Below are 53,505 nucleotides of genomic sequence, written 5' to 3'. Positions count from 1 at the left end.
CCAGTGAAGGAAAGCTGCCATCGGGCTGACCTCGGCGGCGATTTGCTCCACAGGCGCTGCATAGGCCACGACCGGATCGTTGATGCGGTAGCCACGCGCGGCCAGTGCAGCGTCGAGCGCGATCTGTCCCTGCCGCACCACCCATAGCCGGGGCTGTCCTGCCCCATCCATTGCGGCCTCGGCGGCATCAAGATCAGCCTCTTGCCAATCGCCCTCCAGGCTGGTCGCACTGACACGCTGGCCGCCACCCGCACCGATCCGCAGCGTGCAGGGGCCAACCTGAACCTGCCGCGCTGCGGGCCAAGTGTGGTCCATCACGGTGGCAAGCTCAGCAGGTGTCATGCGACAAGCGCGCAAAGCCGGGTCATGGCCGCATCAATGCGCCCTGCGTCGGTGCCGCGGATCACCAGATTGGTGCCATGCGCCCCATTCTGGATGAACGGGTAAGAGCCCATCGACAGGTCCGGAAACTCGGCCGCGAGCGCGCCGAAGGGGCCGGCGATTTCCCCTTCGCCCCGGTTCACCCGCAGGGACTGGCTGAGGAGTGGCGCGCCGCCGGTCAGGCCGGGCAGGACGCTTGCAACCATGGCCTGAAAGATGTTGGGAACGCCCGCCATGACATGCACGTTGCCCAGCGTGAATCCGGGCGCGGTGCTGATCGGGTTGTCGATCAGTGTCGCGCCGTCGGGGATGCGGGCCATGCGCTGGCGTGCCTCGTTGAACGGCAGGCCTGCCCGGTCGTAATGTGCCTGTAGCAGTGCCATCGCATCCGCCCGGTGCGAGATGCCGACGCCAAAGGCCGCCGCGATCGCATCCGCCGTGATGTCGTCATGCGTCGGCCCGATCCCGCCACTGGTGAACACATGATCCCACCGCGCCCGCAGCGCATTCACGGCGGCGGCAATGTCGGCATGGTCATCGGCAACCACACGCGCCTCCATCAGGCGGATGCCGTGCTGCGTCAACTCTCCGGCCAGATGGTGAAGGTTGCTGTCGCGGGTGCGGCCAGAGAGGATCTCGTCGCCGATTACCAGCATGGCGGCGGTGGGGTGGGTCATTGCAGTCTCCGCTTGCGTCGGATCCATGGTATAGCGCGTCGGCGGCGCAATCAAAGCCCCGGGTCTGGCCAAATGACGCTTCTGGATATATCTACAGGGCCAATCTGCAATGAAAGGGACAGCGCCGTGAAGGAACTGCGTGGCCGCGTCAACAAGAACGGGATCCGGATCCACGATCCAGCGGATTTTGCCGGCATGCGCGCGGCGGGGCAGGTCGCGGCCGAAATCCTCGATCTGGTTGCGCCCCTTGTGAAGCCTGGCGTCACCACGGCCGAGCTTGATGCCTTCATCACCGACGAAGTGCACCGTCGTGGTGTCACCTCGGCCACCATCGGCTACAAGGGGTATCAGCATGCCTCGTGTATCAGCGTCAACCATGTGGTCTGTCACGGAATTCCGGGGGCCAAGGTTCTGGCCGACGGCGATATCCTGAACATCGACGTGACGGTGATCGTCGACGGCTGGTACGGCGATACGAGCCGGATGTATGCTGCCGGTCAGTTGGGCCGCAAGGCCGAACGGTTGATCGAGGTTACCCATGAAGGCCTGATGCGCGGCATTGCCGCCGTGAAGCCCGGCAATACCTTTGGCGATATCGGCCATGCCATTCAGGCCTATGTCGAGTCGAACCGCATGTCCGTCGTGCGCGATTTCTGCGGGCACGGGCTGGGGCAGGTCTTCCACGCGCCGCCGAATGTGCTGCATTATGGCCGCGCCGGGTCTGGCCCCGTGCTTGAAGAGGGCATGTTCTTCACGATTGAGCCGATGGTGAACCTTGGCCGCCCCGAGACGAAGATCCTTGCCGACGACTGGACCGCCGTGACCCGCGACAAGTCGCTGTCGGCCCAGTACGAACATTCCGTGGGCGTGACCGCCGACGGGTGCGAGATCTTCACGCTGTCTCCCGCCGGCAAGTTCTTCCGCACGTGGGAGTAGGGCGCCCCCAGGGTCCGCTCAGTCGATCTAATCAGTCGATCTGATCGAGCCAGGCGCCATAGCCCTCGGCTTCCATCCGGTCTTTCGGGATGAAGCGCAGGCTGGCCGAGTTGATACAGTAGCGCAGGCCGCCCAATGCCCGCGGGCCATCGGGGAAGACATGGCCCAGATGACTGTCGCCATCGGCTGAGCGGACCTCGGTGCGGATCATGCCATGTGTCATGTCGCGCACTTCGACCACGTGGGCCGGTTCGATCGGGCGGGCGAAGGCAGGCCAGCCACAGCCGCTGTCGAACTTCTGGGCCGAAGAGAACAGCGGCTCGCCCGAAACGATATCGACATAGATGCCAGGTTCAAAATGGTGGTCATATTCTCCGGTGAAGGGCCGCTCGGTGCCGTTCTCCTGCGTCACGCGGTATTGTTCGGGGGTCAGCCGGGCAAGGGCCTCGGGTGTCTTGGCAAATCGGGTCATGGCGCGTCTCCGGGGTTTCAAGGCGAATCTGGTGTTTCGCGCCGGAAAGTCCAGATGCGGCGATCAGTCTTGATGCCCGCTCTCGGTGCAATGCCGGCGGAACGCGCGCTTCAGAAGGTCAAGCTCTGCCCGCAGCAGATCAAGTTCGGCGCGCAGGTCGTCGTCAGGCGCAATCCCGGCCTGAACAGCGATATGGCCAAGCGTCTGCCGCGTCTCGGCATCGCGCAGGATCACTGTCTGCACCCCGTCCGAGATAAGCGTTGATGGCAGCGCCAGCTTGACGATGTGGCAGCCGGGTTGATCCGGCAAGGCCGTGACATGAAGATCGGGCAGTGGCGTGCCCTGAAACAGCGCCTCGATGCGTGGATTTGCGGTCGGGGTGGTCAACACTCCCTCCCAGATCCCGGCGCGCAGTCGTAGCGGCGTCAGCATGGATTGTGTCATCGCATCACCCTACGCGCCATCAGAACCCGGCCCTCGGACGGCGCGACAGCGTCAAGTCGTGCAAGGTGATGGCGGTCATCTGCGGCTTTTCGAAGATCAGGTCGAGCCAGGCATGTTCGACGGGCCGATCTTCAAGACCAGAGTAGGCTAGGTCGAACTCAACCCGATGGGTGCCGGTCCCCGCTGGCACGGTCTGCAGGATCTGCGCCACATTCGGCCCGTGTCTCGCCTGCAGGCGGGCATAAGTGGTCTGGGGGCGTTCCGATGAAAGGGTCAGGTCCAGCTGTACGATATGCCGCGTGCCCAGATCTGCGACACCCTCGGGCGGGAAATCGACGACCAGCGAAAGGAAACTGCCGCTGAATCCATAGATCTCGATTGCAAGGGTATGCGGCGCGGTTTCCCTTGTACCTGTGCCTCGCTGTTGGCGAAGCGCGATCTCGCCCAAAGGGCAGTCGTGAAAGGTTGCAGTCTGTGCCCCGATTGGCTGGCGTGGCGCAAGCGGTGCCCATCCGGCATCGGGTAGGGGCGCTATCCACGGATCGGGGCGCCAGAACCAGTCAGTGCCCGGCGGATGGCGTGTCTCTGCTGCGCGGGCCGGCAGCAAACCCAGCCGACGGTCGGCAGTGGCGATGATCTGGTCCAGCGGACGGCGGGCATCACGGGCGCGTTGGCGCAGTTCGCGCAAGGTTCCGGGGGCAGCTTCTTCGGCGGCGCGGGCCAAGGCCTGCCATCGCCGCAGCATGCGGCGATGGGCCATGCGGTCAAGAAGCGGCTCGCGCGTTCCGGTCATCAATTCCTGGCGCCCCTTGGGGACGATTCGCTGTAGGCTGATCCGGGTCTTACCGCCTTGGGTTGATGCGCTGCCAGCGAAAACTGCCGGTCGCGGGGGACCAAGCTGGGGGAATTGTACCTTGTGCACAGCCTTTGAGGCTTTAGACTCGGGCAATCATTGAAAGGAGAGCAATTTGGACATCAGTTTACTAGAGGTTGAATCAAAGAGCTTGCTTCTGCCCGCGTTTGACGAAGTTGCGGCACTGCGTCTCGGGGATTGGTTGGTGAAGGCCGCACTCGACGCGCAGCTTCCCGTCGTCATCGATATCCGCACCGCGAACCGCACGCTGTTCCACGCCTCGCTTCCGGGGTCTTCGCCCGACAATGATGCCTGGGCACGCCGGAAATCCAATGTGGCGCTGCATTTTCAGGCAGCCTCGCTTCTGGTCGGCGAACGCATGCGACGGAGTGGCCGGACATTGGCCGATCAGGGGCTGGCCGCCTCTGATTACGCGGATCACGGTGGCGCCGTGCCGATACACGTCAAAGGGACGGGTATGGTCGCTGTGGCAACTGTCTCGGGCCTGCCGCAGCTTGAGGATCACCGTCTGGTGGTGCGCGGGTTGAAGGCGTTGCTCGCGAATGAGGCCTGAGGTCCGCCATGCCCGCCGCGCAATGATTGCATTCCTGCGGGTGTGGCCTTATGTCCAATGCCAAAACCGCGCAAAGGGCCAGCCTGAATGAACTGGATCTCGAACTACGTCCGCCCGAAGATCAATTCGCTGTTCTCGCGCCGCGAGGTGCCCGAGAACCTGTGGACGAAATGCCCGGAATGCGGGACCATGCTGTTCCACCGCGAACTGGCAGATAACCTGAACGTCTGCACCCATTGCGACCATCACATGGCGATCACCCCGCGCGAACGCTTTGCCGCGCTGTTCGACGGCGGTGTGTTCGTCGAGGTCAAGGTGCCCGAACCGATTGCCGACCCGCTGCATTTCCGCGACCAGAAGAAATATCCCGACCGGATGAAGGCTGCGCAGAAGACCACGGGTGAGCGCGATGCCATGCTGGTTGCCGAGGGCGAGATCTATCGCACCCCGGTGGTCGCCGTCGGGCAGGACTTTGCCTTCATGGGCGGCTCGATGGGCATGTATGTGGGCAATGCCATCATCGCGGCGGCCGAACGCGCGGTAAAGCTGAAGCGCCCGCTTGTGCTCTTTGCGGCTGCGGGTGGCGCGCGGATGCAGGAGGGTATCCTGTCGCTGATGCAGATGCCGCGATCGACAGTCGCCGTGCAGATGCTGAAAGAGGCGGGGCTGCCTTATGTGGTGGTGCTGACACACCCGACGACGGGCGGGGTGACGGCGTCTTACGCCATGCTGGGCGATGTGCAGATTGCCGAGCCCAATGCGCTGATCTGCTTTGCAGGCCCCCGTGTGATCGAACAAACCATCCGCGAGAAGCTGCCCGAAGGGTTCCAGCGCGCGGAATATCTGCTGGATCACGGCATGCTGGACCGCGTGACCCATCGCAAGGCGATGAAGGACGAACTCGCGACCATTCTGCGTATGCTGATGCGCCAGAGCCCGGCGGTGCGCGGCGATCTGCCGGCAGTCGATCCGGCAAAAGCCTGACGCTTTCGTAGCCCTTTGCGCCGCTTGCGGTCGTGCGCCCGAAAGGTGCGCGCGGCCAGATAGAGGTGCCGTATCCGACTGCGAGGTTTACGATGACTGATACCACCCGTTCCGATGCGCTTTTGCAGCGGATGATGGCGTTTCACCCCAAGATCATTGATCTGACGCTGGACCGGGTGCATCGCCTGCTCGCGGCGCTCGATCACCCGGAGCGGCGCTTGCCGCCTGTGATCCATGTGGCGGGAACAAACGGCAAGGGCAGCACACAGGCGATGATCCGTGCGGGGATCGAGGCGGCGGGCCAGCGCGCGCATGCCTATACCTCGCCGCATCTGGCATGGTTTCATGAACGTATCCGGCTGGCAGGCGAGCTGATCTCGGAGGATGCGCTCTCGGCCCTGCTTGATGAATGTATCGTGGCGAATGGCGGCGAAGAGGTCACCTTCTTCGAAATCACCACCTGCGCGGCACTTCTGGCCTTTGCCCGGACACCCGCCGATTTCACCCTGCTTGAGGTGGGTCTTGGCGGACGGCTTGACGCGACAAATGTGGTGGATCAGCCTAGGCTGACCATCATCACGCCGGTCTCGATCGACCATCAGCAATATCTGGGTGAGACCCTGCCCGAGATTGCCGGAGAGAAGGCGGGTATCATCAAGCGCGGTGTGCCCTGCGTCGTTGGTCCACAGGATGAGGCCGCCTTGAGCGTGATCGAGGCGCGCGCCGCACGTCTGGGTGCCCCCCTTCTGGTGCACGGCCAGCACTGGCATGTCGCGGTCGAGCGGGGCCGCATGATCTTTCAGGACGAGAACGGCCTTCTGGACCTGCCGCTGCCCAATCTGCCGGGGCCGCACCAGATCCAGAACGCGGGCGCAGCCGTGGCCGCGCTACGCCATCTCGGCTTTGGGGAAGAGGCCTGCGAGGCTGCGGTGAGCCGCGCCTACTGGCCCGCCCGGATGCAGCGCCTGAAACACGGCCCGCTGGTCGATAGCGCGCCGGGGGTGGAGTTGTGGCTCGATGGCGGTCACAATCCCGCCGGGGGCGAAGCGATTGCGGCGACGCTTTCTGCCATGGCGCCGCGTCCGACCCATGCGATCTGCGGGATGCTGAACACAAAAGACATCGGTGGGTATCTGCGCCCGCTGGCCCCCCATCTGCAAAGCCTGCATGCCGTCTCGATCCCCGGTGAGGCGAATACGCTGCCCGCCGCTGTGACGGCCGAGGCGGCGCAAGCCGCGGGCATCAAGGCAAGCGCTGCAACGTCGGTTGCGACCGCACTTGCGGAAATCGCACAAGACGACCCGAATGCGCGGGTGCTGATTTGCGGGTCGCTCTATCTGGCTGGAACGGTCCTGCGCGAGAACGGCTGATGGCAAGGGGGCCTTGCCCCCTCGCGCGTGCCGCGCTCACCCCCAAGGTATTTGTGCCAAGAGGAAGTGACAGTCCCGGTGTTCAGGCGAGATGCGGCCTGAACTGGCGGACGACCTCTTCGTAAACCGCGCGCTTGAAGGGCACGATCGAGGCAATCATCTCGTCCGCGCGGCTCCATTGCCAGCGGTCGAATTCGGGATGTTCGGTCGCGATATTGACCTGATCATCCTGACCAAGAAAGCGGAACAGGAACCATTTCTGGCGCTGGCCGCGATACTTGCCGCCCCAGACCTTGCCCAGAAGCTCGGCCGGCAGGTCATAGGTGACCCAGTCATCGGTCTTGGCGATGAATTCGACCAGGTCGTCGGTCACGCCGGTTTCTTCCCACAACTCGCGCAGCGCCGCCTTGCGGGGCTTCTCGCCATCGTCAATCCCGCCCTGCGGCATCTGCCAGGCGGGGATATGGCTGTCCTTGCGGTTGCCGGTAAAGATCAACCCGTCGCGATTGATCATCACCACGCCCACGCAGGGGCGATAGGGCAGGAGGGTAGCGTCGACTGTCATCGGCAGTATCCGGGGGCGTTGCCGCCCCCGTCCCCTTACTCTTCCGGCTGCACGGTGATCGCGGCGGCGCCGCGCAGGATGTCGACCGCATAGGCGAGCTGATAATCCTCATCGCGCAGCTTGGCGGCCTCGGCGACCAGTTCCTGCTCTTTCTGGTACTGGCGCTTCTCATCCTCGGTCATGCTGTCATTCGACAGAACGCCGCGCAGATCGGCCTCGCCGCGTGCCTTGGCTGCGGCCTCGGCGGCTGCGGCCTCGGTTCCTTCCTCGCCCGGAGCCTTGGTCGGCTGGTTCACCACGATGTCGGGCGAGATGCCAAGCGCCTGGATCGAGCGGCCCGAGGGCGTGTAGTAGCGCGCCGTTGTCAGACGCATGGCGCCATCGCCCCGCAGCGGGACAACCGACTGAACCGAGCCCTTACCAAAGCTCTTGGTGCCCACGACCACCGCGCGACGATGGTCCTGCAGGGCACCGGCCACGATCTCGGACGCTGACGCTGTGCCGCCGTTCGTCAGCACGACGATCGGTTTTCCAGCCATCAGGTCGCCCGGCTCGGCGTTGAAGCGTTCGCCATCCTGCGGGTTGCGGCCACGGGTCGAGACGATTTCGCCCTTATCGAGGAAGGCGTCTGAGACGCTGATCGCCTGGTTCAGCAGGCCGCCGGGGTTGTTGCGCAGGTCAAGCACAAGGCCGCTGACCTTGTCCATGCCACCGGCCTGTTCCACGGCCTTCTTCAGTTCGGTTTCCAGGCCCGTGAAGGTCTGGTCGTTGAAGGTGGTCAGGCGCACGACGACGGCATTGCCGACGACGCGGCCTTTGGCGGCGGTCAGCTTGATCGTGTCGCGGATGATCGAGACATCGAACGGATCGGGTGTCCCCTCGCGCACGACCGTGACCACAATCTCCGAGCCCACCTCGCCGCGCATCTTGTCAACCGCCTGGTCGAGCGTCAGGCCCAGAACGCTTTCCCCATCGACATGGGTGATGAAGTCGCCCGCCTGCATCCCGGCCTTGGCGGCCGGGGTGTCATCCATCGGGGTCACAACCTTGATGAAGCCGTCCTCTTGCGTCACCTCGATGCCGAGGCCGCCGAACTCACCGCGGGTCTGCACCTGCATGTCGTCAAAGTCATCGGCGGGCATGTAGCTTGAATGCGGGTCAAGCGAGGTAAGCATGCCGTTGATGGCCGCCTCCATCAGCTTCTTGCTGTCCACTTCTTCGACATACTGGCCGCGGATGCGCTCGTAGATATCGCCGAACAGATCAAGCTGTTCGTAGATCGAGGCATCCTTGTTCGCCTCTTGCGCAAGCATGGGTCCGGCGACCTGGGTCGTTACCAGAACCCCGGCCACGGTGCCGGCGAAAGCGGCGATCATGTAGTTCTTCATCAACTGCCTCATATTCATGGCCGACCGCGAAATGGCGGTCAGGGCACCTGCTGTTCACCGGCCAGCGGCGCCGTCGCCGCAAACCAGGGCAGAGGATCGACCGGCTCTCCTCCCTGCCGCAATTCTACATAGAGCGTTTCGGTGTCACGTGCACCGCCGCCACTTTCCGCCGAGATAAGGAATTCCTCCATCGCCGGCTCGCCGCCCCCCATCAGGCCCAGTGGCGCGCCTTCGGCCACCACTTCACCAACCTCGCCATAGACCGTTTCCATGCCCGCGAGAATGAGAAGATAGCCCGCCCCCGGTTCAAGGACGATCACGTTTCCGAAATCGAGAAGCGGCCCACGGTAGCGGATGGTTCCGGACCAGGGGGCTGTGACCAAGGCCTGCTTGCGGGTGGCAAGGACAATGCCGGGACGGCGCACGCCGGCGGCGTCGGCTTCATCGGGGCCGCGCAGCACGGTGCCCAGCACCGGCAGGGCGAGTTTGCCATGGCCAAAGCCAAAATCCTCAAGCCCCTCGGCGCCTGCCTCGGTCTCGGAAAGGCCATCGGCAAATGCGTCGAGCGTCTGTGCGCTTTCAAGCAGGGATTGAAGTGCAGCTGGGTCTTCGGTGATCCGACGCGGCAGGTCTGTCCGGTCAGAGATGGCCTGGCTCAGCGTCGTGCGTGCTTCTTGCGCGACGCGCAGCCCGTTGGCCAGAGTCTGCCCCGCCGTGGTCTGCAGGGCGCGCAGCGCGCGCACCTCGTTCAACTGGGCGCGCAGCTCTTCGGCCTCGGCCTGCAGGGCGGGGGCCACGTCGGCGACCATCATCCCGGAACGGGCGGTGCCCAGTGGTCCGGTCGGGTGCAGCAGCAGCAGGGGGGCGGGGTCGGCCTCCATCTGGCTCAGCACCGCGATCAGCTGGGAAACCCGTTCGCGCTGCGCCTCGAACTGCAGAAGCAGGGTTGCCTCGCGGATAGAGACCTGCCGCAGGCTTTCGCGCAGCGCGGTGAGGCCCTGTTCATAGGCGGTGATCGTCTGGGTCAGCGTCTTGACGCGCTCCTTGGCGCTGCGCGCACCCTCCAGCGCCTTGATTGCCACCTGCAGGTTGGTGGCGGCGACCATTGCCTGATCCGCTACGGTGGGCGGTGTGTTGGCGGCGGGTTGCGCAACGGCATGCGTTGCCTCGGCCTGGGTCTGTGCGCGCAAGGCTCCGCCCAGCCCGCCAGCAGCGAGCAGTGTCAGCAGGATGGGGAGGGCGGACTTGCGCATCAGGCGATCAGGCTCTTTCCGGTCATCTCGGCCGGCTGCGGCAGACCCATGAGCTGCAGCACCGTGGGCGCCAGATCGGCCAGCCGGCCACCGTCGCGCAGGATGGCGCCCTGCGGACCGCCGACAAGGATCACGGGGACAAGGTTCGTGGTATGCGCTGTATGCGGGCCGCCGGTTTCGGGGTCGACCATCAGCTCGCAATTGCCGTGGTCCGCCGTCACGATCATGGCGCCGCCCGCCTTTTCCAAAGCGGCAAGGGCGCGGCCAAGGCCATCATCCACCGCCTCACACGCCTTGATGGCGGCGGGAAGGCTTCCGGTATGGCCCACCATGTCGGGGTTGGCGAAGTTGACGACGATCAGATCGTAGCCCTTCTCGATGGCGCCAACCAGTTGATCGGCCACCTCGGGCTCGCTCATCTCGGGCTGCAGGTCATAGGTCGCGACCTTGGGCGAGAGCGGCATGAAGCGGTCTTCGCCGGTCGAGGGCGTCTCTTTCCCGCCGTTCAGAAAGAAGGTGACATGTGGGTATTTCTCGGTCTCGGCCAGCCGGAACTGGGTGCGGCCGTGGTCGGCCACCCACTCGCCCAGCGTGTTCACGATGTCCTGCTTGGGATAGCAGGTTGTCATGAAGCCGTTGTGGCGGGTCGAGTAGTCGACCATGCCCAGAAGGGCGGCCCACTTCGGGCGGGTGGCGGCGTCGAAGCCATCGAAATCCGGGGCGCCAAGGGCCAGCAGGATTTCCCGCGCACGGTCGGCGCGGAAGTTCAGGCAGAAGAAGCCATCGCCATCCCGGGCGCCTTCATAGCCACCGATGACGGTGGGGGCGATGAACTCATCCGTCTCGCCGCGCTGATAGGCGGCGTCCACGGCGCGATTGGCATCACCTGCCGCCTCGCCTTTCGCCGAGACGATGGCATCAAATGCGCGCGAGACGCGCTCCCAGCGGTTGTCGCGATCCATGGCCCAGTAGCGACCGATGACGGTGCCGATGCGCGCGCCCTCGGGCAGGGCCTCGGTCAGCTCGCGCATGAAGGTCACCGCGCTTGACGGGGGAACGTCGCGTCCGTCTGTGATTGCGTGCAGAACGACGGGCACGCCCGCGCCAGCGATGGCCCTGCAGGCGGCCAGAACGTGCTGGATATGCCCATGCACACCGCCGTCCGAGATCACGCCCATCAGATGCGCGGTGCCGCCCGTCGCCTGAAGCCGGGCGATGAAGTCCAGCAGGGCGGCGTTCTTGAAGAACGATCCGTCCTCGATGGCAAGATCGATCTGGCCCAGATCCATGGCGACCACGCGGCCTGCGCCGATGTTGGTGTGGCCGACCTCGGAGTTGCCCATCTGCCCGGTCGGCAGGCCCACGTCCGGCCCATGCGTAATCAACAGGTTATGCGGGCAGTTGGCCCAGATCCGGTCAAAGTTCGGCGTATGGGCCAGTGCGGGGGCGTTTGCCTCACGCTCTTCCCGGTAGCCCCAGCCATCCAGAATGCACAGAACGACGGGTTTCGGGGTGGTCATGCGCGCGCCTTTCCTTGATTTGCAGCGGTTTTACGCCGCGCCGCGCCCCGCCGCAACCGGCCAGCGCCTCTGCCGGGTGCTTCCGGCCAATCTGCGCGACTTATCGTGGGAATTCTGTTACCATGTCTACAGTTCGAAGCCTTTGGCCGTCAGGTGCCATGGCGCCCGACGACCCTTTCCTGGGAGGGAAGCGTCATGGTCGCAACGATCGGAAATCCATTATCCTGGACCGCGCGAATGATCGGGCGAGGCTCGCATCATCTCGGCGATGGCATCGCAGAGATCGGGGGCGCAGATCACGCACCGGTCGAGGTGGCCGACCTTGACATTGCGGACCTCGGCGGCGCGTTGCGCCGGGGCCTTGATGATTTCGCAGCAATGCGGACCGATGTCATGTTCGTTGTGCTGGTCTATCCGCTGATCGGCGTCTTGCTGATCGGGATGGCGCTGAACCGCGAGATGATGCCCCTGATTTTCCCCATGATCTCGGGCTTTGCCCTGCTGGGACCGGTCGCTGCAGTCGGGCTTTACGAAATGAGCCGGCGCCGCGAACAGGGGCTGCCCGTCAGCTGGGCGAATGCACTGGATGTGGCAAGCTCGCCCTCCTTTGTGCCGATCGTGGTTCTAGGGGCCTATCTGCTGGCGATCTTCACCGCATGGATGTTGACGGCCTATCTGATCTTCAATCTGACGCTTGGCCCCGATCTGCCGGTTTCAGCCGGCGCCTTTCTCACAGAGGTATTCACGACCGGTGCGGGCTGGACCATGCTGATCCTTGGGTGTGCCGTGGGCTTTCTGTTCGCGGCGCTGGTGCTGGCGACCAGCCTTGTCTCCTTCCCGCTGCTCCTCGACCGTCATGTGGGGCTGCCGGTGGCGGTGACGACATCGATGCGTATCCTGCGACAGAACCCTGTGGCCGTGATGGCCTGGGGTATGATCGTGGCGGCGGGGCTGGCCTTCGGGGCGCTGACGCTGTTTGTCGGGATGATCGTGGTGCTGCCGGTGCTGGGCCATGCGACCTGGCACCTCTATCGACGCGCGGTGGTGAACCCGCCGCGCCGGGGGTAGCCCTTACGCCCGATGATAGGGTGCGCCGGCGAGGATCGAGGCCGCGCGATAGAGCTGTTCGGCAAGCATGACCCGCACCAGCATGTGGGGCCAGACCATGCGACCAAAGCTGATCGAGAAATCGGCCCGCGCCCGAAGCGACGGGGCAATACCATCGGCACCCCCGATGACAAAGGCCACGTCCTGCCGCCCGCCATCGCGCCATTTCGCCAGCTGATCGGCGAACTCTGGTGAGGAGAGCACCCGTCCACGCTCATCCAGGGTGACAAGCACGGCGCCAGCGGGCAGCGCGCGGGCCAGAAGCTCGGCCTCGGCCTCCATGCCGCCGCCCTTCTTGTCTTCCACTTCGTGCTCAGAGAAAGGGCCGAGCGCCAAGGCCCGGCCCGTGCGGTCAAACCGCGTCCTGTAGTCGTCGATCAGGTCGCGCTCGGGGCCGGCGCGCAGCCGCCCCACGGCGCAGAGATGGACGCGCATCAGCCGTTGTCGGCCAAACCGAAAGAGGCGGGCCGCTGTTGATCTGCGGGCAGCCACATCTTTTCAAGCTGGTAGAACTCGCGCACTTCGGGACGGAAGACGTGGACGATCACATCGGCCGTGTCGATCAGCACCCAATCGCCGGTTTCCTTGCCCTCGATCTTGGACAGGCGGCCGAACTCTTGCTTCAGCCGGTCAACCAGCTTTTCCGAGATCGCCGCCACCTGACGTGACGACCGGCCCGAGCAGATGACCATGTAGTCCGCCATGTCCGACCGGCCGCGCAGGTCGATCTGCACGATGTTCTCGGCCTTGTCATCCTCCAGCGAGGCGATGATGCGGGCGAGAAGAACTTCGCTTGTGGGCTCTGCATCGCTCATGCGTGCGGCCCTTGGCCCGACCGGCAGTCCGGTCGCAGGATCAGAATGAGACAGGACATCGTCCTCCAGGTAGCGCGCCGCATCGCCCCGGCGCCGGGGTCATGGTTCAACGTAACATCACAGGCGGCGCGACTCAATGCGCGCAGGCCGGAAATGCAGGCGGGCGGGGATACACGCATTGCCGGGTAAGGGCAACCTTGGCGCGTCTGCATGCTGAAATCTTGCGTCGCAGGGGATTCGCGCGTATCTAGCCCCTATGCACGGGTTCATCTACTTCAACATCACCGATCATGCGCGGCTTCCGGCCCGCTTCTTCGGCATGACCCGCAACGCCCTCGCGCGCCTTTGATCCGGCGGGGCGCTTGACTGCGCCCATGACGCCGCATCGAACCCCAAGATTCCACAGCCATCCCGAAAGAACAGGTGAGAGCCATGACCGCTCCGCGTACGCTTTATGACAAGATCTGGGACGACCACGTCGTTCATCAGGCCGATGACGGCACCTGCCTGCTGTATATCGACCGCCATCTGGTGCACGAAGTCACCAGTCCGCAGGCCTTTGAGGGGCTGCGCACGGCCGGCCGCAAGGTGCGCGCGCCGGAAAAGACCATCGCCGTTCCAGACCACAACGTGCCCACCACCCCCGGCCGCGACACCTTCATCGAGAATGAGGAAAGCCGCATCCAGGTGGACGCGCTGGACAAGAATGCGCGTGACTTTGGCATCAACTACTATCCGGTGTCCGATATCCGTCAGGGCATCGTGCATATCGTGGGCCCCGAACAGGGCTGGACCCTGCCGGGCATGACCGTCGTCTGCGGCGACAGCCATACCGCGACCCACGGCGCCTTCGGCGCGCTGGCCCACGGGATCGGCACGTCTGAGGTGGAGCATGTTCTGGCGACCCAGACGCTGATCCAGAAGAAGTCGAAGAATATGAAGGTGGAGATCACCGGGTCGCTGCGCCCCGGTGTGACGGCCAAGGACATCACGCTTTCGGTGATCGGCGCCACGGGCACCGCAGGCGGCACCGGCTATGTCATCGAGTATTGTGGCCAGGCGATCCGCGAGCTGTCGATGGAAGGCCGCATGACCGTCTGCAACATGGCGATCGAAGGTGGCGCCCGCGCCGGTCTGATCGCTCCGGATGAAAAGACCTACGAGTACATCAAGGGCCGCCCCCATGCGCCGAAAGGTGCGGCGTGGGAGGCTGCGCTGTCCTACTGGAAAACCCTCTTCACCGATGAGGGCGCGCATTTCGACAAGGTCGTGACCCTGAAGGGCGAGGATATCGCCCCCGTGGTGACCTGGGGCACCAGCCCCGAGGACGTGCTGCCGATCACCGGCACAGTTCCGGCGCCCGAAGACTTCACCGGCGGCAAGGTCGAGGCGGCGCGTCGCTCGCTTGAATACATGGGCCTGACCGCCGGCCAGAAGCTGACCGACATCAAGATCGATACGGTCTTCATCGGGTCCTGCACCAACGGCCGGATCGAGGATCTGCGCGCCGCTGCCGCCATCCTGAAGGGCAAGAAGATTGCGCCGGGCATGCGGGCTATGGTCGTGCCGGGCTCGGGCCTTGTGCGTGCGCAGGCCGAGGAAGAGGGGCTGGCCCAGATCTTCATCGATGCGGGCTTTGAATGGCGCCTCGCGGGGTGCTCGATGTGCCTTGCCATGAACCCCGACCAGCTTGCGCCGGGCGAGCGTTGCGCGGCCACCTCGAACCGCAACTTCGAGGGCCGCCAGGGCCGTGGCGGACGCACCCATCTGTTGAGCCCCGCCATGGCCGCCGCCGCGGCCGTGACGGGCCATCTGACGGACGTGCGCGAGTTCATGGCGGAAATGGCCTGACGCATGCGACTGGCCGGGATCGACGGTTGCCCCTCTGGCTGGGTTGCCATCGTTGCCGAGGCGGATGATTTCGCCTTGGCCCGGCTTGTGCATGTCACGGACCTTGCCGATTTCTTCGACCGGCAGCGCATCGATCTTGCGGTCATCGACATCCCGATCGGGTTTGTCGATGGGCCCGAGCCACGTGATGTCGAGGCAGCGATGCGGGCCATGCTCAAGGGCAAGACCAGTTCGGTGTTCTCGACACCCTGCCGACTGGCCTTGGCCGAAGCCGTCTATTTCGACGCATCCTACGTGAACAGGCAGGAACTGCAGCGCGGTCTGTCAAAGCAGAGCTTCATGCTGTTCCCCAAGATGCGTGAGGTCGATGGCGTCGTGCGGTCACTTGGGCAAGGGCGGATACGCGAGGGTCACCCCGAGGTATCCTTTGCGGTCATGAATGGCGGTGCCGCCGTGCTCTCGCGCAAGCGCGAGCCTGCGGGGCGCAAGGACCGGATCGAGCTGCTGCAGGCACGTGGATTTGCCGCGCAAGCGCTTGTTGCCGATGCGCCGCGTGGTCTGATGGCGGCCGATGACGTGCTGGATGCAACGGCGCTTCTCTGGTCGGCGGGGCGTATGTCCCGCCGCGAACACATCACACTTCCCCCCGTCCCGTCGCGGGACGCGGTTGGCCTTGAAATGTCAGTAATCGCCTAGGCGAAAGGACACGACAGATATGGACAAGTTTACCACCATCACCGGGATCGCGGCCCCTATGCCGCTGGTCAACATCGACACCGACATGATCATCCCCAAGCAGTTCCTGAAGACCATCCAGCGGTCTGGGCTTGGCAAGAACCTGTTCGACGAGATGCGCTACACCCAGGACGGAGCCGAGATCCCCGATTTCGTGCTGAACCGCGAACCCTATCGCAAGGCCGAGATCATTGTCGCGGGCGACAACTTCGGCTGTGGTTCCTCGCGTGAGCATGCGCCTTGGGCGCTTCTGGACTTTGGTATCCGCTGCGTGATCTCGACCAGCTTTGCCGACATCTTCTTCAACAACTGCTTCAAGAACGGGATCCTGCCGATCGTCCTGCCGCAAGAGGCCGTCGACGTGCTGATGGAAGACGCGAAGAAGGGCGGCAACGCCCGGATGACAGTCGATCTTGAAGCGCAGACCGTCTCCAGCTCGGACGGTGTGACCTTCGCTTTCGAGGTTGACCCCTTCCGCAAGCATTGCCTGCTGAACGGCCTGGACGATGTCGGCCTGACACTGGAGAAGGCGTCGGCAATCGACAGCTTCGAATCCCGCGCCAAGGTACTGCGTCCCTGGGTCTGACCTGCCCAAGCCATTCGGGCAGGCCCGGGCCTGGTTGACAACATCTTGCGCCGCCTTGTTCTTTTTGACCGAGGCGGCCTTTATTTTGCCCTATTCTGATGTATTCGGGCGACAGTCCGTCCCACAATTTGCCGCATTGGGCATCTGTCATGCACGGCGGAGTTGCGGGATTCGCAGGATGGGAGCAGCATTCAGGCAACTTTGGGGCAAACCGCAGGGCAGTGCGGAGGATCATCCGGAACATGACGCGGCCAAGTACCGTGGCGGTCCGGTAGTGGGAAGGTAGGGCGGTGTTCAATCGGCTCTTAGGCGCCATCGTGCGCGCATTTCTTGTTATGGTGGTTATCGCCATCCCCTCGGCGCTTCTGCCGGGGACGGGGGCGGATACCAAACAGATGGTTGCGCTGGTCGCGCTGTTCTCGGGTGCCCTCACCTTTGTCGAATACAAGACCGATTATCCGGGCCTCGTGGAGTTTCGGGACGCGCCGCCGTTCAATCGCGTGCGCTTTGCAATCCTGTTTCTGACCGTCTTCATGCTGACGGTGATCGAGAAAACACATGTCGCGCCGACCACGCTCAGCACGCTGTTCAGTGCTGTTGGGATCGTGATCGGCAATGCGCTGGATTTCCCCTATTCGCCGGTTCGTCTGGCGACCTTCATGCTGAATGACAGCGCGACGGATGCGCAATTGCTGGCCGTGACGACGGCCGCTGGCACGGCCTATCTGATCTCGCTGCTTGGTCTTGCGGTGTTTGTGCTGCTTTTGAAGCTGCGGGGCTGGCCCAGCCGGGCGCGCGGCGGGTTCAACGTCTGGATCAACCTGCCGACCTTTGACCCCACCGCCAATGGCGACGTTATCGTGCGGCTGGAGCGTGACGCGCGGGTGAATATCGGCATGGGATTCCTGCTGCCGTTCTTCATTCCGGCGGTGGTGAACATCGGCTCGTCCGGGTTCGAGCCGCTGGCGCTGACAAATTCGCAAACCCTGATCTGGACGATGACGGCATGGGCCTTTCTTCCTTGCAGCCTGTTCATGCGCGGCATTGCCATGGGCAAGATTGCCGAAATGATCCGCGCCGAGCGTCGGGTTTCGGGTATCGAGGATGGGTCCAGCTACTTGCCGGCCTGATCCTGCTGGCGGTCTCGCCGGCAGGGGCCGATACGCTTCGACTGGCCACCTGGGATGCAGGGCTGTCGCGCCGTGGGCCGGGACTGCTGGTCGATCATCTTGACCGGGGCCAGGACCGGCAGATCGCCGCCGCAATCGAGGTGATCCGCCAGCTTGACGCCGATATCCTGCTGATCACCGGGATCGATCTCGATACGCGTCTGGTCGGGCTGAACCTCTTGTCCGAACGGCTGGCCGCGGCGGGGCTGACCTACGCGCACCGCTTTGCGTTGCCCTCGAACAGCGGGCTACCCACCGGGTTGGACCTTGACCACAATGGAAGGAAAGGCGAGGCGCGCGATGCCATCGGGTATGGCCGGTTTCAGGGGCAGGGCGGGATCGCGCTGCTGTCGCGCCTGCCGGTCGAGGCCCAGGCGGCCACCGACTATACCGCCGCACTTTGGTCCGATCTGCCGGGGGCGCTGTTGCCGCCCGACATGACGGCCGAAGAGCGGGCTGTCCAGCGCCTGTCGTCGACCAGCCACTGGCAGGTGGGTGTCACACTGCCGGGGGGCAGGCGGCTCGGGCTCTTGGCCTTCGCGGCGACGCCGCCCGTGTTTGACGGGCCCGAGGATCGCAATGGCCGGCGCAACCATGATGAGGCGGCATTCTGGCTTCACCTTCTGGACGGGGCCGAGCCCCCGCCGCTGCCCTTCGTGCTGATGGGAAAGGTCAACCTTGATCCTGCCGACGGCGACGGGCGGCCCGAGGCGATCCGCGCGCTGCTCTCGCATCCCGCGCTGCAAGACCCGGCGCCTCTCGGCCTGCATGGTCGCATCGAGCCTGCGCAAAAGGGCGATCCGGCGCTCGACACGGCCCTTTATCCGGAAGGTCCGGGCGGTCTGCGGGTTGACTATGTGCTGCCGTCTGCCGGGCTGCAGGTCACCGCCGCGGGTGTGATGTGGCCTGCGGATGGGCCGCTGGCCGAAACGCTTGCGCAAGCCTCGCGCCACTATCCGGTCTGGGTCGATATCGAGCTGCCGTGACAGGCGCAAAAATCCCAAGTCCGCTTGACCCGACTGGCCCCAGAGGCTACGCCACGCCCGACCCATTTCCACAGCTCAGGGAGCCTTGACGTGGCCAATCCTTCCATCCTTATCCTCGCCGGCGACGGCATCGGCCCCGAAGTCATGGCCGAGGTGAAAAAGATCATCGGCTGGTATGACGCCAAGCGCGGCATCACCTTTGATGTCTCCGAGGATCTGGTGGGCGGCTGCGCCTATGACAAGCACGGCACCCCGCTGCACGATGACACCATGGCCAAGGCGCAAGAGGTGGACGCGGTGCTTCTGGGCGCCGTGGGTGGCCCGCAGTACGACAACCTCGATTTCAGCGTGAAGCCCGAGCGTGGCCTTCTGCGCCTGCGCAAGGAGATGGACCTGTTCTCCAACCTGCGCCCGGCCCAGTGCTTTGACGCGCTGGCCGATTTCTCGTCGCTCAAGCGCGAAGTTGTGGCGGGGCTCGATATCGTCATCGTGCGCGAGCTGACCTCGGGCGTCTATTTCGGCGAGCCGCGTGGCATCTTCACCGAAGGGAATGAGCGCGTCGGCATCAACACGCAGCGCTATACCGAGTCGGAAATCGCCCGCGTTGCCCGCTCGGCCTTTGAGCTTGCCCGCCGCCGGAGCAACAAGGTCTGCTCGATGGAGAAGGCCAATGTCATGGAATCGGGCATCCTGTGGCGCCAGGTCGTGCAAGAGATCCACGACAAGGAATACCCGGATGTCGAGCTGTCGCACATGTATGCCGACGCTGGTGCGATGCAGCTTTGCCGCTGGCCCAAGCAGTTCGACGTTATCGTGACCGACAACCTGTTCGGCGACCTGCTGTCGGACGCTGCCGCGATGCTGACCGGGTCGCTGGGCATGCTGCCCTCGGCAAGCCTTGGCGCACCGATGGCCAATGGCCGTCCCAAGGCGCTCTATGAGCCCGTCCACGGCTCGGCCCCCGACATCGCGGGGCAGGGCAAGGCCAACCCCATCGCCTGCATCCTGTCCTTCGCCATGGCGCTGCGCTATTCCTTCGATCTGGGGGATGAGGCGACGCGGCTGGAGCAAGCGGTCGAGAAGGTGCTGGCCGATGGCGTCCGCACGGCCGATCTGATGGGCCCCGAAGGTGGCACCCCGGTTTCGACCAGCGCCATGGGCAATGCAGTCGTGGCTGCGCTGAACGCAAGCCTCTGATCCCTGTGCGGCCCTGGGCCCCGATCGGGGCCTAGGGCTCTGTCCGCTCGGCCGCCGCCTCGGTGGCGGTCGGCGCGGGTGCTGCAGCAACAGCTGAATAATGCACGATCCGCGCCGTGTGATTGGCGACGTGCTCCAGCCAGCGCAGGCCGTCGGTCTGGTCAAACAGCGCCTGCGGCGAGACCTGCCCCGCGTGTTCCCACAACAGCAATGACCGCCGCAGGTGGCTTGCACGTCGTGCAAGCAGCGCATGGATGCGACCCAGCCGGGCTGCGGCGCGCGCGTCCATCGGACTCTCGGACGCCCGCAGCAGCGCGCCACGCATCAGCGCGACGGGGCGCCGGAATAGCGGCTGACCCACCAGCGCGCGCGGCCTGTCGTGCTGGCTTGCGCGGTTGTGCAATCGGTGAAGATGGTCGTTCAGGTGCAGAAGTGCGGCATGCCGGTTGCGCGTGCTGCCCGTGGTCTCGACCAGCGGTATGATCGACAGGAACTCTTCAAGGTCATCAGCCGCGAGCAGAAGTTCGGCTGCGGATGGAGGGTCTGATGCCGCAGGCTTCAGCGCAATTGCAAGCCGCTGGAACTCCAGCCGCGCAACAGCCTCGGCGGTGCTTCGGGCGGCATCCAGTGCCGCGCTTGCATCTTGCAGCAGGCGCCGGTCGATCGCTTGAGGAATCGGGCCGCTGTCTGCCGGAACCAACCGCTCGATTACGCGCGAGAAGGGCACGATCAGCGGAAGCAGGATCGCGATTCCTGCGAGGTTGAACCCGGTGTGAAAGCTGACCAGCGCTGTCGCATCATCTCCGGTCCATCGCCCGATCATTGGCAGCGCCGGCAAGGCAAGAAAGGCCAGCGCGTCCGCAACCAGATTGTAGCCGACATGGGCCATAGCCGTGCGCCGCATCGCGGTGGATCCACCCAGCGTGGCCAGGATCGACTTTACCGTGGTGCCAAGGTCCATCCCGATGACGAGCGCGCCAGCCTGAAGCAGAGAGATCGATCCGTCCTGCAAAAGCACCAGTGCGATGGCGACGCCCGCACCCGATGACTGGATGATCGAGGTGATGACGATGCCGGTCAGGACCAGCACGAGCATCCCGACAAGGCCTTCGCTTGGCAGGCCTGTGCGCAGCAGCAGGTCCGAGATCGCGCCGCTGCCGGCCTGCATCACCTCCAGCCCCAGAAAGATCAGGCTGAAGCCCGAGAGGGCCAGCCCGACCTGCCGTCGCCGATCGCGCCCCACCGCAGCCAGCAGCGCGCCCAGAAACAGAAGCGGCATGGCAACCGTGCCGAGTTGCAGCTTCAGCCCGACCAGTGCGACCACCCAACCCGTCGCGGTGGACCCGACATTGGCCCCGAAGATCACGGCGACCGATTGGGAAAAGGTCATGAGCCCCGCGCCGACAAAGCCGATCACCGTCAGGATCGTCGCGGATGAGCTTTGCAGCAATGCCGTGCTGACCGCCCCGCTGATGACGCCCAGAACGGGCGTGGTGGTGAAGCGTGCAAGGGCGGCCCGCATCCGCGCGCTGGCCAGCGCTTTCAGCGCCTCGGTCATCACGAACATGCCAAAGACGAAAAGCCCGATGCCGCCAAGAAAGCCAAGCCCGCCGCCGGACATCTGCCACCCCCGTCCCTTCAGACGAGAGCATTTCGCAAATGGCGAAGTGTCGCAAGCAGTCCACTGTGGGGAATTGAGGCCAACGCCAGAATCTGCGAAAAATGTTTGCGCAAACGCGGTCGGCGCACCGCACCTACAGGTCTTTCGTCATGAACCCAAATGTGCAGGGCGCGCTGGCCGCGCTGCTTGCCTTCGGCATCTACGCAACCCACGACGTCGTCGTGAAGTTTCTGGGCGAGCATTACCATGCGATCCAGATCATCTTCTTCGCGGGCTTGCTCAGCTTTCCGCTGGTCACGCTGATGCTGATGAACGACGGAACCGAAGGGCACCTGCGTCCCGTGCATCCGTGGTGGACCGCATTGCGTACGGTCTCGACGGTGATCACCGGGATATCGGCCTTTTACGCGTTCTCGGTGCTTCCCCTTGCCCAGACCTATGCGATCCTCTTTGCGACGCCCCTGTTGATTACCGTTCTGGCCATTCCGGTGCTGGGCGAGAAGGTCGGACTGCGTCGGGGACTGGCGGTTGTCGTGGGGCTGATCGGCGTGCTGATCGTGCTGCGCCCCGGTGCCGTGCCGCTCAGCCTTGGCCATGTCGCGGCACTGGCGGCGGCGGTGTTTTCGTCGCTAGCCTCGGTTGTCGTGCGCAAGATCGGCTCGGACGAGCGCTCGGTCGTGCTCTTGCTCTATCCGATGGTGGCAAACTTCATCGTTCTCGGCTGTGCGTTGCCGTTTGTCTATCAGCCCATGCCCGTTGCGCATCTGGGGATGCTGGGCATCATTGCCTCTTTCGGGTTTGTGGCGATGCTGCTGATCATCTTCGCCTACAGGCGGGCCGAGGCGGTGATCGTGGCGCCGATGCAGTATTCGCAGATGATCTGGGCCATCATTTACGGCTATCTGATCTTTGACGAGACGCCTGATGAATGGACGATGGTTGGCGCGGGCGTGATCATCGCCTCGGGCATCTATATCGTCCTGCGCGAGGGTAGGGCGAGTGTGTCAGAGCACCGCCCCGTGCTGGAATCGCGTTCGCGCCCCGAAACTGGGCTCATGCCCCGGATATCGCTCTTGCTGCGCCGGCGCGCGGTGCGGGACCGAAGCGAGGGCTAGGCGCGCGCAGAATTTCGCGCGCCCCCCTTGCAAAGCCCGCCGATCCGGTTTAACCCCCACGCCACACGGTCGGAGCGTAGCGCAGCCTGGTAGCGCACCTGCTTCGGGAGCAGGGGGTCGGAGGTTCGAATCCTCTCGCTCCGACCATTTTCCCGCACATTTTCAAGCACTTAGCAGCACCCCTCGGGGCACCGCCCAGCGCTTGGAGCTATCCCGTAAGCAAGTGATAAGCAGCGCAGACCCATCGGGCGACTCGCTCAGCAAAACACCTCGGGAGCCATCCCCCGAGGTGCTACAGCGTCGAGACCTGAAAGGAGGCAAGCCCCCGCTGGTGCGTCCGTTGGATTTACCGAGGAACTTGACGCTATGCCTCGTCGGGGGTGGCATCCCCCGCGCCGTGGAAGCCCAGTGTCTCCTTCACCACGGCGGTTGTTCTGGACGGCATCCCTCGCACATGCGGAACCGGATCACGTCCTGAGAGAAGTAGGCCTTGCCGCACTTCATGCAGCACCGTCAACCGACTTTCCTGACCACACGCGGTGGCCAATAATTGTGGTCAAGCACCTGCTCGCGCCGCTTGCCCCCGTCCCATGCCCAAGCCTCGGGTTCCTCAAGGTCGTGCCCGAGACCTTGCGGTTCGTGGAGCCTAGATTTGGCACCGTCTGGCTTGACCTTCTCGACCTTCGGGGCCTGCGCTCGCTGTGGGGCCGCTGTGCGCGGCTTGGGGGTGGCCTCGCGCTTGGGGGTGCTTGCAGCACGGGCCGCACGCTGTGCCGCGCGTACCTCGCGTAGTGCGGCCTGCTGTGCCGCACGCTTCGCGCCAGCTTCAACCTTGTCGCGGTTGCTCGCCTGCCAGTTGGCAAGCCAGTCGGGCGTGTCGGCCAGTGTGGTCATCGACGCCAAACCCCGTTTCCTGTGGCGTGGCGCACGCCCCAAGACCCCTCGCTGTCCAACCGCCGCAGACAGTCGAGAATGATCGGCATGTCGGTGCCGCACAGCTTGCCCGCTTCCACCTCGGCCATGCACTCGGCGGCGAAGGCCTCCGTGCTGCCGTAGAGCGCGGCAATCGGTGACGGGAGCGGGTTGCGGGCCGCTTCCAGCTTCGCAACCCGCTTGAGAAGGGCTTGGGCGCTTGCCATCAGAAGTTTAGCTTTCGCGGGGTCAGGGTCGTCAGGGCGTTGGCAAGCACGTTGGCACGCTGCACAGCGGCGTGGCGCTCCAACCGCTCGTTGACGATGCGGTCGACACGGCGGGCAATGAGGATGGCCTCGATCTGCCGCGCCGTCTTGCCCTCGAACTGGGCCGGGGTTTTACGCACGGCCATCATCCTTGAGGCGCTGCATGGCTGCGGCGATGGACGGTGCAGCGCCGAGGCATTGCGCGAAGGCCATCTCGCCGCGCACCTCAGAGGTGAGCGCCCCTTCGGCCCGCCGCTGGTGGATTGCGTCCAGGTCCGCATTCGTCACCCCGTGGCGGTTGCTGTCACCCTTGCCGTAAACCGTGCCATCCGCCTTGAGTGCGCCAGTGGGCTTGGCTTCGCGCTGCTTGGCGCGGTTCTCAGCGGCCTTCGCAGCCGCCGCGTCTTGCATCGCTGCCCAGCGGGCCACGTCGTTCATCGGTTCGGTCATGTCAGCTCTCTCCCAGTTCCTTGAGCAGTTCCAGCGCATCGGCTCGCGGCTTCGCTTGGTTGCAGTTGTAAACGACGCCCCAAAGCGTAGCGACGATCTGCCGCCGCCATTCCGCCTGTTGCTCGGGCGCCTCGTTCTTGAACAGGTCAGACGGGATCAGGCCGAACCGCTGCGCCTCGGCCCATGTCAGGGACATCACCTTGATCGTGACGGGCACGGGTGCCATGCGGATCGCAGCGGCTTCAGCCAGCTTGAGTGCGTGCCCGAACTGCTCCTCGGTGTGCAGCGACACCTTGCGGCCTGCAACTGTGGTGACCACGAACAGATCGTCCGGGCTGGGTGCCATGGTAGCGACGCGACCGCCGCCGGGGGTGTGGATGTTCATGTGATTTCCTTCGCTTCCAGCTGGATAATCCGCTGTTCCAGTTCCTCGTTCTTGCGGACGTTGCTCAGGGTGCCGATCATGGCGATGATCTGCTGCCCCACATCGGGCGGCACCTCGCCAGCGGCCACCGCGCCAAGCACGGCCTCAATCTGCTTGCCGATGGGCAGTTCGGGGTCGAGGTTGAACTGGACGGGTTCGGACTGCGCCTTGACGGGCGGCATGAGACGCGACAGCACCAAGCCAGCGGCGGTCATGTCCCCTTCCAGCGCCTTGTCGATGACCACACGCACCACGTCCGGCCCGTCACCGTTCAGCGCCTACGCAATCCGCTCGCGCTTCGATAGGCTGGTCCCCTTGGGGCGTCCAGCCGGGTTGCCGCTGACACCCTTCTTCCAGTTCGGGTTGCCGGGGTTCTTGCCCGGCACGAAACCCCGCATCCATTCAGGCTGAACTATTTCACTCATCCGAAGCCCCTTGTTCTATCAAACCGCGAGGTTCAGCCGCCAAGCTGAGCGAAGGCTTTGGCGGAGGACTGCTTGAGCTTGCGCAGCTCGTTCGGGTGGAACTTGCGCTTGGTCTTGGGGTCTTCGTAGACACCCACGGCCTTTTCGATGATCTTGAAGATCAGCCCGCTGTTGCGGTCCAGCAGGGCAGCCGCTGCCTGCATCGCACGCTGGCGTTTCACCAGCCCCGGATTGTGCTTCGCGTGATAGATGCGGAGCAGGGTAGCTTGTGCCTCGGGCTTCAGCCCAGACAGGTAGGCGGGCGCACCGAGGGCAGCCATTGCCGTATCGTGGTCACCGCTGTTGATGGCCTTCATCACAAAGTCCATGGGCGAATTGACAGAGCGGATGTAGGTCCGCACCTCGACCGCGATTGTATGGGTGGCACGCGACTGGACAGATGTGGTCAATTCCTTCTCGATGTTCGCAATCCCGCTGCGCATGTTGGCGGCGGCTTTGTCGAACGCCTTGGTGGCCCGTTCCATCACCTTGTCGGCAACGTCGGCGACACGCAGAATGCGGTCAGCGGGCGTCAGCGTGTGGTCCTGTTCCACCGCTTCGCGGGCGTCGAGGATCTTCCCGACCGTCTCATAGGCGGCGGTGAACGCCTCAACGACCTCTTGCAGTTCGCCCTCGGTGTCGCTGTCGAAGTCCTCAAGGCTCGCCACAACCTGCGGATGCAGGCTGGGCGTCACCCGCTCGTCAATCCCAAGCTACAAGTCCCGTGCCATTTCAACCCTCGCTTTCAGGCGTGATGCTTATCCTTGGCTTACAGTTTACGGCTCTCGCAAATAGGTCCGCGAGCTTTTTTCCTTTCTAATCAATTAGTTCCATTCCGGCGCGAGGCATAGACCTTCTTATGGCAAAGCAGGGGGTCGGCTTAATCCGAAGCGATTACCACAATTTCAACACAATTCGCTGGACCTGCCGGGGTGACACGCCAGAGTTGTTTGTGTCGTTCAATCAAGGGGGTAAACCATGAACGACATGACGATGACCACAGCTTGCGCCACCTGTCCGCATCGCGCCCGCACGCAACCCCTCGCGCTTCTGCCGGAGCAGCGGGTGGACGTGCCCGCAGGTGCTGACCTGCTCGCCAAGGCCCGCGCTGGGCGAGTTGCAGCGCTGGCCGAGAAAGCAACACGCCGCGCGGCAGCGTTTCAACCTGTCGAAACCATACTGATCGACCCGGCATTCCGGGCGCGGATTGAGGCGCTGGCTGCGCGACGTGTGGTCAATGCAAGCACCGCCGTCAGCGCCAAGCCCCTCGCGGCGGGCTAGATCGCCGCGCACGCTGGCTGTGCCGGGGCTGTAGCAGGGGGCGGGGTAACTCGCCTCCTTTGCATTGGCGGGAGCGACAAGGGGTGCTGCGCCCGAACACGGCGAGCGCAACTGCTGATTGCTGTTTCCTTGCCTGCTGGCCGTGCTATCGTCGCTCAAAATTGGAGGGACAAAGTGCAAGCTATCATACGATTCTCATTGAATAATGATGTGGGCAGCCCGCTTAGGAACCGTCTGGAGGGTATCCTTGTGGCAGCCGGATTTGCGAGGGGCCAGAACACGGCGACCTACAGGCACGAGCACATTGAGCCGCCGCAGATGTCAACTACCTTGCGCGACTTCTGGGCGGCAGTTGCCGCTCATCAGGCTGGTGGCCGCGTGGATCACTTCTGGATGTATACCGACCGTGGCTTCCTCGATGATATGTTCGGAGGTGCGCCCAACGCCGGTGACGCCGCAGACAATGAGGACGTAGACTGAGTTTACCCACATTCCCGCCGCCTAATGGCCTTGTTTGTTGATCGTCTTGGCGAGAGACGACACTTCTTTAGCTTGGCGGCGGGTTTCCTAGTGTCTAATGTCGACAGCGGGACAAATGGGGAACGAGTATGTGGGACTGGATCACTTCAATAAGCAGCACGAACCTCGCCATCATTTGCGCAACGCTGCTCGGTCCAGTGCTGGCGGTGCAGGCGCAGAAATGGCTTGAGCGGGGTCGTGACATTCAGGAGCGACGGCTCGTCATTTTTCGGACGCTGATGGCCACGCGGGCCGCGATGCTGTCACCCATGCACGTCGAGGCGCTGAATGCCGTCCCTGTCGAGTTTTACGGCAGTGGCAAGAAGCTGAAAGCGATCAACGATGCGTGGAAGCTGTATCTCGATCACCACACTATTGACGGCCCGGCCAGCGAGGTGTGGATGCAACGCCGTCTGGACCTGTTCCACGACCTGCTTCACCTCATGTCCCAGTTCCTCGGCTACAGCTTCAATCGGGCACAACTCGCCCGCGATATATACTCACCCCGCGCACGCGGTGAGATGGAGACAGAGCAGACGATCATCCGTCAGGGGCTGGTCGGTCTGTTCCGGGGTGACATTGCGCTGCCGATGGCGGTCAAGGAGTTTCCCGCGACTGAGCCAACCCCCGAGGTGCAGGCCGCGATCTTGAAGCTGCTGGCCGACGTGCAGCAACCCAAGCCCCTCGCGATTGAGGCAGAGAAGGACGCTGACAAAGCGGGCTAAGGCTTGCCCCCGGCTTGTCGCTCTGAATGACCACAGGCCAAACCCGACGCATTCCAGCTGCTTGCCCCGTGGCGACCGCCTGCTGAGGGGTAAGGCGTTCGACCGACTGGACCGATATAAGGGGCGGCGCAGCGATCTTTGCCATCTTCACCTTGCCCATGCCATAACCGAAGGTATTAAGGGGGGATCTTTCGCCTTGGTATTGTATCCGCAAGGTAAACATTGCAAAGATGCGCTGGGCTAATAGGTCCATCTTTGCAATCTTTGCCCGGAACCCTATTCAGTTCCGACAATCGCCTCCTTCACAGCCGCGCGGCGTGCCCGCCACAGGTCCCCTTCCCGCGCGAACAGGGCGAAGACCTGCGGATGGACCTGATACTCGCGCGGCCACCCGCCATAGGTGCCCCGCGTCTGGGCTTCGAGCCAGTCGGCATCTTCCAGAAGCTGGACCGCCTCGCGCCGCAGTCGGTCGTCAGCCTTGCGGAAGTCGCTGCACATGGCCGACAGGTCTGCCCGTGACACTGTGGTCATAGGCGCCTCCGATGCCACGATAGACCGTGCCAGCGCCCGCGCCAGTTCAAAGGCGGGCGATGCGCTCAGGATCGACTGATAGAGCGTGCTAGCGTGCCGCCGCGCTTTGCGCATGTAACGGATGGCACAGGCAACCGCTTCAGGGCCGACCTGCGACGGCAGAATGTTGTCGGGATGGACGCGAAAGACATGGAACACCAGCGCCACCTCGGCCAACATGCCGGGATGCTTCCCGAGGTGAGCAGCATAGGCGGGCGCGAACTGCTCTGTGGCGATCACCAGTTCCCGAACGCTGCGCACCTCATTCTCGAACATCGCCTGCGCCTCGGGCGTGAAAGTCACACAGCAGTCGGCCCCTTGTGTCGTCGCCTTGAACGCCCACTCAAGCCACCGGCCCCATGTGGTCATAGCCTGTGTCGCATCGCCTTTCGCGTCCAAGTCAGGCGCGCCGAGAATGCAGGGGATGAACCGCTGAATCAGCCCGTCCTCGGGCATCTGCTTCATCTGCCTTGCCAGCCCGTCAGGTGTGCAAGCTGCCAGCACCGACACGCCCCAGTTCTTCACGAACACCGATCCGCGCTCGACACGGTTGATCTGCCTTGAGCCACCATCCCGCAGTTGCAGCCAGTCACCTCGGTTCTTCACGGCATCGCCACGTTCCCCGCTGTCGATGCTTCCGACCCAAGATGAAAACTCCTCTGTCAGCATCAGCATTCCCCGAGGGTTCCCCTGCAACGCGGTTGACAGCGCGGGCACGGTTGAATCGCTGGTGTAGAGGGCTGGCGGGGCACTCCGCTCCTTTGGCGGCACTTCCTTGTTAGCAGCCTCCCAGTCCAGATAGCGCTCGGCGTGCATCGCCTTGATGGCATCCGTTGCAGCGCGGATGGCCGGGGACTTGCCAGCGGCAGGACCGCCGCAGAGGAACGACCATTGACGGGCAGACACATGCCAGTTGGATTCACGGCGCACGGTCAGCTTGTAGCGGTCGTCAATGACCGACGCGGCAGCGGTGACGGCAGAGACGATCACCCCGCTACGGTCGAACCCTGTCGCGGCAGCGTAGGAGTGGGCCATCTCACCGATGACAAGGCACACATCGTCAAAGTCGAAGGGCGGAGGCGTCACCATCCTCAGCAGGTCGCGGGGCTTCCGCTGGGCGAACAGCACGCTCACCCCTGTCATCCTGCGCAGTTCCCGCCGTTCCTCTGCCTCAGCCTTGGCACGCATGTCGGCTGCGGCTTGGTTCAGGTCAACGGGCTTGTCGCCGGGAAAGAAGGTGATCGGCTCAAGCGGGGTTTCGCGAGTGTCGGAAGGTTGCCCGGTCGCTTGGAACGGCTGACCCAGAATCTCTGTCAGATTAACGCCAGCCATGCTGCACCTCGCCGTGGCAGATGGCCGTTTGCGGACCGAATCCGCGATCTGTTACGCTGTGCATGTTACCTGCTCTTATCTGACATTGACTTGGCCGGGTGCGTTCAACACCCGGCCTTTTTCTTGACCCGGCTTGCCCCGGGGCTTGCCGACGCCTCGCGCCGCTGAAATGGTCCAGCACTTTCATTCCGATGCGCCCTGTGGCTGACTGCTGGCAGCGCTGGTTCCGTTCCACGGTCCGGGAATGGCGCTCGGGCCGACCGTGTAGCCGGGCGCACGCTTGGCCCTGACGGCGGCGGTGTGGGCGCTGGTGCTTTCGAAGGACCGCTGCGCCAGCCATGCGGCCAAGACCGACCGCTGATAGCGCACCGCCGAGCCGTGTTCGTTGCCCAGCTTCAAGAAGGGCGGTCCCTTCCCTTGGTGGCGGTAGATTTCAAGGGTGTTGGCTTTCAACCCGAGAAGGGTGGCAGCTTCCTTCGTCGTGAGAAGGTCGCCAAGATCAATCGTTGTGGTCATATCGGACTCCCGCTGACCTGCCCCTGAACCGAGGGGTGTTCGGGTGTCCGGTTGTCTGGCATCAGCCAACCTGTTGAATTGAACGGCCCGCCCTATCGGATAAGGCGGGCCACTTGCACAGTATAACGCAATAAAGCGTGGCCGTATTGCCCGAAATGCACTCGGATAAAGTCCGTCCGACAATCGCGGCGTGCTACCCGGAGCAAACCACGGTTCGGCCCTTCTTGTGGATGTAAATCATTCCACCGCTAGCGATGTCGAAATGCTCTGCGAGAACCTTGATCGCGTTCTTGATTTGCCGTTCGGTCGTGGGACGTTCGGGCCGCACTCGCTCAATGGGCGCTCCCCAAGGCGGGGTCGGGCGATATTCGATCTTGATAGCCATTGTGGTCACTCCTTCATTGAAGGCCCGTCCACGAACGCACACGGCGGGCGGACGAGCGGGTTGCTCATCTGCCTGCGCAGGTAGTGCGGGGCTGTATGGGGACTGCACACCTGACCCATGCCACCGTGTGCAGGAATTAGAAGACCACGATTCGCGGCACCTGTCAACATCTAGACGAATGGGTGGAGGGAGGCACAACGCACAGCGCCCCTAGCCTCGCGCTGTAGCCGCGTTGCGCACGGGGGGCCACCCTACCCCCGGCCAACAGCGATCCCCGGCTAGCGCGGCGGCTTTTCGGGGGCGCAGCGCACGTCATGCACGCAACGGCAGGGCCACCACGTTCCCGCCAGCGGCAATCAGCGCCTGTTGCTCGATATAATCGCCGATGGCCTGCACCTCGGGGTGATAATCCCGAAGGTCGCTGGTTTCGAGATAATGGCGGGCCGTGACGCCTTGCGGGACATGGTTCGTGAGCAATTCCAGCTTCGCAATGTCGAGGCGGCAGGCCTTCACACCGAGGGTCACGAAACTGCGCCTCAGGTCATGCGCGGAAAGGCGGTCCATGCCAATGGCCTTGGCGAACCGTTCCAGCGGGGCGCGGGTGTCCTTGATGTGGCCCGCTGCGCTTCGCGAAGGGAACACGAACTTGCTCTTGGTCGTGGCCTTGTCGTCAGCAGCTTTGCGGGCTTTCAGCACGGCCACCGCTTGTGACGAGAGCGGCAACCAGACAGGGTTCTTATTCTTCGGGTCGGGCAGGTGGAACCAGTTGTTGGCCGGGTCGGCGTCGTCAAGGTTGACCCTGTCCCATGTCAGTTCGGCCCCCTCGTTGCGGCGCGTGCCCGTCAGAAGAAGAAACATCACAAGGTCGATTCCGCAGCGGGTGTCGGCGCTGAATGCCGGGTTCTGGCGACCTGTGGTCAACCGATGCCAGAACATGCCCACGTCGCGGCGGTCGATATGCCGGGTCCGAACCTTGCTTTCGTGCACGGCCAGTTCCTTCTTGATGATGGCCACAGGGTTGCGGGCGATGAGCGGTGCGCCGTCCTGCGTCTGGTATTCCTCCATTGCAAAGTTGATGAGGGTGCGAAGGATCTTGAAGGCTGAGGCAGCGCTGCCGGGTGCAGGTGCGGGCGTCTTGCGCAGCCCCTTGGTGGCGATCTCCTCATACCGCTTGCGGCAGTCGGAAGAGGTGATGCTGGCGATGGCGCGGGGCAGCCACTTGGCGAAGGCGGTAGTCAGGTGGCGGTCCATCTCGTCGCGGGTGTTCTCCTTGAGCATACCGGGCCGCGCGAAGAACGCATCAGCCACCTGCCGCAATGTGACGGCCTTGGCCTCGTCCTCGCGCTTCACCTCGCGCGGGTCGGTCCCCATACGCATCGACCGCAGGTGCTCGCGTGCCACCTCGCGGGCTTGGTCCACGGTGAAGACGCCGTAGGCTCCGATGGTGATGCGGGCCGGGGGGTTGCGCGGGTCAATGCGACCCTGCACGATGAAGTTCATTCTGCCGCTAGGATTGACCCGCAGGCCAAAGCCCTTGGTTTCAACGTCCCAGTGATACTCGTCAGTCTGACCGGGCTTCACGCGGTCAACATACCCCTTCGTGAGCTTCACGGGCGGGTGCTTGGGGGTCGGGTCAGGCATGAGTTTGGCTCCTCGTAAGCAGATCGTAAGCGGTTGCGGCGAAGCAGCGCCAAGCGCCGCTTTACCCCGCCTACGACTTGCAGTCCGAGCCAAGCAACTGAAATCGCTAGATAATAAATGAGAAACAAGGACTTCTTTAGTGAATCGCCAGTGTTCCAAAACACAGTAAAGTGGGCAGGCCATAGCTTCGGGAGCAGGGGGTCGGAGGTTCGAATCCTCTCGCTCCGACCAGTGAAAAAAATCCCGAGAAATCAGATGCATTGCGGGCCGGCCACTCTTGCTGTTGCCTAGGGCCTTGCGCATCGCAGCCCGCCACCGGCGGGCCATTCCGACCGTGACTGGCGATTGTGCAAGGACGGCGCGCCCGCCCCGGAGCGGGGTCAGGGAACGCAAGCGTAGATCATGCGCGATCCCCAGGTCCCGACCGATGTGACCGATTGCAACTCTGCCGACCGGTTATACTTTGCGCAGCGTTCCTGCGCGACGGTCAGAAAACGCTCGGGCGGTGTTGCGAGGGTCTTGTCCATCAAACCCTCGACGATCACACGCTGCTCGGTCGCCTCGATGACCTCAACAGGCTCTTCCGGTTGCTGTCCGACGCAGGCGGCGAGGAAAAGGCAAAGGCCAATGGCGAGGCTGGCTTTGGCGGTCTGGGACATTTCGGGTCACTTTCCTGCGTCATGTGCAAGTAGGGGTGCTTTGTCAGATCATGCGACAGCCTAAACGCACACGCAAGTGCGGCACAGTGAGCAAGTTTTCCAGAATATGAACGGTGCTGCCGGAAGGGTTGAATGCCACGACGCTTGGTTTTCAGATTTCCGAGGGCATGATTTTTGACGGCAAACTGGACGGTCCAATGGGGTCGCTGGGGTTCTTGCTAGATCCTAACAGGATCCAGATCGGCCGAAAAATGGCCCCGGGCGCGGATGCAGCCGGGGCCAGTCGGAAAGGGCCTGTTGCAGGGGTTCCCCTCTGCAACAGGCAGGGAAGTCAGACAGCGACCTTGCCGCGAGCGCGGACCAGATAGATCACGCCACCAAGAACTGCGCCGATGATCCAGCCATAGCCTTCGAGTTGGCCGAGCGCAGGCACCCAGACCGTTGCCACGGAAAAGACAGCAGCGATGCCGAAAGCAACGAGTGCGTGGTCATTCCAGCCGTTGCGATAGTGATAGGTGCCGCGCTGGGGGTTATAGAGGTCGTCAAGCTTCAGGCTCTGCCGGCGGATCAGGTAGTAATCGACGATCATGATCCCGAACAGCGGGGCCAGCGTCGCGCCCAGCGTATTGACGAAACCGCTGATCCCGAATTGGCTGATGAATCCTGTCCAGAAACCGCCGATCACCAGCGCAAAGCCCGAAGTGATCAGCCCGGCCTTGCGAAACCCGATGGTCGAGGGCGAAAGGTTCGCGATCCCGTTCACTGCCGGAATGAAGTTGGCAACAAGGTTGATACCAACGGTCGCGGCAAAGAATGTGATGGCGGCAATCACGGCCAGCAGGACACTGTCGGTACGTTCCACGATCTCGGTCGGGTTGATCAGCGCCTCGCCATAGACGGCGGCAGCGCCGGCAGTGGTCAGCAAGGCAAGGGCAGAGAAAAGGATCATGTTGAAGGGCAGGCCCGCAAGGTTACCCTTTACCATCGCGGGCTTGTCCTTGGCGTAGCGCGAAAAGTCGCTGAAGTTGATCATCACCGCCGCAAAATAGGCAACCATCGTACCGAAGATGACGATGAAGCCCTTGATCTCGGTGCCCCATGTTCCTTCGGGATTGGCGAAGATGGTCTGCGCCTGTGACAGAAGCTGTCCGTCTGACTTGACCCAAAGTACAATGACAAGACCGATCATCACGGCATAGACAAACGGTCCGGCAAAGTTGAGGAAGCCTTCCACCCAGCCCATGCCGCGCCAGAAGATGGCAATGTGGAAGGCCCAGACCACCACGAAGGACAGCCAGTCAATCCCGCTGAGCCCCATGAACTCCGCTCCGCCCGTGGCACCGGTCAGTGACCGGATCAGCAGGGCAAGTGCGGTCGATGCGAAATAGACCTGAACGCCGTACCAGAACACGGCCACGATGGCGCGCAGGACGGCCGGCAGCTTCGCGCCCTCGGTTCCCATGCTCGCGCGGGCGAGCACCGGATAGGGGATGCCATATCGTTCTCCGGCCGCCCCCGAAAGGTTGACCATGAACATCACAAACAGCCCTGATGCGATCAGCGCGGCAAAGGCGGTCCAGCCCGTCACGCCATAGGTGATGAACAGGGATGCGACCAGCGAGTAGCCGAAGAGCGACTGGATATCATTGGCCCAGACGTTGAAGATCGCGAACCAGCCCCAGGATTTCTCCTGGGCAGTTACCGGGCGCAGGGCGTCTTCGGTGACTTCTGCGCCCTCGGCGGCGATGGAATGCATTGGTTTCTCTCCTGTTTTTGACCGCTGCAATGCTTGGTTGCGCGATCTTTTCCTGCAAGCGACCAAATTTTCACATCTGGTATTGCAACTAACATGTTACCTAATATCTTATAGGGTAATATGTAGGAAATGCTGATATGACCTTCTGCAATTTCCGAACAATCGAAGGGGCCGCTGGCCCGAACAGAGAGCTACCAAGATGCTAACCGCCGCGACGGACCAGAAGCAGTATGCCGATGCACCACTTGCGCATCAGGCGCATCAGGCCCTGATTGCCGCACTGCGCGGCGGGCAGATCCGCGGTGGCGCTTTCTTGTCGATGGCGATGCTGGTCGACATTCTGGCCCTGCCTTTGGCCGCAGTTCGTGAGGCAGTGAAGCTGGCCGAGGCTGGAGGGCTTGTGACGGTTCTTCCCAAACGCGGCGTCGTGGTCATGGATGCAGGGCCAGAAATTACGCGCGAATGCCTGGAGGTTCGCGCGATCTTTGACGCCGAGGGCGCCAGGCGTCTGATTGAGGCGAATGTGCCGCTCCCCCTTTCAAGGCTGCGCGACGAGCATGAAAGCCTACGGGACGAGGCATTGAAGGCGGTGACGCCTGACGTTCAGCGACGCGCGATCCTGACGGACCTGTCGCTGCACGATGCGCTGGCCTCGGGCGTGGGCTTGAAGCTTGCGCAGCGGATCTACGACGACAACCGAAATCGCATCGCCATCATCCAGAACCAGCGTCCATTCCTTGCCGATCGGATCGTCTCGGCGATGGAAGAGCATCTGTCGATTATCACCGCGCTTGAAAACCGTGATGCCGATGCTGCGGTCGGTGCTATCGGTGACCATCTCGCGAACACACTGCGTTGGTGGGGTGTCTGAACCCTGTATCGTCCCTCAAAGGCTGGATGATTTTCGGGTGGATGATAGCCAGATGCCTGTAAAACCTGTTGCGATCATAGGGTGCCAGCCCATGAGAAGAGATTCTCAACCGTGTGTTTCTATGCGCCCCTGATACAGTCAGCGTCATAGCCCGGCGCGGAGACATGCAAGGTGTCCGACGGCAAGTTGGCTTGCGGAGTCTCAAGACAGCAGGGCCATTCAAGAATCGCGATCGTCTTGTGGGGTGGGGGCGGAGTGGGGGGTGTTCAGTCCACCTCGTCGACAAAGAGTTGAATCTTCGGCGGCATACATCTGATTGGTGTCGAGAGCGATGGTTGTCGCCCGCTTTCCGTCATGGTTGTTTGTGGCTACCAATGGCGCGCCGCGCGGCACGGCGCCCATCATTGGGAGGCGTCAGAAATTCGGCTCCGGAGCGTGTTTTCGAAGTGCGCACCAGAAGGTGGGTTGAAGGATGAACGGGCAGCGAAGGCGTCCGCCGGCGCATCAATGTACTTCGGAAATATGAGAATAAATGGTGCTGCAGGAGAGGATTGAACTCTCGACCTCTCCCTTACCAAGGGAGTGCTCTACCACTGAGCTACTGCAGCGCCGTTTGCCATTCTTCCGGCTGTGACGCAGGTTTCTGGCGGCGCTTCGGCGCGTTCCCGCCGGGCGTGGCGGGGAGATAGACGTATTCGCGAACGGGTGCAAGCGCAATCTGGACGCTTTTTTGCGCCTGAGTTAACAGAGGGGCATGACCGATAATGGCGACATCCCGCAAACCTCCGATGGCCCCGGAAATAAGCCTGTCCCTAAAGGGCAGGCCAGGGAACGTGGAGCCGCATCCGGACGCGAAGACCGCCTGAAAGCGGCGCTGAAGGCCAATATGGCCCGGCGCAAGGCACAGGCACGCGCAAGGGCGGCGGCGGCTGAAAACGATACAAAGAAAGAGTGAGGCGGGACTATGGATTCGATTCTGGTGCGCGGCGGGGCAGAACTGAACGGGGTGATCCCGATCGCGGGGGCGAAGAACGCCTGCCTGACACTGATGCCGGCCACGCTTCTGACGGAAGAGCCGCTGACGCTGACAAATGCGCCGCGGCTTTCGGACATCAGCACCATGACGCAGCTTCTGCAGTCGCTTGGGTCAGAGGTTGCGGCCCTGCAGGGTGGCAAGGTTCTGGCAATGTCGTCCTGGAGCATTGCCAACCACACCGCCGACTACGACATCGTGCGCAAGATGCGGGCCTCGATCCTCGTGCTGGGGCCGATGCTGGCGCGCGATGGCCATGCGATCGTCTCGCTGCCGGGGGGATGTGCCATTGGTGCGCGCCCGGTCGACCTGCACCTCAAGGCGCTGGAGGCGATGGGCGCCGAGCTTGATCTGCGCGATGGCTATGTCCATGCCCGTGCGCCGGGCGGGCGGCTCAAGGGTGCGGTGGTGGAGTTTCCTTTTGTCTCGGTCGGGGCGACCGAAAATGCGCTGCTCGCCGCAACGCTTGCCAAGGGCACGACCGTTCTGAAGAACGCCGCACGCGAACCCGAGATTGTGGATCTGGCCCAGTGCCTCCGCCGCATGGGTGCGCAGATCGAGGGCGAGGGCACGTCGACGATCACCGTGCAGGGCGTGGATCGGCTGGGTGGCGCCACGCATCCGGTGGTGACCGACCGGATCGAGCTTGGCACCTATATGCTTGCCCCCGCGATCTGTGGTGGCGAGGTGGAATGCCTTGGCGGACGCATCGACCTGGTCGGCAGCTTTGCCGAAAAGCTGGATGAGGCCGGAATCAGTGTGACCGAGACCGAACGCGGGCTGAAGGTGGCGCGCAAGAACGGCCGGGTAAAAGCAGTGAATGTGGTGACCGAACCCTTCCCGGGCTTTCCGACCGACCTGCAGGCGCAGATGATGGCGCTGCTTTGCACCGCAGACGGCACCAGCGTTCTGGAAGAGAAGATCTTCGAGAACCGCTTCATGCACGCGCCTGAACTGATCCGCATGGGTGCGCGGATCGACGTTCACGGCGGCCACGCCACGGTGCACGGGGTTGAACGGCTGCGCGGCGCACCGGTCATGGCGACCGATCTGCGGGCCAGCGTCTCGCTGATTATCGCCGGTCTCGCGGCGGAGGGTGAGACAGTGGTCAGCCGCGTCTATCACCTCGACCGTGGCTATGAACATGTCGAGGAGAAGCTGGGCGCCTGCGGGGCAAAGATCGAAAGGATCAAAGGCTGATGTCCGACGCGCGATTCGAGGATGGTGGTGAGGCGCCGCTCTGGCTGGGTGCGGCGGATGCCGAGGATCTGAAGGTGATTGCGTCGCTTGCGCAGGATGCGGTCTTTCCGATCGTTGACATGACCTATGCCAGGTCGCGCCGCGAATTCGCGATCCTGCTCAATCGGTTCCGCTGGGAGGATGAGGCGGCTGCCAAGCGCGCGGGCCGTGCGCCCGAACGGGTGCGCTCGGTCCTGCTGGTGCGCGATGTGCTTTCTGTACGCAGCCAGGGCATCGACCGGGGGGATCGCGACACAATCCTGTCGCTTCTGGATGTGGCGTTCCATGCGGAGGCTGATGGGATGGGCGAGGTCGTCCTGACCCTTGCGGGCGACGGCGCGGTCGCGCTGCAGGTTGAGGCGCTGGACATCGTGCTGCGCGATGTGACCCGGCCCTACCTCGCGCCGTCGGGCAAGGTGCCGGATCACGGCTGACCGGAACGCCCGGCGATCCGCCTCGATCCCCTTTGCCACGCTTGAGGCCATCCGGTGCAGGCGCTATGCAGTCGGCACAGTCATTTCCGAAGGTTGCCGCCATGCCGCAGTTTCTCGACACCCAGGACGCCGGTTTTGAGGCCGCCTTCACCGCGCTCTTGGGCATGAAGCGCGAGGATAGCCCGGATGTCGATGCGGTGGTGGCCGGCATCATCGCCGATGTCCGCGCGCGGGGCGATGCGGCGGTGATCGAGCTCACCTCCCGGTTCGACAAACTGGACCTGACGCCAGACCGGCTGGCCTTTTCGCCCGAGGAAATCGCGGCCGAGGTTGCGAAGGTTACGCCCGAAGATCGCGCGGCGCTTGAACTCGCCGCCGCCCGGATCCGGGCCTATCACGAACGGCAGATGCCCGAAGATGCCTGCTGGCAGGACTCATGTGGCGCGACGCTGGGCTGGCGCTGGACGCCCGTATCGGCGGCAGGGCTCTATGTGCCGGGAGGGCTTGCCTCTTATCCGTCGTCAGTGCTGATGAACGCGATCCCGGCCAAGGTCGCGGGCGTCGAGCGGCTGGTCATCGCCTGCCCGACGCCGGGCGGGGTAGTCAATCCGCTGGTGCTGCTGGCAGCACAACTGTCGGGCGTGGATACGGTTTACCGCATCGGCGGGGCGCAGGCTGTGGCGGCCCTGGCCTATGGCACCGAAACAATCCGCGGGGTGGACAAGATCACGGGCCCGGGGAACGCCTTCGTCGCGGCGGCAAAGCGCCGGGTCTTTGGCAAGGTCGGCATTGATATGATCGCGGGCCCATCCGAGATCCTCGTGATCGCCGACGCCGACAATGATCCCGACTGGATCGCGCTCGATCTGCTCAGCCAGGCCGAGCATGACGAATCGGCGCAATCGATCCTTGTCACAACAGACGCCGGCTTCGGCCGAGCCGTCGTCGCTGCAATCGAGGGGCATCTGGAAACGCTGGAACGCCGGGCCATCGCCGCAGCCTCATGGCGTGACTTCGGTGCCGTGATCGTCGTGCGGGATCTGGACGAGGCGGCGGCGCTGTCAAACCGGGTCGCACCTGAGCATCTCGAGCTCTGTGTGGCCGATCCCGATGACCTTGCTACCAAGATCACACATGCCGGAGCGATCTTTCTGGGGGGCTGGACGCCCGAGGCCATCGGCGACTACGTTGGCGGGCCAAATCATGTTCTGCCGACGGCGAGGTCGGCGCGTTTTTCTTCGGGTCTCTCAGTGATGGATTTTCTGAAACGTACGACGATTGCCCGCATGACGCCCGAGGCACTGGCCGCCATTGGCCCTGCGGCCGAGCGGCTGGCCATATCTGAAAGCCTGCAGGCGCACGGGCTTTCGGTGCGCGCCCGTCTTGATCGTCTGAACGGGGGGCAACGATGACCAACCGCATCTGCCAGATCGATATTGATGAGCGCGGCCTCAAGGCCACGACCCCCGCAATCGAGCAAGAGCGCCGCGTGGCGATCTTTGATCTGCTCGAGGAGAACAGCTTTGGCCTGCCCGCGCGTGAAGGCAGACCCGCCCCCGTCGGCCCCTATCAGCTGTTTCTGGCCATTCGCGAGGGGCGGCTGGTCTTTGACATCTCCACCGAAAGTGGCGGACGGATCGGCGAGTTTCATCTGAGCCTCGGCCCGTTCCGGCAGGTGGTGAAGGACTACTTCCAGATCTGCGAAAGCTACTTCGAAGCCGTCAAACGTCTGCCTCCCAGCCAGATCGAGGCCATCGATATGGCCCGGCGCGGCATCCACAACGAGGGCGCAAGGGTTCTGCAAGAACGACTGGAAGGCAAGGCGGATGTCGATACGGCCACCGCACGCCGCCTGTTTACCCTGATCTGCGTCCTGCACTGGGGCTGAGCTTGGGCCGTTTCCCGTCATCTGTCCTGTTCTGCTGCGACCACAACGCCGTGCGCTCGCCAATGGCAGAGGCGCTGATGAAAAAGTTCTACGGCCAGCGTGCCTATGTGCAGTCGGCCGGGGTTCACAACGACATGGAGATCGACGGCTTCGCCGTTGCTGTCTGCGACGAGTTGGGGATGGAGCTTTCCCGCCATCGTTCGCGTTCGTTCGAAGAGATGCAGGAATGGGGCGACGATCTGGGTCAGTTCGACCTGATCATCGCCCTGTCCCCCGCCAGCCAGCGGATGGCGCTGGAGTTGACGCGGTTCTTTCATCTGGATGTCGAATATTGGCCGATCCTCGATCCGACCGGTCTGGGCGAAACACGGGAGGCGAAACTCGCCGCCTATCGTCAGGCCCGCGACATGATCCGCGACCGGATGATCGCCCGATTCGGCCCGCCCACCGAAGGTTAGGCCGCTGCATCAGCCCCGCGATGGCCAAGGATGCGCGGCAGCGCGTCCTCTATCCAGCCGGTCAGGGCGGCGAGCCGCTCTGCGGCCTCAAGCCCCAGTGGGCTCAGCGTGTAATCCACATGGGGCGGCACCACGTCATGCACCCGCCGGATCACGAAGCCATCCGATTCGAGTTGTTGCAGGGTCTGCGCCAGCATCCGTTCGCTGACGCCGCCGATCTTGCGGCGCAGTTCGGAAAACCTGTGGGTTCCTGACAGCAGAACCAGCATGACCAGCGTTCCCCACCGGCTTGTCAGATGTTGCAGCACCTGACGCGACGGGCACTCGACCGCCAGAACATCGGGGCGAAGCTGCGAGAGGGTCTTCTGTGCGTTCTGCTCGGGTGTCATGTGCGTCTCTGCCGTATACTTACAAAAATGTAGGCACTTCCTTTTCGTAAGTAAAGAGGGCAGATTCAAGTCATCGATTTTGGAACACCTCGAAAGGACCCTCTCATGACCATTGCCATTACCGGCGCCACCGGCCAGCTTGGCCGCCTCGCCATCGCCGCGCTGCAAGCGCGTGGCGCAACGCCGATTGCATTGGTGCGCGACACCGCCAAGGCCGCCGATCTGGGTGTGCCGGCGCGCGCCTTCGACTACCGCACAGCCGATGCCGCCGCGCTGGAGGGTGTCGAGACGCTGGTGCTGATCTCCTCGAATGACTTTGACGACCGCGCCGGCCAGCACCGCAAGGTCATCGCTGCGGCCAAGGAAGCCGGCGTCGGGCGGATCATCTACACCTCGATCCTGAAGGGCGACGCCTCGCCCATGATCCTCGCACAGGACCATATCGCGACCGAGGCGGCGATCCGCGATTCGGGCATTGCCGCCACCATCCTGCGCAATGGCTGGTATACCGAGAACTACACAGGCGCCCTTGGGGCCGCGCTTGAACATGGCGCGATCCTTGGTGCTGCGGCGGAAGGCCGGGTGTCGACGGCCGCACGCAAGGATTACGCCGAGGCGATCGCCGTGACGGCGCTGGACGCAGGCCATGCCGGCAAGGTCTATGAACTTGCCGGCGACGAGGGCTACACCCTTGCCGAGCTTGCCGCTGAAGTGGCACGGCAATCGGGCAAGCCCGTCGGCTTTGTGAACCTGCCGCAAGCGGACTACGCCAAGGCGCTGGAAGGGTTCGGCCTGCCTGCGGGCTTTGCCGCCGTTCTTGCAGATTCGGATGCCCGCGCGGGTGAGGGGGCGCTCTTTGACGACAGCCGCACCCTGTCGCGCCTGATCGGTCGTGCAACGACGCCGATGTCCGCGACCGTGCGCGACGCGCTGGCCTGAGGTCGCAATCGCGCCGCCTTGTGTCCTCTCGGGCATTGGCGGCGCGCTTTTTTCGGGGCAGGGTCAGGGGCGAGACGCCAAAGAGGGAGCCGCGCATGACCCGCGCCACGATCGAAGCCTATTACGCCGCCTTCAACGCCGGGGATGCCAATGGCATGTTGGCCTGCCTGACCGATGACATCGAACACCGTGTCAACGAGGGCGGCGTGCGGCGCGGCAAAGAGCTTTTCGCCGAGTTCTGCAGCCATATGGGCGTCAGCTACCGCGAGCAGTTGAAGGACATGGTGATCTTCGCCAATGACGAGGGCACCCGAGGTGCTGCCGAATTCGTGGTGCATGGCGAGTATCTGATGACCGATCCGGGCCTGCCCGAGGCGCGCGGCCAGACCTATATCCTGCCTGCCGGGGCGTTCTTTGACCTGAGGGATGGCAAGATCTCCCGCGTGACCACCTTCTATAACCTGCGGGACTGGATCGCGCAGGTCTCGGCATGATCGAGGTGCGCGCCCTGACCGGCGCCGCGCTGGATGCGGCGCTGGATGATGTGGCCGCGCTCAGGATCGCGGTGTTCCGCGACTGGCCCTATCTCTATGACGGTTCGCTGGACTACGAGCGGGACTATCTGCAGACCTACCGCGACAGCCCCGGCGCGATCCTTGTGGGGGCTTTCGATGGTGCGCGGCTGGTGGGCGCCGCGACCGGCACCCCGATGGAAGATCATGCGGACGAATTCGCCGAGCCCTTCCGCGCGGTTGGCCTCGCGCTGGACCAGATCTTCTACTGTGCCGAATCCGTGCTTTTGATGGAGTATCGCGGCCAGGGGATCGGGCACCGGTTCTTTGATCTGCGCGAGGCGCATGCGCGTGACATGGGGCGCAGCCATGTGGCCTTTTGCGGCGTTATCCGCCCTGCGGATCATCCGATGCGCCCGGCAGACTACCGCAGCAACGACGCCTTCTGGCAGAAGCGCGGTTATGCGCAGTTGCCGGGCAGTGTCGCCGAGTTCAGCTGGAAGGATCTGGGGCAGACGGCGGAAACCACAAAGCCCCTTCAGTTCTGGATGCGCGCGCTTTGAAGATGGCGGGCGGCGGCGCGGCCTGCGTGCAGGCCGGTCGCCCAGCTTGCGGTCAACAGATAGCCGCCGGTCGGGGCCTCCCAATCCAGCATCTCTCCGGCGACAAAGATGCCGGGCAGGGCACGCAGTTCCAGATCATCGGTCAGGCTGTCGCGCGCAATGCCGCCCGCCGATGAGATGGCCTCGGCAAGTGGCCGGGGCCCGGCGTGCTGGATCGGCAGATGCTTCAGCAGTGGGGCCAGATCTGCGGGCAGGGGGAGGGCCACCTCCATCACCAGCGCCACCGCTGCGGGCGCAAGGCCCAGCTTGCGCAGGCGGTTTGCGGCTGTTTCACCCGGCCTCGATCGGCCCAGGCGCGCCTGTAGATCGGCAAGGGACAGGTCGGGGAACAGATCGAGCGCCAGCGGTGCGCCAAGCCGCAGGTCGCGGCTGATCGCATAGATCCCGCCCCCTTCAAGGCCGCGCTCAGAAATCACGAACTCTCCCCGTTCACGCCGCGTGCCCGCAATCAGGCAGGCCCCCTTGACGGGTTGGCCAAAGTGGCGCGCCATATGGACGGACCAGTCCATGCGGAACCCCATGTTCGCCGGCGCAAAGTCTGTGACGAGGACGCCCTTTGCCCGGAGCCACGGCACCCAGGCCGCATCAGACCCAAGCCGCGGCCAGCTTGCCCCGCCGAGTGCCAGAACGGTGACATGCGGGCGCAATACCTGCGCGCCCTCAGGGGTCTCGAATGTCAGCGCCGCGCCCTCGAACCCGGTCCAGCGCCACCGGGTTTTCACCTCGACACCCTTGGCCGCAAGCCGCGCGAGCCAGGCGCGCAAGAGGGGGGAGCCTTTCATCGCAACGGGAAAGACGCGCCCTGATGATCCGGTAAAGACCGGCTGCCCCAACCCTTCGCAAAAGGCGCGCACCTGGTCCGGGCCGAAGCTTGACAGAATCGGTGCCAGCCAGTCGGCGTCAAAGCGTGTGGCGAAGGTCTGTGCCGGTTCATCCTTGGTGACGTTCAGCCCCGACTTTCCCGCCATCAACAGCTTGCGGGCGACGGATGGTTTGGCCTCGGCCACCGTCACGGCTTGGCCTGCGTCCGCCAGCGCCTCGGCCGCCATCAGCCCGGCTGGCCCTGCGCCAATCACCAGTGCGTCCATGTTCTGCCCTTGGTTGTCCATCCCACCGGACTGGCCGATTCCCCTTGCCGGTGCAAGACCGGGGTTCAGATCATGCGGATCGTGTCCTTTTCGACCGCCAGCATATAGCCACGCCGGGCAATGGTCTTGACCAGCAGTTCCGACACCAGCTGATTGCCAAGCGCATCACGCAGCCGCTTGATCCGGGTGGCGCCCGCGGCCTCGTCGCAGTCGGATTCGGCCCGGCCCGAGATCACCGCCTCGATCTGCGCGCCGTTCAGCACCTCGTCGTCCATCCGCGCTTCGGCCAGCGCCGAGAGTGTCTCGATCGCCGCCTCGGTCAGCTTGAACTCCAGGTCGTTGATATAGACGGCCCGCGCCTCGCGGCTGATCATCAGCGAGCTGACGGTGATCCCCGACCGCTGGATGGCCGAGATGCGGCGATTGAGCGTGATGATGGTCAGAAGAAAGACGAGGCAGGCAACCAGCAGCGCGGTCGAAAAGACCAGAAGCACGAAGATCACCATCCGGTAGCTGGCCAGAACCTCCTGAAAGGTGGTGCCCGACTGGGCGATGATTTCAAGAAGCTTGATCTCGGCCATGGTGCGCAGGTCGTCGTTTTCAACGAACAACTGCTCGACCCGGGCGTTGAAGGCGTTGGCATCGGGAAGCGCCAGAAACAGGAAGATCGCCGCCGCCGCCAGAATGACGACGATCGCGGCGATCCCGAAGGCAACGGTGCGGCTGCCCGCCCGCAGACTATCAGAAACGGAGGAAGTATTCTCCGGCACTCGACTTTCTTTCTTTCAAGCCCTCGGGGCCAAAGGTGGAGATGACGTTCAACAGCTTCCACTTCTGTTGCGCAAGACGTGGCGCTAACTCAGCACGGGCGGCCTTCTTGTTACAGGCGGAAACTTGCGCGACGCCGTAGTGCAGGCGCAGCGGTTTGTCGCGCTTGGCCTTGTAGTCGGCATAGCACTGCGCGTCTGCGGCCGTGCCCAGTGCCAGAAGCGGGATCAGCAAGACAGCAACGAGGGTGAGGCGGGTCATGAAGGTGTCCGGGCTCAGGGTGGCGGTTGATGTGATGATGGGTGCAGGGCGACGGCAATACAATATCAAGCCGTAGGAAAGCGGGATGATATCTGATGACAACCCCCCGATATTGCCTGACTGATGACCCCTGGATCAGCCTTTTCGCATCACTGGCCAACAAGAGGCAGGAACGCAGGATGATCAGGGATTTTCCAAGGAAAGGCCGGCCCGAACTGGCTTTCGCGCTGACCATGATTGCAGCTCTCATCGTGACCGAGGCGTTGACGCTGTTCGCCATGCCCGCCGATGCGGGGCGCTCGGTTTGCCGGATGCAGGTGTCGGGGCCGCTGGCGGGGACCTGCGACCACTAGCACCGGTTTCTATGGATCGAGGGCGGGGATGGCAGGTGCCACCCCGCCTTTTCTCTTTGCTTCTGCACGAACCTGCGCTTTCTGGTGGGATGCCACGAGTGATTCCCGATTTCAGCCTGGAAACCGCCGCCCACGCCAGTGGTGCCCGAATCGTCGCCGGCGTCGACGAGGTCGGTCGCGGTCCACTATGTGGCCCGGTGACTGCCGCTGCCGTGATCCTTGACCCCGCGCGCATTCCGCCCGGGATCACCGACAGCAAGGCCCTTTCGGCAAGCCGGCGTGATCAGCTCTTTGATGAGATCATGGCCTGCGCCCATGTCTGCGTCGCCCATGCCTCGGTCGACGAGATCGATGCCCTGAACATCCTGCAGGCCACCTTTCTGGCCATGCGCCGCGCGGTTGCGGGTCTGCCGCTCGCGCCCGATCACCTGCTTGTCGATGGCAACCGGCTGCCGCGCGATCTGCCCTGCCGGGCAGAGGCCGTGGTGAAGGGCGATGCGCGGTCTTTGTCGATCGCGGCGGCCTCGATCGTGGCCAAGGTGACGCGCGATCGCATCATGGTGGATTTGGCGCAACAGCACCCGGGATATGGCTGGGAGAACAACGCGGGCTATCCGACGTCCGAGCATCTTGCGGCGCTTCTAAATCTTGGCGTGACCCCTCACCATAGGCGTTCGTTCCGGCCCGTCCACAATATCTTGTATCAAGATGTTTCTGTAAGTAGTTGATTCAAAAAAGAATTTGACGGCGAATCGTCTCTGAATCATCTTTGTCCTCAACAAATCGGCACAAAGAGGCCGAAGGCAGAGGCAGTAATGACGACCAGAAAAGCGACTGCGGAGGCACCCGCCCTTCCGCTGAACCAGATCCTTGCGGGCGATTGCATCGAGGTCATGAACGCGCTGCCCGAGGGCAGTGTTGACCTGATCTTCGCCGACCCGCCCTATAACCTTCAGTTGAAGGGCGACCTTCATCGGCCAGACAACAGCAAGGTCGACGCGGTGGATGACCACTGGGACCAGTTTTCCAGTTTCTCCTCGTACGACCGCTTCACCCAGGGCTGGCTGCGCGCTGCGCGTCGTCTGCTGAAGCCGAATGGGGCGATCTGGGTGATCGGCAGCTATCACAACATCTTCCGCGTCGGCGCCGCCATGCAGGATGCCGGGTTCTGGATGCTGAACGACGTGGTTTGGCGCAAGTCGAACCCGATGCCGAACTTCAAGGGCAAACGCCTGACCAACGCGCATGAAACCCTGATATGGGCAAGCCGCGAGGAAAGCGCGAAATACACCTTCAACTATGAGGCGCTGAAGGCGCTGAATGACGGTGTGCAGATGCGCTCGGACTGGGTGCTGCCGATCTGCACGGGGCATGAGCGGCTGAAGGACGACAATGGCGACAAGGCGCATCCGACGCAAAAGCCCGAAAGCCTGCTGCACCGCATTCTGATCGCCTCGACCAATCCGGGCGACGTTGTGCTGGACCCGTTCTTCGGCACAGGCACCACTGGTGCCGTGGCCAAGATGCTGGGACGCGACTTCATCGGGATCGAGCGGGAAGAGGCCTATCGCAAGGTTGCCGCCGAGCGTATTGAGCGCACCCGCAAGTTCGATGCGAGCGGGCTTGAGGTGACGGGCAGCAAACGGGCCGAGCCCCGCGTGCCCTTTGGCCAGGTGGTGGAGCGCGGCATGCTGCGGCCGGGAGAAGAGCTTTTCTCGATCGGCAACCGCTTCAAGGCCAAGGTGCGGGCCGATGGCACTCTGATCGGCAATGATATCAAGGGGTCCATCCATCAGGTGGGGGCCGCCTATGAAGGCGCGCCATCCTGCAACGGCTGGACCTACTGGCACTTCAAACGCGATGGCAAGATGATCCCGATCGACATCCTGCGTCAGCAGATCCGGGCCGAAATGGAGGCGGATCAGCGTCAGCAGCACTGACGCAAGCACACATCCAAGCATTCAAGGCTACGCCTGTGTCCCGGTTCCGCCGGGGACACACCTCCCCGCCATGCGTGCATGGCGGGGCCTTTTCCATTGCTGCGGGGGGCTCAGCCCTTGGCGCAAAGGTCCCAGGCCTTGCGGAACACGGTGGGCAGATTTGCAGGCGAAAACGCCGCATGGGGCACAAAGGCGCCGCGCTGTGGATTGCCCTGCGATGTGGCAGTCAGGACCGTCAGGGTGAGGTGAAAATGCGTGAACGTGTGCCGCACCTCGCCCATGGTCTGCCATTCGGCGGCCAGTGGCGCGGGCAGATCGGTGCCGTCCCAGCCGGTGGTCGGAAAGCCCGACATGCCACCCAGCAGTCCTTTGGCCGGTCTTTCTTCCAGCAGGATCGCCCCGTCCGGGCGCTGGACCAGCCAGAGCGTCCCCTCTCGTTCGGGTTTGGCTGCGCGCGGTGCCTTGCGCGGAAAGGATGTGGCGTCCCCTACGGCCTGCGCGGCGCAAGCCTCGCGCAGCGGGCAGATGGCGCAGGCAGGGTTGCGGGGCGTGCAGATGGTTGCCCCCAGATCCATCATGGCCTGCGCATGATCTCCGGGACGCATCGAAGGGGTCATCCCGGCCGCGCGTCGACCGATCTCGGGTTTGGCGCGGGGCAGCGGGGTCTCAATCCGGAACAGGCGGCTGATCACGCGTTCCACATTGCCATCAACAACCACCGCGGGCTGATCAAAGGCGATGGCGGCAACGGCGGCGGCGGTATAGGGGCCGATGCCGGGCAGGGCGCGCAGCTCTGCCTCGGTCTGCGGAAAGACGCCGCCGTGTTCGGCTGAAATCGCGCGGGCACAGCGCAAGAGGTTGCGTGCCCGAGCGTAATAGCCAAGCCCGGCCCATTCCGCCATGACCTCCGCATCCTCGGCCTCCGCAAGCGCCGTGACATCCGGCCAGCGGGCCGTGAAGCGATGAAAATAGCCGGTTACTGCCGCAACGGTGGTCTGCTGCAACATCACCTCGGACAGCCACACCCGATAGGGATCGGGCCGCTGGCCCGCGGCGTGTGCGGCCGGCGATACCCGCCACGGCAAGTCGCGGTGATGGCGGTCATACCATGCGATAAGAAGGGCAGAGAGGTCAGTCACGGGCGAGCATTCCTTGTCTGGCCCATCTCTAGATAGGGGCGCATGGCCTGCGGTCCAGCCCGCGCATGTTGCCGTTCTGCGGATCAGCGGGCCAGCGGCAACGCCATGTCGCGGTGAGGGATGCCTGCATCGTCATACTCCGGGCCATACGCGGTAAAGCCCAGCTTTTCGTAGAACCCCAGCACCGGAACCTGCGCGCTGAGATACACCTCGGTCATCGCAGGATCGGCGGCAAAGTGGTCGATCGACGCGCGGATCAGCGCCGCGCCGAGGCCGGTTCCACGCGCTTCGGGAAGGACGCAGACCCGCCCGATCTTGCCGGTCGTGCCCTTGCGGAGCAGGCGGGCAGTGCCGACCGGGCGCCCTTCGACCTGCGCCAGCAGGTGCACGGCGATGCCGTCGAGATCATCAATCTCCAGATCCTCGGGAACCGACTGCTCTTCTATAAAGACTATGCGGCGCAGCGCGCGGCAGGCGTCGATGTCGGTCGTGGGCGCAATGATCCAGCTCATGCGAAATAGTCCGTGAGGATGCGCGTGTAGATGGCCTTCAACTGCTCGATCTGCTCGATCTCGATCCGCTCGTCGACCTGATGCATGGTCTTGCCGACCAACCCGAACTCCACCACCGGGCAGTGGTTCTTGATGAAGCGCGCATCCGAGGTGCCGCCCGAGGTCGAAAGCTCGGGCACGCGGCCGGTCTCGGCCTCGACTGCGCGGGCGATTAGGTCCGAAAATTCACCGGGCGGCGTCAGGAAGCTTTCGCCGGAAATCTGCACGCGCATGGCGATCTGCACGCCGGTCTCGGCCTCGACCGCGCGGGCATGACTGGCGAGCCATTCCGTCAGGCTGGCGCCGGAATGGCCGTCGTTGAAGCGGATGTTCACCGTGGCATGGCCACGGGCCGGAATTACGTTGGTTGCAGGATTTCCACAATCCACGGTGGTAATTGCCAGCGTTGAGGCATCAAAATGTTCGGTTCCTGCATCCAGAGGTTGCGCCTCGAGCCGCGACAGCAGGCGCACAAGCGCGCTGAGCGGGTTCTTTGCGCGATGCGGATAGGCGCTGTGGCCCTGAACCCCGGTCGCCGTGAACCAGCAGGTCATGCTGCCACGCCGGCCAATCTTCATCATCTCTCCCATCACGTTGGGGCAGGTGGGTTCGCCCACAAGGCAATGGGTCATCCGCTCGTTATTGGCGGCCATCCAGTCGAGAAGGGCAGTCGTGCCATGCTCGGCGTCGCCTTCCTCGTCACCAGTGATCGCGAGGATCACGGCGCCATCCGGCGGGGTCTGGCGCACGAAGTCCACCGCAGCGGCGGCAAATGCGGCCACGCCCGTCTTCATGTCGGTGGCACCGCGACCCCAGAGGACGCCATCCTTGATCTCGCCGCCGAAGGGATCATGGGTCCAGGCATCGGCATCGCCCACCGGAACCACATCGGTATGCCCGTTGAAGCCAAAGCTGCGGTTTGCCCCCTTCGCGCCCCAGCGGGCAAAGAGGTTGGGGATGCCTTCCCGATCAACACGCGTGCATTCAAAGCCCGCATCGGTCAGCAGACCTTCCAGCAACACCAGGGCGCCGCCCTCGGCCGGGGTGACGGAATTGCAGCGGATCAGGTCGGCGCTCAGCTGAACGGGATCGACAGGTTTGGACATCGGGCTCTCCTTGCTGGCGGCAAGGGATAATCTTCACCGCCCTGTCCCGCAAGCCGGGCTGCGACAGGATCAGTCGTAGAAGGGCGTCATCTGCGCCACGACGACCGAGTTTTCGTCCAGCGCACGCTGCATCAGGGCGCGTTCGTCGCTGTCGATCTCATCGCCGGCCGCCTCGCGCTCTTCCAGCGAGCCATAGCCCGAGACATCGAGCGGCGCGAGATCGGCCTGCTTGAGGATCGCCACGGTCTCGCGCACGGCTTCGGCCTCGTCCACGCCGCTGGCATAGATCATCAGCGCGGCGCCGGTCGCCTTGTCGGGCAGGCCATCGCCGTCCTTGCGGCCAACCTCGACCACCAGCGTGTAAACCTGCTGCGGACGTTTGGTCTTGATGTCCTTCTCAGTGGTCATGGTGCCCCTCATTCTGACGGGGTCCAGCTATGACGGATCACCCCCGACGCGGCAAGCGGGATCAGGGGAGTTGCGGCTCAGATCGCGCCAATGGCACGCAGCCGGTCGTCGATCGGGCTCCAGTCGGCCACCTGAAGGCGCACGGGCAACGACAGAACGCGCGGGCGGAAGGAAGGGGGCAGGCGGGCCGCATCCTTCTCGGTGGTGACCAACTGGGCATCCAGCGCAAAGGCCTCGGCCTCAAGGCGGGCCAGCAGGGCAGGTTGCAACGGTTGATGGTCATCCAGCGGCTCGGCCCGGACCACATTGGCGCCAAGGCCGCGCAGGGTAGCGAAGAAACGCTCAGGGTGCCCGATCCCGGCAAAGGCCAGAACGCGCATGTCGTGCCAATCAAGCCCGGTCTCAACCGGCTCCAGATGGCCGCGCACGACCGGAAGGGGCGATGTAAAGCGCGCGGCGAAGTGCTCCTGCTCGGCCGCGGACCCGATCGCGAGCACCACGCCCGCGCGTTTCAGGCCAACAGCCACGGGTTCTCGCAAGGGTCCTGCCGGCAGGCAGAGGCCGTTGCCAAAGCCGCGCGCGGCATCGACGACGATGATCGACAGATCCTTGGTCACCTGGGGGTTCTGGAAGCCATCATCCAGCAGAATGACGCGCGCGCCGGCCTCTTCTGCCGCCCGGACGCCTGCCGCGCGGTCCTTTGCAACCCAGGTTGGCGCGAAAGCCGCAAGCAACAGCGGCTCGTCCCCTACATCGGATGCGGGATGGTCAAGCTGCACCCGGACGGGGCCCTCCAGCTTGCCGCCATGGCCCCGGGTGACGACATGGACGCCGGGCAGGCGTTCGATCAGTGCGATGGCGGTGGGGGTTTTGCCAGTGCCGCCGACCGTCAGGTTGCCGACACAGATCACAGGCACGCGGGCCGGGTAGCCCGATTTTGCCACGCGCCGTGCGGTTGCGCCTGCGTAAAGCCATCCCAGTGGCGCCAGAAGCCGGGCCAGCAGGGTAGGGCGGGGGGCATACCAGAATCCGGGTGCGCGCATCAGGCCTCTCCCAGCATCTGGCGCAGCAAAAGGTGCGCGCGCTCCGTCACCTCCACTCCTTCCGAGGTCACAGCCCATGCCGCCGCCGCAAGTCGCGCGGCGCGGTCGGGTGACAGCAGGTCCGACAACGCATCCGCCAGATCCGCGCCAGAGGCGACCGAGCGCGCCGCACGCGCCGCGCCAAGCCGACCCAGAAGCGCGCCATGAGTGCCGGGGCGGGGCCCGTGGATCAACGAGGATCCAAGGGCTGCCGCCTCCATCGGATTTCGAATGCAACCTGAACCTGCCAGAGAACCGCCAAGAAAGGTGATCGGTGCCAGCCGGTACCACAGGCCCAACTCGGCACTGTCGGCCAGATAGACTTCAGTTTCGGGTGTCGGATCCTGATCCATGAGGCGGCTTGCGACCTGCCAGCCCTCACGTTGTTCCAGTTCGGGAAGCAATCCGTCGATCCGCGCCGGCATCTCTGGCACGAGGATCAGAAGCAGCCGGTGCGCATGACGCAAACCGGCACGATGCGCCTCGATCACCGCCGCCTCTTCGGCCTGCGGCACGCCTGCGGCGAGCCAGACCGGGCGCGTGTTCATCAGGCGGGCCAGAGCCTCATGCTCGGCCGCATTTGCCGGCAGAACCGCCGAGGGTTGCTCCAGCCGTCCGGTGATCGAGAGGGTGGTTCCGACACCCACCTTGCGCAATGCGCGTGCGGCAGGCTCGTCCACAGCCAGAATTTCCTGCATGCGCGAGAGCGAGGCCTTCATCAGCCCCGGATACCACCATCCATCGCGATCCGAAGGCAGCCGAGGCGCGCGCGCTTCGATCATCGCCTGCGGTATGCTGCGTTCGGCTGCGGTATGGATCAGTGCGGGGCGCACTTCCGATCCCGCATGGATGATCGCATCGGGCAGCCAATGGTCGAGTTGTGCTGTGACGGTGGCGGGGGTATCTGCTTCCGCCGGCTGCAGGATCACCCCTTCGGGTGCCGATTGTGGCAGCGTTGACGCAGTCAACAAGACGGGGTGACCGTCCTCCTCGACGATGCGTCGGCCCAGTTCGGCAAGGCTGCCCGCAACCTCATCGTCACCTGCATGCAGCCAGATCAGCCGACCCGCCGGGCGCTCGGCGCGCTCGGTACGGGCTGCCGTTCGCCCACGGGCGAGCAGTCGGTAAAGCGACAGTCCAAAAGGGGCCATGGTTTCAGGCGCGGGCGCACGGATGCGATCAGGCGCCCAGCTCCTCGGTGGGCGATGCGGCCTGACCTTCGTCACGCAGACGGTGGATGTGGGCGATGTAATAGCGCATATGCGCGTCATCGACTGTGCGCTGCGCCTCGGCCTTCCATGCCAAAAACGCGCTTTGATAGTCAGGGAACATGCCGACGATGTGGAGATTTGACACATCCTTGAACACGTTCTTCGATGGGCTGACCAATTCGCCGCCAAATACGAGATGCAGACGCTGCGCCATATGGGCCTCCGTAGACTTGCATGGGCAACCTAGCGGATGCCCGCGCAAAGTTAAAGCGGCGACGACGCAAGAGAAAATCGGGTCGGGTTGTCAGTCTTCGCCCAGAATCTCGGCCTGATGCTGGCCTAGGCGCGGCGAGGGGCGATCCAGCGCCAGCTCGGCCCCCGAGAAGACGAAAGGGGATCGCACGCCGGGTATGCCCTCAGGCGCGATCTGCATGCCCCGTGCCACGATCTGCGGATCGGCAAAGACCTCGGCCATATTGTTGATCGGCCCGGCGGGTACGCCCTCGGCCTCGCAGGCGGCGAGCAACTCGGCCTTGCTGAAGGTTTTCGTCGCATTGGTCAGCAGACGTGTCAATTCGGCGCGGTTGGTCACGCGGTCGGCGTTGGTCAGGAAGTCAGGCGCCTCGGCCAGTTCCGGCAGGCCAAGGATGCCGCACAGCTTGCGGTACTGCCCGTCATTACCAGTGGCGAGGATGATCCAGCCATCGGCGCAA

The 53,505-nt window shown here is 63.8% G+C and carries 65 protein-coding genes and 2 tRNA genes (2 of these 67 only partly in view); 29 read left to right on the top strand and 38 right to left on the bottom strand.

The window, feature by feature from the left end; translation table 11 throughout:
* On the bottom strand, positions 1–342 hold the 5' portion of the coding sequence (locus FQU74_RS15065) for a GNAT family N-acetyltransferase (RefSeq protein WP_146287303.1). Its footprint begins 366 nt before the window's first position; 342 of the gene's 708 nt are visible here — the first part of the coding sequence; the start codon lies at positions 340–342; its stop codon lies beyond the left edge, outside the window.
* Positions 339–1,058 (bottom strand): competence/damage-inducible protein A, encoded by a 720-nt coding sequence (locus FQU74_RS15060; RefSeq protein WP_146287302.1) that lies wholly within the window; start codon positions 1,056–1,058, stop codon positions 339–341. The genes FQU74_RS15065 and FQU74_RS15060 overlap by 4 nt, the downstream gene beginning before the upstream one ends.
* 126 nt (positions 1,059–1,184) lie before the next feature.
* On the opposite strand from FQU74_RS15060, the gene map reads away from it, so the two are divergent.
* Positions 1,185–1,994, top strand: coding sequence for a type I methionyl aminopeptidase (gene map / locus FQU74_RS15055; RefSeq protein WP_146287301.1), 810 nt, complete (start codon positions 1,185–1,187; stop codon positions 1,992–1,994).
* A gap of 31 nt (positions 1,995–2,025) precedes the next feature.
* Here the strand turns inward: map and msrB are convergent, their stop codons facing one another.
* From msrB to FQU74_RS15040, 3 genes are all read right to left on the bottom strand, one after another.
* Complete coding sequence (gene msrB, locus FQU74_RS15050) at positions 2,026–2,466, bottom strand: peptide-methionine (R)-S-oxide reductase MsrB (protein WP_146287300.1); 441 nt, start codon at positions 2,464–2,466, stop codon at positions 2,026–2,028.
* Positions 2,467–2,529: 63 nt separating this feature from the next.
* Positions 2,530–2,910 (bottom strand): hypothetical protein, encoded by a 381-nt coding sequence (locus tag FQU74_RS15045; RefSeq protein ID WP_229704419.1) that lies wholly within the window; start codon positions 2,908–2,910, stop codon positions 2,530–2,532.
* Between the two features lie 19 nt (positions 2,911–2,929).
* Positions 2,930–3,703 carry a DUF6478 family protein gene (locus FQU74_RS15040; protein ID WP_146287299.1) on the bottom strand — a complete coding sequence of 258 codons (774 nt, stop codon included), beginning with the start codon at positions 3,701–3,703 and terminating at the stop codon, positions 2,930–2,932.
* 175 nt (positions 3,704–3,878) lie between these two features.
* Between FQU74_RS15040 and FQU74_RS15035 the strand changes: the two genes are divergently transcribed.
* The 3 genes from FQU74_RS15035 to FQU74_RS15025 all read left to right on the top strand — a co-directional run bounded on the left by FQU74_RS15035 (position 3,879) and on the right by FQU74_RS15025 (position 6,691).
* Positions 3,879–4,337 carry a heme-degrading domain-containing protein gene (locus FQU74_RS15035; protein ID WP_146287298.1) on the top strand — a complete coding sequence of 153 codons (459 nt, stop codon included), beginning with the start codon at positions 3,879–3,881 and terminating at the stop codon, positions 4,335–4,337.
* Positions 4,338–4,424: 87 nt separating this feature from the next.
* Positions 4,425–5,321: an acetyl-CoA carboxylase, carboxyltransferase subunit beta gene (gene accD / locus FQU74_RS15030; RefSeq protein ID WP_146287297.1), complete on the top strand. Its 897-nt coding sequence runs from the start codon at positions 4,425–4,427 to the stop codon at positions 5,319–5,321.
* Positions 5,322–5,413: 92 nt separating this feature from the next.
* Positions 5,414–6,691 carry a bifunctional folylpolyglutamate synthase/dihydrofolate synthase gene (locus FQU74_RS15025; RefSeq protein ID WP_146287296.1) on the top strand — a complete coding sequence of 426 codons (1,278 nt, stop codon included), beginning with the start codon at positions 5,414–5,416 and terminating at the stop codon, positions 6,689–6,691.
* A gap of 82 nt (positions 6,692–6,773) precedes the next feature.
* On the opposite strand, the gene FQU74_RS15020 is transcribed toward FQU74_RS15025, so the two are convergent.
* From FQU74_RS15020 to gpmI, 4 genes are all read right to left on the bottom strand, one after another.
* The gene (locus tag FQU74_RS15020) at positions 6,774–7,256 is read right to left on the bottom strand and encodes an RNA pyrophosphohydrolase (protein ID WP_146287295.1); all 483 of its coding nucleotides are present in this window, start codon (positions 7,254–7,256) and stop codon (positions 6,774–6,776) included.
* Between the two features lie 35 nt (positions 7,257–7,291).
* A complete protein-coding gene (locus FQU74_RS15015) occupies positions 7,292–8,644 on the bottom strand; it encodes a S41 family peptidase (RefSeq protein ID WP_146287294.1) in 1,353 nt (450 codons plus the stop codon).
* Between the two features lie 38 nt (positions 8,645–8,682).
* On the bottom strand, positions 8,683–9,750 hold the full coding sequence (locus FQU74_RS15010) for a murein hydrolase activator EnvC family protein (protein ID WP_373289049.1): 1,068 nt from the start codon (positions 9,748–9,750) through the stop codon (positions 8,683–8,685).
* 146 nt (positions 9,751–9,896) lie between these two features.
* A complete protein-coding gene (gene gpmI / locus FQU74_RS15005) occupies positions 9,897–11,417 on the bottom strand; it encodes a 2,3-bisphosphoglycerate-independent phosphoglycerate mutase (RefSeq protein WP_146287292.1) in 1,521 nt (506 codons plus the stop codon).
* A 237-nt stretch (positions 11,418–11,654) separates the two neighbouring features.
* Here gpmI and FQU74_RS15000 point away from each other — a divergent pair, with 237 nt between their 5' ends.
* On the top strand, positions 11,655–12,485 hold the full coding sequence (locus tag FQU74_RS15000) for a DUF2189 domain-containing protein (RefSeq protein WP_241659878.1): 831 nt from the start codon (positions 11,655–11,657) through the stop codon (positions 12,483–12,485).
* A 3-nt stretch (positions 12,486–12,488) separates the two neighbouring features.
* Here the strand turns inward: FQU74_RS15000 and rlmH are convergent, their stop codons facing one another.
* Positions 12,489–12,959 carry a 23S rRNA (pseudouridine(1915)-N(3))-methyltransferase RlmH gene (rlmH, locus tag FQU74_RS14995; protein WP_146287290.1) on the bottom strand — a complete coding sequence of 157 codons (471 nt, stop codon included), beginning with the start codon at positions 12,957–12,959 and terminating at the stop codon, positions 12,489–12,491.
* Positions 12,959–13,339, bottom strand: coding sequence for a ribosome silencing factor (gene rsfS / locus FQU74_RS14990; protein WP_188781597.1), 381 nt, complete (start codon positions 13,337–13,339; stop codon positions 12,959–12,961). The genes rlmH and rsfS overlap by 1 nt, the downstream gene beginning before the upstream one ends.
* A gap of 432 nt (positions 13,340–13,771) precedes the next feature.
* Here rsfS and leuC point away from each other — a divergent pair, with 432 nt between their 5' ends.
* From leuC to leuB, 6 genes are all read left to right on the top strand, one after another.
* On the top strand, positions 13,772–15,190 hold the full coding sequence (gene leuC, locus FQU74_RS14985; protein ID WP_146287289.1) for a 3-isopropylmalate dehydratase large subunit: 1,419 nt from the start codon (positions 13,772–13,774) through the stop codon (positions 15,188–15,190).
* A gap of 3 nt (positions 15,191–15,193) precedes the next feature.
* Positions 15,194–15,886, top strand: a complete 693-nt coding sequence (locus FQU74_RS14980; protein WP_146287288.1) for a DUF429 domain-containing protein — start codon at positions 15,194–15,196, stop codon at positions 15,884–15,886.
* A 19-nt stretch (positions 15,887–15,905) separates the two neighbouring features.
* On the top strand, positions 15,906–16,511 hold the full coding sequence (gene leuD / locus FQU74_RS14975; protein ID WP_146287287.1) for a 3-isopropylmalate dehydratase small subunit: 606 nt from the start codon (positions 15,906–15,908) through the stop codon (positions 16,509–16,511).
* Positions 16,512–16,846: 335 nt separating this feature from the next.
* Complete coding sequence (locus FQU74_RS14970; protein ID WP_229704422.1) at positions 16,847–17,641, top strand: hypothetical protein; 795 nt, start codon at positions 16,847–16,849, stop codon at positions 17,639–17,641.
* Entirely contained in the window at positions 17,533–18,666 is a 1,134-nt protein-coding gene (locus FQU74_RS14965; protein ID WP_308423079.1) for an endonuclease/exonuclease/phosphatase family protein, read from the top strand. Before FQU74_RS14970 ends, FQU74_RS14965 begins: the two co-directional genes overlap by 109 nt.
* A 90-nt stretch (positions 18,667–18,756) precedes the next feature.
* Complete coding sequence (leuB, locus tag FQU74_RS14960) at positions 18,757–19,863, top strand: 3-isopropylmalate dehydrogenase (RefSeq protein WP_146287285.1); 1,107 nt, start codon at positions 18,757–18,759, stop codon at positions 19,861–19,863.
* Positions 19,864–19,894: 31 nt separating this feature from the next.
* Here leuB and FQU74_RS14955 read toward each other — a convergent pair whose 3' ends face one another.
* Entirely contained in the window at positions 19,895–21,484 is a 1,590-nt protein-coding gene (locus FQU74_RS14955) for a Na/Pi cotransporter family protein (RefSeq protein ID WP_146287284.1), read from the bottom strand.
* A 149-nt stretch (positions 21,485–21,633) separates the two neighbouring features.
* On the opposite strand from FQU74_RS14955, the gene FQU74_RS14950 reads away from it, so the two are divergent.
* Complete coding sequence (locus FQU74_RS14950) at positions 21,634–22,599, top strand: DMT family transporter (RefSeq protein ID WP_146287283.1); 966 nt, start codon at positions 21,634–21,636, stop codon at positions 22,597–22,599.
* 70 nt (positions 22,600–22,669) lie between these two features.
* Positions 22,670–22,746 (top strand) — tRNA-Pro (locus tag FQU74_RS14945).
* Between the two features lie 366 nt (positions 22,747–23,112).
* Here FQU74_RS14945 and FQU74_RS14940 read toward each other — a convergent pair.
* The 8 genes from FQU74_RS14940 to FQU74_RS14910 are packed head-to-tail and all read right to left on the bottom strand — an operon-like array spanning position 23,113 to position 25,810.
* On the bottom strand, positions 23,113–23,502 hold the full coding sequence (locus FQU74_RS14940; protein ID WP_146287282.1) for a hypothetical protein: 390 nt from the start codon (positions 23,500–23,502) through the stop codon (positions 23,113–23,115).
* A complete protein-coding gene (locus tag FQU74_RS14935) occupies positions 23,490–23,738 on the bottom strand; it encodes a hypothetical protein (protein ID WP_146287281.1) in 249 nt (82 codons plus the stop codon). The genes FQU74_RS14940 and FQU74_RS14935 overlap by 13 nt, the downstream gene beginning before the upstream one ends.
* A complete protein-coding gene (locus tag FQU74_RS14930; RefSeq protein ID WP_146287280.1) occupies positions 23,738–23,917 on the bottom strand; it encodes a hypothetical protein in 180 nt (59 codons plus the stop codon). The genes FQU74_RS14935 and FQU74_RS14930 overlap by 1 nt, the downstream gene beginning before the upstream one ends.
* Positions 23,910–24,227, bottom strand: a complete 318-nt coding sequence (locus FQU74_RS14925; protein WP_146287279.1) for a hypothetical protein — start codon at positions 24,225–24,227, stop codon at positions 23,910–23,912. Before FQU74_RS14925 ends, FQU74_RS14930 begins: the two co-directional genes overlap by 8 nt.
* Before the next feature lies 1 nt (position 24,228).
* Positions 24,229–24,612: a hypothetical protein gene (locus FQU74_RS14920; protein ID WP_146287278.1), complete on the bottom strand. Its 384-nt coding sequence runs from the start codon at positions 24,610–24,612 to the stop codon at positions 24,229–24,231.
* Positions 24,609–24,902 carry a hypothetical protein gene (locus FQU74_RS19510; protein WP_206665038.1) on the bottom strand — a complete coding sequence of 98 codons (294 nt, stop codon included), beginning with the start codon at positions 24,900–24,902 and terminating at the stop codon, positions 24,609–24,611. Before FQU74_RS19510 ends, FQU74_RS14920 begins: the two co-directional genes overlap by 4 nt.
* 27 nt (positions 24,903–24,929) lie before the next feature.
* The gene (locus tag FQU74_RS19505; RefSeq protein WP_206665037.1) at positions 24,930–25,076 is read right to left on the bottom strand and encodes a hypothetical protein; all 147 of its coding nucleotides are present in this window, start codon (positions 25,074–25,076) and stop codon (positions 24,930–24,932) included.
* A gap of 32 nt (positions 25,077–25,108) precedes the next feature.
* Complete coding sequence (locus FQU74_RS14910; protein WP_146287277.1) at positions 25,109–25,810, bottom strand: hypothetical protein; 702 nt, start codon at positions 25,808–25,810, stop codon at positions 25,109–25,111.
* Positions 25,811–26,093: 283 nt separating this feature from the next.
* Here FQU74_RS14910 and FQU74_RS14905 point away from each other — a divergent pair, with 283 nt between their 5' ends.
* The 3 genes from FQU74_RS14905 to FQU74_RS14900 all read left to right on the top strand — a co-directional run bounded on the left by FQU74_RS14905 (position 26,094) and on the right by FQU74_RS14900 (position 27,640).
* Complete coding sequence (locus FQU74_RS14905; protein WP_146287276.1) at positions 26,094–26,396, top strand: hypothetical protein; 303 nt, start codon at positions 26,094–26,096, stop codon at positions 26,394–26,396.
* Between the two features lie 318 nt (positions 26,397–26,714).
* Entirely contained in the window at positions 26,715–26,876 is a 162-nt protein-coding gene (locus FQU74_RS19310; protein WP_158635601.1) for a hypothetical protein, read from the top strand.
* Between the two features lie 128 nt (positions 26,877–27,004).
* A complete protein-coding gene (locus FQU74_RS14900; RefSeq protein WP_146287275.1) occupies positions 27,005–27,640 on the top strand; it encodes a DUF6680 family protein in 636 nt (211 codons plus the stop codon).
* Between the two features lie 276 nt (positions 27,641–27,916).
* Here the strand turns inward: FQU74_RS14900 and FQU74_RS14895 are convergent, their stop codons facing one another.
* The 5 genes from FQU74_RS14895 to FQU74_RS14875 all read right to left on the bottom strand — a co-directional run bounded on the left by FQU74_RS14895 (position 27,917) and on the right by FQU74_RS14875 (position 34,499).
* Positions 27,917–29,542: a DUF3987 domain-containing protein gene (locus FQU74_RS14895; RefSeq protein WP_146287274.1), complete on the bottom strand. Its 1,626-nt coding sequence runs from the start codon at positions 29,540–29,542 to the stop codon at positions 27,917–27,919.
* Positions 29,543–29,725: 183 nt separating this feature from the next.
* Positions 29,726–30,058, bottom strand: a complete 333-nt coding sequence (locus FQU74_RS14890) for a helix-turn-helix transcriptional regulator (RefSeq protein ID WP_146287273.1) — start codon at positions 30,056–30,058, stop codon at positions 29,726–29,728.
* Between the two features lie 697 nt (positions 30,059–30,755).
* Positions 30,756–32,084 (bottom strand): tyrosine-type recombinase/integrase, encoded by a 1,329-nt coding sequence (locus tag FQU74_RS14885; protein WP_158635600.1) that lies wholly within the window; start codon positions 32,082–32,084, stop codon positions 30,756–30,758.
* Positions 32,085–32,464: 380 nt separating this feature from the next.
* Complete coding sequence (locus tag FQU74_RS14880) at positions 32,465–32,743, bottom strand: hypothetical protein (RefSeq protein ID WP_146287272.1); 279 nt, start codon at positions 32,741–32,743, stop codon at positions 32,465–32,467.
* Positions 32,744–33,074: 331 nt separating this feature from the next.
* The gene (locus tag FQU74_RS14875) at positions 33,075–34,499 is read right to left on the bottom strand and encodes an NCS1 family nucleobase:cation symporter-1 (protein ID WP_146287271.1); all 1,425 of its coding nucleotides are present in this window, start codon (positions 34,497–34,499) and stop codon (positions 33,075–33,077) included.
* A 199-nt stretch (positions 34,500–34,698) separates the two neighbouring features.
* Between FQU74_RS14875 and FQU74_RS14870 the strand changes: the two genes are divergently transcribed.
* Positions 34,699–35,370, top strand: coding sequence for a GntR family transcriptional regulator (locus FQU74_RS14870; protein ID WP_146287270.1), 672 nt, complete (start codon positions 34,699–34,701; stop codon positions 35,368–35,370).
* Positions 35,371–35,903: 533 nt separating this feature from the next.
* On the opposite strand, the gene FQU74_RS14865 is transcribed toward FQU74_RS14870, so the two are convergent.
* Positions 35,904–35,978 (bottom strand) — tRNA-Thr (locus FQU74_RS14865).
* A 164-nt stretch (positions 35,979–36,142) separates the two neighbouring features.
* On the opposite strand from FQU74_RS14865, the gene FQU74_RS14860 reads away from it, so the two are divergent.
* The 6 genes from FQU74_RS14860 to FQU74_RS14835 all read left to right on the top strand — a co-directional run bounded on the left by FQU74_RS14860 (position 36,143) and on the right by FQU74_RS14835 (position 40,422).
* The gene (locus FQU74_RS14860; protein ID WP_373289050.1) at positions 36,143–36,325 is read left to right on the top strand and encodes a hypothetical protein; all 183 of its coding nucleotides are present in this window, start codon (positions 36,143–36,145) and stop codon (positions 36,323–36,325) included.
* 9 nt (positions 36,326–36,334) lie between these two features.
* The gene (murA, locus tag FQU74_RS14855; protein WP_146287268.1) at positions 36,335–37,603 is read left to right on the top strand and encodes a UDP-N-acetylglucosamine 1-carboxyvinyltransferase; all 1,269 of its coding nucleotides are present in this window, start codon (positions 36,335–36,337) and stop codon (positions 37,601–37,603) included.
* Positions 37,603–38,076: a DUF2948 family protein gene (locus FQU74_RS14850; RefSeq protein WP_146287267.1), complete on the top strand. Its 474-nt coding sequence runs from the start codon at positions 37,603–37,605 to the stop codon at positions 38,074–38,076. Before murA ends, FQU74_RS14850 begins: the two co-directional genes overlap by 1 nt.
* 101 nt (positions 38,077–38,177) lie before the next feature.
* Positions 38,178–39,488, top strand: a complete 1,311-nt coding sequence (gene hisD, locus FQU74_RS14845) for a histidinol dehydrogenase (protein ID WP_146287266.1) — start codon at positions 38,178–38,180, stop codon at positions 39,486–39,488.
* Entirely contained in the window at positions 39,485–39,964 is a 480-nt protein-coding gene (locus tag FQU74_RS14840; protein ID WP_146287265.1) for a UPF0262 family protein, read from the top strand. Before hisD ends, FQU74_RS14840 begins: the two co-directional genes overlap by 4 nt.
* A 2-nt stretch (positions 39,965–39,966) precedes the next feature.
* The gene (locus FQU74_RS14835; protein WP_373289047.1) at positions 39,967–40,422 is read left to right on the top strand and encodes an arsenate-mycothiol transferase ArsC; all 456 of its coding nucleotides are present in this window, start codon (positions 39,967–39,969) and stop codon (positions 40,420–40,422) included.
* Here FQU74_RS14835 and FQU74_RS14830 read toward each other — a convergent pair.
* Positions 40,419–40,811: a winged helix-turn-helix transcriptional regulator gene (locus FQU74_RS14830; protein ID WP_146287263.1), complete on the bottom strand. Its 393-nt coding sequence runs from the start codon at positions 40,809–40,811 to the stop codon at positions 40,419–40,421. The genes FQU74_RS14835 and FQU74_RS14830 overlap by 4 nt on opposite strands.
* Positions 40,812–40,916: 105 nt before the next feature.
* On the opposite strand from FQU74_RS14830, the gene FQU74_RS14825 reads away from it, so the two are divergent.
* The 3 genes from FQU74_RS14825 to FQU74_RS14815 all read left to right on the top strand — a co-directional run bounded on the left by FQU74_RS14825 (position 40,917) and on the right by FQU74_RS14815 (position 42,825).
* Entirely contained in the window at positions 40,917–41,750 is an 834-nt protein-coding gene (locus FQU74_RS14825) for an SDR family oxidoreductase (protein WP_146287262.1), read from the top strand.
* A 95-nt stretch (positions 41,751–41,845) separates the two neighbouring features.
* Entirely contained in the window at positions 41,846–42,244 is a 399-nt protein-coding gene (locus FQU74_RS14820) for a ketosteroid isomerase-related protein (RefSeq protein ID WP_146287261.1), read from the top strand.
* Positions 42,241–42,825, top strand: a complete 585-nt coding sequence (locus FQU74_RS14815) for a GNAT family N-acetyltransferase (protein WP_146287260.1) — start codon at positions 42,241–42,243, stop codon at positions 42,823–42,825. The genes FQU74_RS14820 and FQU74_RS14815 overlap by 4 nt, the downstream gene beginning before the upstream one ends.
* Here the strand turns inward: FQU74_RS14815 and FQU74_RS14810 are convergent.
* The 3 genes from FQU74_RS14810 to FQU74_RS14800 form a co-directional block, all read right to left on the bottom strand.
* Positions 42,801–43,973: a TIGR03862 family flavoprotein gene (locus tag FQU74_RS14810; RefSeq protein WP_146287259.1), complete on the bottom strand. Its 1,173-nt coding sequence runs from the start codon at positions 43,971–43,973 to the stop codon at positions 42,801–42,803. The two genes, FQU74_RS14815 and FQU74_RS14810, sit on opposite strands and share 25 nt — an antisense overlap.
* 65 nt (positions 43,974–44,038) lie before the next feature.
* Positions 44,039–44,743: a helix-turn-helix domain-containing protein gene (locus FQU74_RS14805; RefSeq protein ID WP_146287258.1), complete on the bottom strand. Its 705-nt coding sequence runs from the start codon at positions 44,741–44,743 to the stop codon at positions 44,039–44,041.
* Positions 44,715–45,002 (bottom strand): hypothetical protein, encoded by a 288-nt coding sequence (locus FQU74_RS14800; protein ID WP_146287257.1) that lies wholly within the window; start codon positions 45,000–45,002, stop codon positions 44,715–44,717. Before FQU74_RS14800 ends, FQU74_RS14805 begins: the two co-directional genes overlap by 29 nt.
* Before the next feature lie 179 nt (positions 45,003–45,181).
* Between FQU74_RS14800 and FQU74_RS19305 the strand changes: the two genes are divergently transcribed.
* The 3 genes from FQU74_RS19305 to FQU74_RS14790 all read left to right on the top strand — a co-directional run bounded on the left by FQU74_RS19305 (position 45,182) and on the right by FQU74_RS14790 (position 47,295).
* Positions 45,182–45,355, top strand: a complete 174-nt coding sequence (locus FQU74_RS19305) for a hypothetical protein (RefSeq protein ID WP_158635599.1) — start codon at positions 45,182–45,184, stop codon at positions 45,353–45,355.
* Between the two features lie 89 nt (positions 45,356–45,444).
* Complete coding sequence (locus FQU74_RS14795; protein WP_146287434.1) at positions 45,445–46,083, top strand: ribonuclease HII; 639 nt, start codon at positions 45,445–45,447, stop codon at positions 46,081–46,083.
* Positions 46,084–46,170: 87 nt separating this feature from the next.
* Complete coding sequence (locus FQU74_RS14790; RefSeq protein WP_146287256.1) at positions 46,171–47,295, top strand: site-specific DNA-methyltransferase; 1,125 nt, start codon at positions 46,171–46,173, stop codon at positions 47,293–47,295.
* Positions 47,296–47,405: 110 nt separating this feature from the next.
* Here the strand turns inward: FQU74_RS14790 and mutY are convergent, their stop codons facing one another.
* The 8 genes from mutY to FQU74_RS14750 all read right to left on the bottom strand — a co-directional run.
* Entirely contained in the window at positions 47,406–48,434 is a 1,029-nt protein-coding gene (gene mutY / locus FQU74_RS14785) for an A/G-specific adenine glycosylase (protein ID WP_146287255.1), read from the bottom strand.
* An 83-nt stretch (positions 48,435–48,517) separates the two neighbouring features.
* A complete protein-coding gene (locus tag FQU74_RS14780) occupies positions 48,518–48,946 on the bottom strand; it encodes a GNAT family N-acetyltransferase (protein ID WP_146287254.1) in 429 nt (142 codons plus the stop codon).
* Positions 48,943–50,091, bottom strand: coding sequence for a succinyl-diaminopimelate desuccinylase (gene dapE / locus FQU74_RS14775; RefSeq protein WP_146287253.1), 1,149 nt, complete (start codon positions 50,089–50,091; stop codon positions 48,943–48,945). The genes FQU74_RS14780 and dapE overlap by 4 nt, the downstream gene beginning before the upstream one ends.
* A 69-nt stretch (positions 50,092–50,160) precedes the next feature.
* Positions 50,161–50,499, bottom strand: coding sequence for a hypothetical protein (locus tag FQU74_RS14770; protein ID WP_146287252.1), 339 nt, complete (start codon positions 50,497–50,499; stop codon positions 50,161–50,163).
* A gap of 77 nt (positions 50,500–50,576) precedes the next feature.
* Positions 50,577–51,542, bottom strand: coding sequence for a tetraacyldisaccharide 4'-kinase (lpxK, locus tag FQU74_RS14765; protein ID WP_146287251.1), 966 nt, complete (start codon positions 51,540–51,542; stop codon positions 50,577–50,579).
* Entirely contained in the window at positions 51,542–52,732 is a 1,191-nt protein-coding gene (locus FQU74_RS14760) for a 3-deoxy-D-manno-octulosonic acid transferase (RefSeq protein ID WP_146287250.1), read from the bottom strand. The genes lpxK and FQU74_RS14760 overlap by 1 nt, the downstream gene beginning before the upstream one ends.
* A 28-nt stretch (positions 52,733–52,760) precedes the next feature.
* Positions 52,761–53,006: a DUF4170 domain-containing protein gene (locus tag FQU74_RS14755; protein WP_146287249.1), complete on the bottom strand. Its 246-nt coding sequence runs from the start codon at positions 53,004–53,006 to the stop codon at positions 52,761–52,763.
* 90 nt (positions 53,007–53,096) lie between these two features.
* A protein-coding gene (locus FQU74_RS14750) for a CaiB/BaiF CoA transferase family protein (protein ID WP_146287248.1) crosses the window boundary here: on the bottom strand, positions 53,097–53,505 show its final stretch. Its footprint extends 725 nt past the window's final position; only the last 409 of its 1,134 coding nucleotides appear in the window; the start codon falls outside the window, past its right edge; it ends in the stop codon at positions 53,097–53,099.

Origin of the sequence: Gemmobacter aquaticus (assembly GCF_007859075.1) — a bacterium.
Lineage (GTDB): Bacteria > Pseudomonadota > Alphaproteobacteria > Rhodobacterales > Rhodobacteraceae > Gemmobacter > Gemmobacter aquaticus.
Note: the sequence above shows the minus strand (reverse complement) of the source record. Positions and strands in the feature narration are given on the sequence as shown.

Bases quoted from the DNA above. Each gene is read 5' to 3' on its own strand.
- FQU74_RS14760 (WP_146287250.1), bottom strand. From the start codon at position 52,732: ATGGCCCCTTTTGGACTGTCGCTTTACCGACTGCTCGCCCGTGGGCGA.
- FQU74_RS14955 (WP_146287284.1), bottom strand. From the start codon at position 21,484: ATGTCCGGCGGCGGGCTTGGCTTTCTTGGCGGCATCGGGCTTTTCGTC.
- FQU74_RS15000 (WP_241659878.1), top strand. From the start codon at position 11,655: ATGATCGGGCGAGGCTCGCATCATCTCGGCGATGGCATCGCAGAGATC.
- rsfS (WP_188781597.1), bottom strand. From the start codon at position 13,339: ATGAGCGATGCAGAGCCCACAAGCGAAGTTCTTCTCGCCCGCATCATC.
- FQU74_RS14900 (WP_146287275.1), top strand. From the start codon at position 27,005: ATGTGGGACTGGATCACTTCAATAAGCAGCACGAACCTCGCCATCATT.
- FQU74_RS14810 (WP_146287259.1), bottom strand. From the start codon at position 43,973: ATGGACGCACTGGTGATTGGCGCAGGGCCAGCCGGGCTGATGGCGGCC.
- FQU74_RS15020 (WP_146287295.1), bottom strand. From the start codon at position 7,256: ATGACAGTCGACGCTACCCTCCTGCCCTATCGCCCCTGCGTGGGCGTG.
- rlmH (WP_146287290.1), bottom strand. From the start codon at position 12,959: ATGCGCGTCCATCTCTGCGCCGTGGGGCGGCTGCGCGCCGGCCCCGAG.
- FQU74_RS14780 (WP_146287254.1), bottom strand. From the start codon at position 48,946: ATGAGCTGGATCATTGCGCCCACGACCGACATCGACGCCTGCCGCGCG.
- FQU74_RS15015 (WP_146287294.1), bottom strand. From the start codon at position 8,644: ATGAAGAACTACATGATCGCCGCTTTCGCCGGCACCGTGGCCGGGGTT.
- FQU74_RS15010 (WP_373289049.1), bottom strand. From the start codon at position 9,750: ATGGTCGCCGCCACCAACCTGCAGGTGGCAATCAAGGCGCTGGAGGGT.
- FQU74_RS14790 (WP_146287256.1), top strand. From the start codon at position 46,171: ATGACGACCAGAAAAGCGACTGCGGAGGCACCCGCCCTTCCGCTGAAC.
- accD (WP_146287297.1), top strand. From the start codon at position 4,425: ATGAACTGGATCTCGAACTACGTCCGCCCGAAGATCAATTCGCTGTTC.
- FQU74_RS15060 (WP_146287302.1), bottom strand. From the start codon at position 1,058: ATGACCCACCCCACCGCCGCCATGCTGGTAATCGGCGACGAGATCCTC.
- FQU74_RS14825 (WP_146287262.1), top strand. From the start codon at position 40,917: ATGACCATTGCCATTACCGGCGCCACCGGCCAGCTTGGCCGCCTCGCC.
- FQU74_RS14880 (WP_146287272.1), bottom strand. From the start codon at position 32,743: ATGTCCCAGACCGCCAAAGCCAGCCTCGCCATTGGCCTTTGCCTTTTC.
- FQU74_RS14905 (WP_146287276.1), top strand. From the start codon at position 26,094: ATGAACGACATGACGATGACCACAGCTTGCGCCACCTGTCCGCATCGC.
- FQU74_RS14950 (WP_146287283.1), top strand. From the start codon at position 21,634: ATGAACCCAAATGTGCAGGGCGCGCTGGCCGCGCTGCTTGCCTTCGGC.
- FQU74_RS15040 (WP_146287299.1), bottom strand. From the start codon at position 3,703: ATGACCGGAACGCGCGAGCCGCTTCTTGACCGCATGGCCCATCGCCGC.
- FQU74_RS15045 (WP_229704419.1), bottom strand. From the start codon at position 2,910: ATGACACAATCCATGCTGACGCCGCTACGACTGCGCGCCGGGATCTGG.
- FQU74_RS19505 (WP_206665037.1), bottom strand. From the start codon at position 25,076: ATGAGTGAAATAGTTCAGCCTGAATGGATGCGGGGTTTCGTGCCGGGC.
- FQU74_RS14925 (WP_146287279.1), bottom strand. From the start codon at position 24,227: ATGACCGAACCGATGAACGACGTGGCCCGCTGGGCAGCGATGCAAGAC.
- FQU74_RS14830 (WP_146287263.1), bottom strand. From the start codon at position 40,811: ATGACACCCGAGCAGAACGCACAGAAGACCCTCTCGCAGCTTCGCCCC.
- FQU74_RS14870 (WP_146287270.1), top strand. From the start codon at position 34,699: ATGCTAACCGCCGCGACGGACCAGAAGCAGTATGCCGATGCACCACTT.
- FQU74_RS14875 (WP_146287271.1), bottom strand. From the start codon at position 34,499: ATGCATTCCATCGCCGCCGAGGGCGCAGAAGTCACCGAAGACGCCCTG.
- FQU74_RS14890 (WP_146287273.1), bottom strand. From the start codon at position 30,058: ATGACCACAACGATTGATCTTGGCGACCTTCTCACGACGAAGGAAGCT.
- FQU74_RS14970 (WP_229704422.1), top strand. From the start codon at position 16,847: ATGGTGGTTATCGCCATCCCCTCGGCGCTTCTGCCGGGGACGGGGGCG.
- FQU74_RS14885 (WP_158635600.1), bottom strand. From the start codon at position 32,084: ATGCCTGACCCGACCCCCAAGCACCCGCCCGTGAAGCTCACGAAGGGG.
- msrB (WP_146287300.1), bottom strand. From the start codon at position 2,466: ATGACCCGATTTGCCAAGACACCCGAGGCCCTTGCCCGGCTGACCCCC.
- gpmI (WP_146287292.1), bottom strand. From the start codon at position 11,417: ATGACCACCCCGAAACCCGTCGTTCTGTGCATTCTGGATGGCTGGGGC.
- leuC (WP_146287289.1), top strand. From the start codon at position 13,772: ATGACCGCTCCGCGTACGCTTTATGACAAGATCTGGGACGACCACGTC.
- FQU74_RS14755 (WP_146287249.1), bottom strand. From the start codon at position 53,006: ATGGCGCAGCGTCTGCATCTCGTATTTGGCGGCGAATTGGTCAGCCCA.
- hisD (WP_146287266.1), top strand. From the start codon at position 38,178: ATGCCGCAGTTTCTCGACACCCAGGACGCCGGTTTTGAGGCCGCCTTC.
- FQU74_RS14840 (WP_146287265.1), top strand. From the start codon at position 39,485: ATGACCAACCGCATCTGCCAGATCGATATTGATGAGCGCGGCCTCAAG.
- FQU74_RS14820 (WP_146287261.1), top strand. From the start codon at position 41,846: ATGACCCGCGCCACGATCGAAGCCTATTACGCCGCCTTCAACGCCGGG.
- FQU74_RS14770 (WP_146287252.1), bottom strand. From the start codon at position 50,499: ATGACCACTGAGAAGGACATCAAGACCAAACGTCCGCAGCAGGTTTAC.
- FQU74_RS19305 (WP_158635599.1), top strand. From the start codon at position 45,182: ATGATCAGGGATTTTCCAAGGAAAGGCCGGCCCGAACTGGCTTTCGCG.
- FQU74_RS14850 (WP_146287267.1), top strand. From the start codon at position 37,603: ATGTCCGACGCGCGATTCGAGGATGGTGGTGAGGCGCCGCTCTGGCTG.
- FQU74_RS14935 (WP_146287281.1), bottom strand. From the start codon at position 23,738: ATGGCAAGCGCCCAAGCCCTTCTCAAGCGGGTTGCGAAGCTGGAAGCG.
- FQU74_RS15025 (WP_146287296.1), top strand. From the start codon at position 5,414: ATGACTGATACCACCCGTTCCGATGCGCTTTTGCAGCGGATGATGGCG.
- murA (WP_146287268.1), top strand. From the start codon at position 36,335: ATGGATTCGATTCTGGTGCGCGGCGGGGCAGAACTGAACGGGGTGATC.
- lpxK (WP_146287251.1), bottom strand. From the start codon at position 51,542: ATGCGCGCACCCGGATTCTGGTATGCCCCCCGCCCTACCCTGCTGGCC.
- FQU74_RS14895 (WP_146287274.1), bottom strand. From the start codon at position 29,542: ATGGCTGGCGTTAATCTGACAGAGATTCTGGGTCAGCCGTTCCAAGCG.
- FQU74_RS14920 (WP_146287278.1), bottom strand. From the start codon at position 24,612: ATGAACATCCACACCCCCGGCGGCGGTCGCGTCGCTACCATGGCACCC.
- FQU74_RS14800 (WP_146287257.1), bottom strand. From the start codon at position 45,002: ATGACCCGCCTCACCCTCGTTGCTGTCTTGCTGATCCCGCTTCTGGCA.
- FQU74_RS19310 (WP_158635601.1), top strand. From the start codon at position 26,715: ATGTCAACTACCTTGCGCGACTTCTGGGCGGCAGTTGCCGCTCATCAG.
- FQU74_RS14795 (WP_146287434.1), top strand. From the start codon at position 45,445: ATGCCACGAGTGATTCCCGATTTCAGCCTGGAAACCGCCGCCCACGCC.
- leuD (WP_146287287.1), top strand. From the start codon at position 15,906: ATGGACAAGTTTACCACCATCACCGGGATCGCGGCCCCTATGCCGCTG.
- FQU74_RS14815 (WP_146287260.1), top strand. From the start codon at position 42,241: ATGATCGAGGTGCGCGCCCTGACCGGCGCCGCGCTGGATGCGGCGCTG.
- FQU74_RS14980 (WP_146287288.1), top strand. From the start codon at position 15,194: ATGCGACTGGCCGGGATCGACGGTTGCCCCTCTGGCTGGGTTGCCATC.
- dapE (WP_146287253.1), bottom strand. From the start codon at position 50,091: ATGTCCAAACCTGTCGATCCCGTTCAGCTGAGCGCCGACCTGATCCGC.